The 57,671-nt window shown below is 56.5% G+C and carries 52 protein-coding genes; 38 read left to right on the top strand and 14 right to left on the bottom strand.

From position 1 onward, the window contains the following. Positions 1-206: 206 nt before the first annotated feature. From CKW31_RS06880 to map, 4 genes are all read right to left on the bottom strand, one after another. Positions 207-1,121 (bottom strand): hypothetical protein, encoded by a 915-nt coding sequence (locus tag CKW31_RS06880; RefSeq protein ID WP_095093599.1) that lies wholly within the window; start codon positions 1,119-1,121, stop codon positions 207-209. 299 nt (positions 1,122-1,420) lie between these two features. Continuing rightward, entirely contained in the window at positions 1,421-2,614 is a 1,194-nt protein-coding gene (gene dapC / locus CKW31_RS06875; RefSeq protein WP_095093635.1) for a succinyldiaminopimelate transaminase, read from the bottom strand. 76 nt (positions 2,615-2,690) lie between these two features. Next, on the bottom strand, positions 2,691-5,387 hold the full coding sequence (locus CKW31_RS06870; RefSeq protein ID WP_095093598.1) for a [protein-PII] uridylyltransferase: 2,697 nt from the start codon (positions 5,385-5,387) through the stop codon (positions 2,691-2,693). A gap of 41 nt (positions 5,388-5,428) precedes the next feature. Then, entirely contained in the window at positions 5,429-6,211 is a 783-nt protein-coding gene (gene map, locus CKW31_RS06865; RefSeq protein ID WP_087274044.1) for a type I methionyl aminopeptidase, read from the bottom strand. Positions 6,212-7,307: 1,096 nt separating this feature from the next. On the opposite strand from map, the gene rpsB reads away from it, so the two are divergent. The 23 genes from rpsB to ispD all read left to right on the top strand — a co-directional run bounded on the left by rpsB (position 7,308) and on the right by ispD (position 33,499). Continuing rightward, positions 7,308-8,048 carry a 30S ribosomal protein S2 gene (gene rpsB, locus CKW31_RS06850; RefSeq protein ID WP_095093596.1) on the top strand — a complete coding sequence of 247 codons (741 nt, stop codon included), beginning with the start codon at positions 7,308-7,310 and terminating at the stop codon, positions 8,046-8,048. A 191-nt stretch (positions 8,049-8,239) separates the two neighbouring features. Then, positions 8,240-9,109 (top strand): translation elongation factor Ts, encoded by an 870-nt coding sequence (tsf, locus tag CKW31_RS06845; RefSeq protein ID WP_027898811.1) that lies wholly within the window; start codon positions 8,240-8,242, stop codon positions 9,107-9,109. Between the two features lie 207 nt (positions 9,110-9,316). Next, positions 9,317-10,060 carry a UMP kinase gene (gene pyrH / locus CKW31_RS06840; protein WP_032630773.1) on the top strand — a complete coding sequence of 248 codons (744 nt, stop codon included), beginning with the start codon at positions 9,317-9,319 and terminating at the stop codon, positions 10,058-10,060. Then, positions 10,057-10,614 (top strand): ribosome recycling factor, encoded by a 558-nt coding sequence (gene frr / locus CKW31_RS06835; protein WP_027898809.1) that lies wholly within the window; start codon positions 10,057-10,059, stop codon positions 10,612-10,614. The genes pyrH and frr overlap by 4 nt, the downstream gene beginning before the upstream one ends. Positions 10,615-10,630: 16 nt before the next feature. Further along, a complete protein-coding gene (gene uppS, locus CKW31_RS06830; RefSeq protein ID WP_095093595.1) occupies positions 10,631-11,386 on the top strand; it encodes a polyprenyl diphosphate synthase in 756 nt (251 codons plus the stop codon). Next, positions 11,386-12,201 (top strand): phosphatidate cytidylyltransferase, encoded by an 816-nt coding sequence (locus tag CKW31_RS06825; RefSeq protein ID WP_095093594.1) that lies wholly within the window; start codon positions 11,386-11,388, stop codon positions 12,199-12,201. Before uppS ends, CKW31_RS06825 begins: the two co-directional genes overlap by 1 nt. After that, positions 12,198-13,388, top strand: coding sequence for a 1-deoxy-D-xylulose-5-phosphate reductoisomerase (gene ispC, locus CKW31_RS06820; RefSeq protein WP_095093593.1), 1,191 nt, complete (start codon positions 12,198-12,200; stop codon positions 13,386-13,388). Before CKW31_RS06825 ends, ispC begins: the two co-directional genes overlap by 4 nt. Before the next feature lie 60 nt (positions 13,389-13,448). After that, positions 13,449-14,801 (top strand): sigma E protease regulator RseP, encoded by a 1,353-nt coding sequence (rseP, locus tag CKW31_RS06815; protein ID WP_095093592.1) that lies wholly within the window; start codon positions 13,449-13,451, stop codon positions 14,799-14,801. A gap of 79 nt (positions 14,802-14,880) precedes the next feature. After that, positions 14,881-17,250 (top strand): outer membrane protein assembly factor BamA, encoded by a 2,370-nt coding sequence (bamA, locus tag CKW31_RS06810; protein ID WP_095093591.1) that lies wholly within the window; start codon positions 14,881-14,883, stop codon positions 17,248-17,250. Positions 17,251-17,295: 45 nt separating this feature from the next. Continuing rightward, on the top strand, positions 17,296-17,799 hold the full coding sequence (locus CKW31_RS06805) for an OmpH family outer membrane protein (protein WP_027898803.1): 504 nt from the start codon (positions 17,296-17,298) through the stop codon (positions 17,797-17,799). Positions 17,800-17,802: 3 nt separating this feature from the next. Beyond that, complete coding sequence (gene lpxD / locus CKW31_RS06800) at positions 17,803-18,858, top strand: UDP-3-O-(3-hydroxymyristoyl)glucosamine N-acyltransferase (RefSeq protein ID WP_095093590.1); 1,056 nt, start codon at positions 17,803-17,805, stop codon at positions 18,856-18,858. 111 nt (positions 18,859-18,969) lie between these two features. Then, positions 18,970-19,410, top strand: coding sequence for a 3-hydroxyacyl-ACP dehydratase FabZ (gene fabZ / locus CKW31_RS06795; protein ID WP_027898801.1), 441 nt, complete (start codon positions 18,970-18,972; stop codon positions 19,408-19,410). Beyond that, positions 19,407-20,183 carry an acyl-ACP--UDP-N-acetylglucosamine O-acyltransferase gene (gene lpxA / locus CKW31_RS06790; protein ID WP_095093589.1) on the top strand — a complete coding sequence of 259 codons (777 nt, stop codon included), beginning with the start codon at positions 19,407-19,409 and terminating at the stop codon, positions 20,181-20,183. Before fabZ ends, lpxA begins: the two co-directional genes overlap by 4 nt. A 2-nt stretch (positions 20,184-20,185) precedes the next feature. Next, the gene (gene lpxB / locus CKW31_RS06785; RefSeq protein WP_095093588.1) at positions 20,186-21,325 is read left to right on the top strand and encodes a lipid-A-disaccharide synthase; all 1,140 of its coding nucleotides are present in this window, start codon (positions 20,186-20,188) and stop codon (positions 21,323-21,325) included. Positions 21,326-21,336: 11 nt separating this feature from the next. Continuing rightward, the gene (rnhB, locus tag CKW31_RS06780; protein ID WP_095093587.1) at positions 21,337-21,987 is read left to right on the top strand and encodes a ribonuclease HII; all 651 of its coding nucleotides are present in this window, start codon (positions 21,337-21,339) and stop codon (positions 21,985-21,987) included. A 74-nt stretch (positions 21,988-22,061) separates the two neighbouring features. After that, entirely contained in the window at positions 22,062-25,583 is a 3,522-nt protein-coding gene (gene dnaE / locus CKW31_RS06775; protein ID WP_095093586.1) for a DNA polymerase III subunit alpha, read from the top strand. Positions 25,584-25,695: 112 nt separating this feature from the next. Further along, positions 25,696-26,643 (top strand): acetyl-CoA carboxylase carboxyltransferase subunit alpha, encoded by a 948-nt coding sequence (locus CKW31_RS06770; RefSeq protein ID WP_095093585.1) that lies wholly within the window; start codon positions 25,696-25,698, stop codon positions 26,641-26,643. A gap of 112 nt (positions 26,644-26,755) precedes the next feature. Next, a complete protein-coding gene (gene tilS, locus CKW31_RS06765; protein WP_095093584.1) occupies positions 26,756-28,096 on the top strand; it encodes a tRNA lysidine(34) synthetase TilS in 1,341 nt (446 codons plus the stop codon). 265 nt (positions 28,097-28,361) lie between these two features. Beyond that, the gene (locus CKW31_RS06760) at positions 28,362-29,993 is read left to right on the top strand and encodes a CTP synthase (RefSeq protein ID WP_095093583.1); all 1,632 of its coding nucleotides are present in this window, start codon (positions 28,362-28,364) and stop codon (positions 29,991-29,993) included. Positions 29,994-30,010: 17 nt separating this feature from the next. Continuing rightward, positions 30,011-30,856 (top strand): 3-deoxy-8-phosphooctulonate synthase, encoded by an 846-nt coding sequence (gene kdsA / locus CKW31_RS06755; protein WP_027898794.1) that lies wholly within the window; start codon positions 30,011-30,013, stop codon positions 30,854-30,856. 164 nt (positions 30,857-31,020) lie between these two features. Beyond that, positions 31,021-32,307: a phosphopyruvate hydratase gene (gene eno / locus CKW31_RS06750; protein ID WP_095093582.1), complete on the top strand. Its 1,287-nt coding sequence runs from the start codon at positions 31,021-31,023 to the stop codon at positions 32,305-32,307. Between the two features lie 189 nt (positions 32,308-32,496). Continuing rightward, positions 32,497-32,775 carry a cell division protein FtsB gene (gene ftsB, locus CKW31_RS06745; protein WP_087273934.1) on the top strand — a complete coding sequence of 93 codons (279 nt, stop codon included), beginning with the start codon at positions 32,497-32,499 and terminating at the stop codon, positions 32,773-32,775. Between the two features lie 10 nt (positions 32,776-32,785). Then, the gene (gene ispD, locus CKW31_RS06740) at positions 32,786-33,499 is read left to right on the top strand and encodes a 2-C-methyl-D-erythritol 4-phosphate cytidylyltransferase (RefSeq protein WP_095093581.1); all 714 of its coding nucleotides are present in this window, start codon (positions 32,786-32,788) and stop codon (positions 33,497-33,499) included. A 191-nt stretch (positions 33,500-33,690) separates the two neighbouring features. On the opposite strand, the gene CKW31_RS06735 is transcribed toward ispD, so the two are convergent. Then, a complete protein-coding gene (locus CKW31_RS06735; protein WP_176469812.1) occupies positions 33,691-34,578 on the bottom strand; it encodes a LysR substrate-binding domain-containing protein in 888 nt (295 codons plus the stop codon). 112 nt (positions 34,579-34,690) lie between these two features. Between CKW31_RS06735 and CKW31_RS06730 the strand changes: the two genes are divergently transcribed. The 8 genes from CKW31_RS06730 (at position 34,691) to rpoS (ending at position 41,911) form a co-directional block, all read left to right on the top strand. Further along, a complete protein-coding gene (locus tag CKW31_RS06730; RefSeq protein ID WP_095093579.1) occupies positions 34,691-35,803 on the top strand; it encodes an S-(hydroxymethyl)glutathione dehydrogenase/class III alcohol dehydrogenase in 1,113 nt (370 codons plus the stop codon). A 90-nt stretch (positions 35,804-35,893) separates the two neighbouring features. Further along, positions 35,894-36,739 (top strand): S-formylglutathione hydrolase, encoded by an 846-nt coding sequence (gene fghA, locus CKW31_RS06725; protein ID WP_095093578.1) that lies wholly within the window; start codon positions 35,894-35,896, stop codon positions 36,737-36,739. Positions 36,740-36,792: 53 nt separating this feature from the next. Continuing rightward, positions 36,793-37,266, top strand: coding sequence for a 2-C-methyl-D-erythritol 2,4-cyclodiphosphate synthase (gene ispF / locus CKW31_RS06720; RefSeq protein WP_095093577.1), 474 nt, complete (start codon positions 36,793-36,795; stop codon positions 37,264-37,266). Further along, on the top strand, positions 37,263-38,321 hold the full coding sequence (gene truD / locus CKW31_RS06715) for a tRNA pseudouridine(13) synthase TruD (RefSeq protein WP_095093576.1): 1,059 nt from the start codon (positions 37,263-37,265) through the stop codon (positions 38,319-38,321). The genes ispF and truD overlap by 4 nt, the downstream gene beginning before the upstream one ends. Further along, positions 38,309-39,058 (top strand): 5'/3'-nucleotidase SurE, encoded by a 750-nt coding sequence (gene surE, locus CKW31_RS06710; protein WP_095093575.1) that lies wholly within the window; start codon positions 38,309-38,311, stop codon positions 39,056-39,058. The genes truD and surE overlap by 13 nt, the downstream gene beginning before the upstream one ends. Before the next feature lie 41 nt (positions 39,059-39,099). Then, complete coding sequence (locus tag CKW31_RS06705) at positions 39,100-39,735, top strand: protein-L-isoaspartate(D-aspartate) O-methyltransferase (RefSeq protein WP_176469811.1); 636 nt, start codon at positions 39,100-39,102, stop codon at positions 39,733-39,735. Between the two features lie 191 nt (positions 39,736-39,926). Beyond that, positions 39,927-40,793, top strand: a complete 867-nt coding sequence (locus CKW31_RS06700; RefSeq protein WP_095093574.1) for a peptidoglycan DD-metalloendopeptidase family protein — start codon at positions 39,927-39,929, stop codon at positions 40,791-40,793. A gap of 101 nt (positions 40,794-40,894) precedes the next feature. Next, a complete protein-coding gene (rpoS, locus tag CKW31_RS06695) occupies positions 40,895-41,911 on the top strand; it encodes an RNA polymerase sigma factor RpoS (protein ID WP_095093573.1) in 1,017 nt (338 codons plus the stop codon). Between the two features lie 556 nt (positions 41,912-42,467). Here the strand turns inward: rpoS and fdxA are convergent. Together fdxA and mutS are read right to left on the bottom strand one after the other, a co-directional pair. After that, the gene (gene fdxA, locus CKW31_RS06690) at positions 42,468-42,791 is read right to left on the bottom strand and encodes a ferredoxin FdxA (RefSeq protein WP_095093572.1); all 324 of its coding nucleotides are present in this window, start codon (positions 42,789-42,791) and stop codon (positions 42,468-42,470) included. 247 nt (positions 42,792-43,038) lie between these two features. After that, complete coding sequence (gene mutS / locus CKW31_RS06685) at positions 43,039-45,606, bottom strand: DNA mismatch repair protein MutS (protein ID WP_176469810.1); 2,568 nt, start codon at positions 45,604-45,606, stop codon at positions 43,039-43,041. A gap of 548 nt (positions 45,607-46,154) precedes the next feature. Here mutS and CKW31_RS06680 point away from each other — a divergent pair. The 3 genes from CKW31_RS06680 (at position 46,155) to recX (ending at position 48,287) form a co-directional block, all read left to right on the top strand. Beyond that, entirely contained in the window at positions 46,155-46,655 is a 501-nt protein-coding gene (locus CKW31_RS06680) for a CinA family protein (RefSeq protein WP_095093570.1), read from the top strand. A 93-nt stretch (positions 46,656-46,748) separates the two neighbouring features. After that, complete coding sequence (recA, locus tag CKW31_RS06675; protein WP_095093569.1) at positions 46,749-47,813, top strand: recombinase RecA; 1,065 nt, start codon at positions 46,749-46,751, stop codon at positions 47,811-47,813. A gap of 6 nt (positions 47,814-47,819) precedes the next feature. After that, positions 47,820-48,287 (top strand): recombination regulator RecX, encoded by a 468-nt coding sequence (recX, locus tag CKW31_RS06670; protein ID WP_087273962.1) that lies wholly within the window; start codon positions 47,820-47,822, stop codon positions 48,285-48,287. A 3-nt stretch (positions 48,288-48,290) separates the two neighbouring features. Here the strand turns inward: recX and CKW31_RS06665 are convergent, their stop codons facing one another. Together CKW31_RS06665 and CKW31_RS06660 are read right to left on the bottom strand one after the other, a co-directional pair. Then, positions 48,291-49,406, bottom strand: a complete 1,116-nt coding sequence (locus tag CKW31_RS06665; RefSeq protein ID WP_095093568.1) for a TIGR00730 family Rossman fold protein — start codon at positions 49,404-49,406, stop codon at positions 48,291-48,293. A gap of 462 nt (positions 49,407-49,868) precedes the next feature. After that, a complete protein-coding gene (locus tag CKW31_RS06660; RefSeq protein WP_095093567.1) occupies positions 49,869-50,279 on the bottom strand; it encodes a quorum-sensing-regulated virulence factor family protein in 411 nt (136 codons plus the stop codon). A gap of 238 nt (positions 50,280-50,517) precedes the next feature. Between CKW31_RS06660 and CKW31_RS06655 the strand changes: the two genes are divergently transcribed. The 3 genes from CKW31_RS06655 to CKW31_RS06645 all read left to right on the top strand — a co-directional run bounded on the left by CKW31_RS06655 (position 50,518) and on the right by CKW31_RS06645 (position 52,569). Then, complete coding sequence (locus CKW31_RS06655) at positions 50,518-51,228, top strand: tRNA-uridine aminocarboxypropyltransferase (protein WP_095093634.1); 711 nt, start codon at positions 50,518-50,520, stop codon at positions 51,226-51,228. A 243-nt stretch (positions 51,229-51,471) separates the two neighbouring features. Continuing rightward, positions 51,472-52,122, top strand: coding sequence for a response regulator transcription factor ErdR (gene erdR / locus CKW31_RS06650; RefSeq protein WP_095093566.1), 651 nt, complete (start codon positions 51,472-51,474; stop codon positions 52,120-52,122). 81 nt (positions 52,123-52,203) lie between these two features. Continuing rightward, complete coding sequence (locus tag CKW31_RS06645) at positions 52,204-52,569, top strand: diacylglycerol kinase (protein ID WP_095093565.1); 366 nt, start codon at positions 52,204-52,206, stop codon at positions 52,567-52,569. On the opposite strand, the gene CKW31_RS06640 is transcribed toward CKW31_RS06645, so the two are convergent. Continuing rightward, positions 52,566-53,501 carry a LysR family transcriptional regulator gene (locus CKW31_RS06640; RefSeq protein ID WP_095093564.1) on the bottom strand — a complete coding sequence of 312 codons (936 nt, stop codon included), beginning with the start codon at positions 53,499-53,501 and terminating at the stop codon, positions 52,566-52,568. The genes CKW31_RS06645 and CKW31_RS06640 overlap by 4 nt on opposite strands. A gap of 121 nt (positions 53,502-53,622) precedes the next feature. Here CKW31_RS06640 and fpr point away from each other — a divergent pair, with 121 nt between their 5' ends. Next, positions 53,623-54,402, top strand: a complete 780-nt coding sequence (gene fpr, locus CKW31_RS06635; RefSeq protein ID WP_002554680.1) for a ferredoxin-NADP reductase — start codon at positions 53,623-53,625, stop codon at positions 54,400-54,402. Positions 54,403-54,514: 112 nt separating this feature from the next. On the opposite strand, the gene tsaA is transcribed toward fpr, so the two are convergent. The 4 genes from tsaA to CKW31_RS06615 all read right to left on the bottom strand — a co-directional run bounded on the left by tsaA (position 54,515) and on the right by CKW31_RS06615 (position 57,268). Continuing rightward, complete coding sequence (gene tsaA / locus CKW31_RS06630; protein ID WP_095093563.1) at positions 54,515-55,219, bottom strand: tRNA (N6-threonylcarbamoyladenosine(37)-N6)-methyltransferase TrmO; 705 nt, start codon at positions 55,217-55,219, stop codon at positions 54,515-54,517. A gap of 120 nt (positions 55,220-55,339) precedes the next feature. Then, positions 55,340-55,801 (bottom strand): DUF1456 family protein, encoded by a 462-nt coding sequence (locus CKW31_RS06625; protein ID WP_095093562.1) that lies wholly within the window; start codon positions 55,799-55,801, stop codon positions 55,340-55,342. A 66-nt stretch (positions 55,802-55,867) separates the two neighbouring features. Beyond that, on the bottom strand, positions 55,868-56,578 hold the full coding sequence (locus CKW31_RS06620; RefSeq protein WP_095093561.1) for an rRNA pseudouridine synthase: 711 nt from the start codon (positions 56,576-56,578) through the stop codon (positions 55,868-55,870). 237 nt (positions 56,579-56,815) lie between these two features. Beyond that, a complete protein-coding gene (locus CKW31_RS06615) occupies positions 56,816-57,268 on the bottom strand; it encodes a GNAT family N-acetyltransferase (RefSeq protein WP_095093560.1) in 453 nt (150 codons plus the stop codon). Positions 57,269-57,671: the final 403 nt, after the last annotated feature.

Raw genomic sequence — 57,671 nt, 5'->3', positions numbered from 1 at the left:
ACCAGTGTGGTCTTGCATGCGCCCTGTGAGGGCAGTGTGGCGTGATCCGGATGTTAGCGACGTGGGACCGGCTTTAGGCGGGAAGGCGATGTTTCGTCAGGGAAACATTCAGTGCCTGTCTTGGCCTCTTCCTGGCTAAAGCCGGTCCCACGACGGAAATGCCCCCGATGGGTCTCATGAGGCCAAACCGTGCGTGGCAAATCAGATTAACCTTGGCTATCCGTCTTCTCAGAGCTGACTGCCGGGCTCGGTGCGTTTGTGGCGCTCGGTACATTTAACACGGCGGCAGCCGGCTGAGACGTCCCGCCCGTCGAGCTGGATTTGTTGCCGGTGAATTTGTCTTCCTCGTCTTCCTCGACTTTTTGCGAGTTCATTTCGGCAATGATGTCGAACAGGGTTTTATGGACCTTAGGCTTCTCTGGATTCTCCAGACTGGCAATGCTCTCCTCTAGCCCTTGGTGCATGCGCATCCAGGTTGCCGAGCTTTTTTCTTCGCTGCTGACCTGGTTCAGAAACTTCAGACCCACCTTGAAACGCGTGAGATCGTCACCTTTGTACGGATCGACAAAGTCGCCTTCCAGCGATGACAAGCCGCTGTACAGGCCCATCGCCAGGCCAAACTGACGGTTCATCGCATCCGATGCCTCTTCCTGCTCCGCCTTGGTAAAGAGGCCGCCTTCATTCTTGCTCACCGCGTACAGAGACCTTCGGTCAAGATCGCCCAGCAACGAGTTGGTGTCAGCAGCTTCCTTGTCATAACGGTTATAGGGGGTGCCGCTGGCTTTCATCTGTGCGTACTTGTCGTCCATGCGAGCACGTGCGTCAGTAGCGACATCACTGAAAGACAAGCCTTTGGAGCTTGATTCAAGACCCGGGTTGGCAACCGCCATCAGCAACGCATTGGCACTCATGCCGGGGCGCGTTGGATACAGTTTTGAGGCGTAGGAGGTTTTCTGACTGAGTTCGAGCGCTGCGCTTGAAAAGGTCGCCTTGTCGATGCTGGGTGTTTCCTGCTCAAGTGCAGTCGTTGAAGCGGTAGCGGTCTTTGCCGGGCTGGTTGCCGTATTGACACCGTTATAGGCGGCGGTGCCGATGTTGGAGAGCGTCGATAACAGGCTCATATGTTCATCCATGAAGTGAGTTTCAGTTTGTATCGGCTTTGAAACAAATTTCTTTACAGGATGGCTTGTCCGACGCGCGCTATCGTGAAGCAAAGGAATGTCCGAAGAGCTGGCCAGGCGGCAGTCCGCTTTAGCTGAAAAGAATTCTGATTAAGATTATGCAGCGAGTGTACTGACGCCCTCCCGGCTAAAGCCGGTCCTACGGGAAGTTGGGTCCGTAGGAGTGGCTTTAGCCGCGAGGGCGTCATGAGGCGTGTTGATCAACACCCCACGGCACAGTGCACGCCGTGGGGAGTACATCACTTCTTGATAAAGTCGCGAATCCGCTCTGCCGCTTCAATGCATTCAGCCAGCGGCGCAACCAGTGCCAGGCGCACGCGTCCAGCACCTGGGTTAAAACCGTCCACTTCGCGGGACAGATAAGAGCCCGGCACCACGGTCACATGTTGATCAACGAACAGGTCTCGACAGAATTCTGCGTCGTCGCCGCCAACGCTCGGCCACAGGTAGAAGCCACCGTCGGGACGCTGTACGTCCATCACCGGCGCAAGAATCTCAAGCACGGCATCAAACTTCTCGCGGTACAGGTCGCGGTTGGCGCGCACGTGTTCTTCATCATTCCAGGCAGCAATACTGGCCAGCTGGGTTTGCACCGGCATCGCGCAGCCGTGGTAGGTGCGATAGAGCAGGAACGCTTTGAGTATGTCTGCATCGCCTGCCACGAAACCGGAACGCAGGCCCGGCAGGTTCGAGCGCTTGGACAGGCTGTGGAAAACCACGCAACGTTTAAAATCCTGACGACCCAGTTCAACGCACGCGCTGAGCAGGCCGGCAGGTGGTGTTTGCTCGTCGAAGTACAGCTCGCTGTAGCACTCGTCGGCGGCGATCACGAAGTCGTGTTCGTCAGCCAGGGCAATCAGCTTTTTCAGGGTTTCCACCGGAATCAGCGCGCCGGTCGGGTTGCCCGGAGAGCACAGGAACAGAATCTGACAGCGCTTCCAGGTATCGGCCGACACTGCGTCGAAGTCGGGGTTGAAGCCCTTCTCGGCCAGGCAAGGCAAATAATGCGGCGTTGCGCCCGCCAGAAATGCCGCACCTTCGTAGATCTGATAGAACGGGTTTGGGCTGATTACCAGTCCCTCATCGGCTCGGTTGACCACGGTCTGGGTGAAGGCAAACAGGGCTTCACGGGTGCCATTGACCGGCAGTACGTTACGCGCCGGGTCCAGCCAGCCACTCGGCACGCCAAAGCGCCGCTCACACCAGCCGGTAATGGCTTCGCGCAAGGCCGGGATGCCCAACGTTGTCGGATAGACCGCCATCTGGTCCAGGTTGTCAGTCATGGCTTTGGCAACGAAGTCCGGCGAGCGATGCTTGGGTTCGCCAATGGACAGCGCAACCGGGCGCTTTTCGGGGTTTGGCGTCACGCTGCCGAGCAGGGCGCGAAGCTTTTCGAAAGGGTAGGGCTGAAGCAGTTGCATCGCGTTATTCATGGGGCTGGCTTCCAGAAGCAGGGCGCTCGAACGGGTGAGCGCCATAAGTCGATTCATTGAACAGCGTCAGGTTTGCTCAGATGCTGATGCGCAATTCGCCGGGCTCGTGGTTGACGTTCAGTTGCTCGACAATGGCGTCCTGCAACTGGCTGCACAACTGTGGATCGGACAGCGGCTGGTTGTTGGCGTCCGTGATGAAGAACACGTCTTCCACGCGCTCGCCCAGCGTCGCGATCTTGGCGTTTTGCAGCGACAGATCGAACTCCAGAAATATCTTGCCGATCCGTGCCAGCAGGCCGGGTCGATCCGGTGCAGATAGCTCCAGAATGGTCACCGGACGCTGGGCATCGTTGTGGATTGTTACCTGAGGCGCGAAGGCGAAATGCTTTAGCTGGCGCGGTACGCGACGTTTGATGATCGTCGGGTAGTCGTCAGGGTTGCGCAATGCTTCGGTCAGGCCTTCGCGAATCTGCTTGATGCGCTCAGGGTTATTGCCGATCGAGCCACCGTCGTTGTCGAGCACGATATAGGTGTCGAGAGTGAACCGGCTGCTCGAGGTGATGACCCGGGCGTCATGAATGTTCAGGTTCAGCTGGTCCATCGCCGCCACGGTCACCGCGAAGAAGTCATGCTGATCCGGGGCATAAATGAATATTTGGGTACCGCCTTCAAACTCACGCTGGGTGGTTTCCTTGATCAGGACCAGTGAGCCGCCATCTGAAGGCTGCTGCAATATCGCATCGCTATGCCAGGCCACATCGCCTGCAGTGTGACGCAGGAAGTAATCGTCGCCCAGTTGCGACCAGAGCTGCTCGACATCGTCCGGATCGGTGCCGTTGCGAACCAGTATGTCCAGCGCTGCAGTTTGTGTGCGACGGATCTGTTCCTCGCGATCCACCGGGTTTTCCAGGCCGCGTTTTAGAGCGCGCTTGGTTTCGGTGTATAGCTGGCGCAACAGGCTCGCCCGCCATGAGTTCCATAGCGTCGGGTTGGTGGCATTAATATCGGCAACGGTCAGCACATAGAGATAATCCAGATGGATTTCATCCCCGACGAACTGGGCAAAATCGTGGATCACCTGTGGATCGGACAAGTCCTTGCGCTGAGCCGTCGTGGACATCACCAGATGATGGCTGACCAGCCAGACGATAAGGCGCGTGTCCCATGCTGGCAGTTGATGGCGGACACCAAACGCTTCAGCGTCAACGGCGCCAAGTTCCGAGTGATCGCCACCGCGCCCCTTGCCGATGTCGTGATAAAGACCAGCGAGGTAAATCAATTCCGGCTTCGGCAGCCTGCCCATGACCTTGCTGGCCAGCGGGAATTTCTCGGAGACCTGGGTGTACTGAAGCTTGCGCAGGTGTTTGATCAGATTCAGCGTGTGCGCATCGACCGTATAGATGTGGAACAGGTCATGCTGCATCTGCCCGACGATATGGCCGAACTCAGGCAGATAAAGCCCAAGAATGCCGTAACGGTTCATGCGCCGCAGATTGCGATGAATGCCCAGTTCGCACTTGAACAGCTCTATGAACAGGCTGGTGTTGCGAATATCGTTACGGAAATCATCATTGATCAAATGCCGATGTTCGCGCAGCAGTCGAATGGTGTCGGCACGCACACCCTTGATTTCCGGGTGCTGGGCCATCAGCACAAAAATCTCGATCATGGCGAACGGCGTACGTTTGAAGACGTTCGGGTTTGTCGCCTCGATATAGCCGTCGTGCACCTGGAAACGTGAGTTGAGCGGTTGAGTGATCGCGCCTTCGTCGTCGGTCAGGATGACCTCTTCGAAATGCTGGATGATCAGATCGCTGAGTTGCGCGATGCTCATCACCACGCGGTAGTACTTCTGCATGAAGCGTTCGATGGCCAGCTTGGCGTCGTTGTCCTGATAGCCCAACAGGTGAGCGATGCTGCTCTGGTGGTCGAACAGCAGGCGATCTTCGGAGCGGCCAGCCAGCATGTGTAGCGCGTAACGCACTTTCCAGAGAAAGTCCTGGGAGGAGGCCAACAGGTTGTTTTCGCTTTCCAGCAAAAACCCCTCGCCCGCCAGCGCATGCAGATTCAGCGTGCCGTATTGGCGTCGGGCGACCCAGAGGATGGTCTGGATATCCCGCAAGCCACCGGGCGAGCCTTTAACGTTGGGCTCTAGATTGTATTCTGTGTCGTTGTACTTGTGATGTCGGGTTTTCTGCTCGGCACGTTTGGCCAGGAAAAACTCTTTGCTGGGCCACATCTGTTTCGGGCTGGTGACTTCCAGCATGCGCTGCCGCAGGCGTTCAGGCCCGGCGATAATGCGGCTTTCCATCAGGTTGGTGATCACCGTCAGATCGGCGCGGCCTTCCACGGCGCACTCATCCACCGAACGTACGCTTTGACCCACTTCAAGACCGATGTCCCAGAGCAGTGTAAGAAAGCGCTCGATGGGCTCGCGGAAAACTTCGTGGTCAGCACTGTCCAGCAGGATCAGCAGATCGATGTCTGAATAAGGATGCAATTCACCGCGGCCGTAACCGCCGACGGCCAGCAGGGCGATATCGGCTTCTTCGCTCCAGTCGAAATGGTCCCATGCCTGTTGCAGGATGTTGTCCACAAACCAGGCGCGGTCTTCGATCAGGCGGCGAATGTCACGGCCAGCCTTGAAACGCTCGTCAAGCACCTCCCGCGCATTGCGGATGGCTTTCTTGAACGCGGCAATCGGACTCGCCTTCAACGCCAGTTCGGCCTGGAACTGACCACGGTCGAACAAATCGGGATCCACCTGCGGCATGGAACTGCTTTCCTTTTATCTAGATCAAGCGAGCATTGTGATCAGGCTGATGTGCGGGCGATGGTGTCGTCGCTGCGCAGGGTAAAAATCTCATAGCCGTCAGCGGTGACCAGAATGGTGTGCTCCCACTGTGCCGACAGCTTGCGGTCCTTGGTGATCGCGGTCCAGCCATCGCCCAGTAGGCGGGTTTCGGCACGGCCCTGATTGATCATCGGCTCGATGGTGAAGGTCATGCCTTCTACCAGGGCCATGCCTTCGCCAGCCTTGCCGTAATGTACAACTTGCGGCTCTTCATGGAACACCTTCCCAATGCCGTGGCCACAATATTCGCGCACCACGGAGAAGCCGTTCTTTTCGGCGTGTTTCTGAATGACTTCGCCGATATCACCCAATGTTGCGCCAGGGCGAACGATTTCTATGCCTTTATACAGGCATTCCTGAGTGATTTTCGACAGACGCTCGGCCCACTCAGGGACTTTGCCTACGTGAAACATCTTGCTGGTATCGCCGTGGTAGCCGTCTTTGATCACGGTGACGTCGATGTTCAGCACGTCGCCATTTTTCAACGGCTTCTCATTCGGGATGCCATGGCACACAACGTGGTTGATCGACGTGCAGATCGACTTGGGGAAACCTTTGTAATTCAGCGGAGCCGGTATCGCTTTCTGCTCGTTGACGATGTAGTCGTGGCAGATGCGGTCCAGCTCTTCGGTGGTGACGCCAGGCTTGACGTAAGCACCGATCATTTCCAGGACATCGGCAGCCAGGCGACCGGCAATGCGCATTTTTTCGATGTCTTCAGGGGTTTTGATGGTGACTGTCATACGAACTCTCTCGGCGCACAGGGGGCGCGGCTAATACGGAAAACGGCGATTCTAACAGACCGTCGCAGGTGGGGGATTGTTGCTTCCTTATATAGGGTGTCGTGCGGGAGTTTTGTGTACATATCCGTTTTCGTGGTGATGGCTGATATTGGTTGCGCTTTTACAGCGCGTCACTTTCGAAGAGCGCGAAAGTAACCAAAGCGCTTATGCCCCACCACTTGGTGCCTCGCTGTCGCTCGGCATGCCCGTAATCCGACATTGCTGCTTGGGGCCGCCGCCACCGGCCATCCATGGCCTGAGGCGGCTAAACCGGCATCCCTGCCGGTTTGCCCCACGCAGCAATGTCGAATTACGGCCGGCGTGGTTTAACGGGGCGCCTCAGATCAAAGTCAAAAGCAGATCAAAAGCAAAGCGTTACAGCGCTAACACCCCGGACCGGTAGGAGCGAACTTGTTCGCGAGACGCCAGCAAGGTCAACGCATTCGTTGTCTGACACACCGCTTCGCAGCCTTCGGCAGCTCCTACAGGAGATCGGGAAGCTCACACAATCAGGTCGGCTTTCAGGCCGCCGCGCTCTTGATTTTGATCTTGGGCGCCCCGTTAAACCACGCTGGCCGAACGCAGATTCTGAACCGTGGGCAACCCGGCAAGGATGCCGGGTTAGCCGCATTGGGCCATGGATGGCCCGTTGCGGCGGCCCACGGTTCAGGATCTGCGGGCGGGTACACCGAGCGACAGCGAGGTGCCGAGTGGTGGGGCAAGAGCGTTTTGCTTACTTTTGCGCTCTATCAAAAGTGAGGCGCTGTAAAAGCGCAACCAATAGAAGTCGTTAACGCGGAAACGGATATACACACAAAAATCACCTCCCTATTACCGCTGCCTCCGAGAAGGCAATAAAAGCATCGTGCAACCTGCACGTAATTGGGTTTCCGTTATCCGGACTTCTATGGTATAAAATGCGCCGCTTTCCGGGGTAAGCCCCGCAAGCACTAACCCACACACGTGTCGACACGATGACCTGGGTGCCTTCGGCTCGAAGCCGCTGGTTGGTCATTGGGATACGTGGAGGCCTAACCCGACTTATCAAGGAACTATCATGTCCCAAGTCAACATGCGCGATATGCTGAAGGCCGGTGTGCACTTCGGCCACCAGACCCGTTACTGGAACCCGAAAATGGGTAAATACATTTTCGGCGCGCGTAACAAGATTCACATTATCAACCTTGAAAAAACCCTGCCTATGTTCAACGAAGCGCTGTCTTTCGTTGAGAAGCTGGCTTCGGGCAAAAACAAGATTCTGTTCGTCGGCACCAAGCGTTCCGCTGGCAAGATCGTTGCTGAAGAAGCAGCACGTTGCGGTTCGCCGTACGTCGATCACCGCTGGTTGGGCGGCATGCTGACCAACTTCAAAACCATCCGTCAGTCCATCAAGCGACTGCGTGATCTTGAAGTTCAGGCTGAAGACGGTACTTTCGCCAAGCTGACCAAGAAAGAGGCGCTGATGCGTACTCGCGATCTGGAAAAGCTGGATCGTAGCCTGGGTGGTATCAAGGATATGGGCGGTCTGCCAGACGCACTGTTCGTTATCGACGTTGATCACGAGCGCATCGCGATCACCGAAGCCAACAAGCTGGGTATCCCGGTTATCGGCGTAGTCGATACCAACAGCAGCCCGGAAGGCGTTGACTACATCATCCCAGGCAACGATGACGCAATCCGCGCTATCCAGTTGTACATGGGTTCGATGGCTGACGCTGTAATCCGCGGTCGTAACAACGTTGCTGGCGGCACCGACGTTTTCGTCGAAGAAGCTCCAGCCGCTGCAGTTGAAGGCTGAGTAACCAACGCCTAGCGTTGACTCAGTACGCAAAAAGGGGGCTTGGCCCCCTTTTTGCCACCTCGAGAACCATGTGTTGGCGTTGTCATGACGTTCTTGTCATGAACGGCATGTCACCATGAGTTTTCAAGAATTTGAACGCCCGTTCAGGCGGGTGGAATGGTTAAAGACCTATCCAAGAGGATTTTGAAATGGCAGAGATTACTGCAGCGTTGGTTAAAGAACTGCGCGAGCGTACCGGCGAAGGCATGATGGATTGCAAAAAGGCCTTGACCAAGGCTGGCGGCGACATCGAAAAAGCCATTGATGACATGCGTGCTTCGGGCGCAATCAAGGCTGCCAAGAAGGCAGGCAACGTTGCTGCTGAAGGTGCTATCGCCGTTAAGGTTGCCGAAGATGGCAAGCGCGCTACCATCATCGAAGTCAACTCCCAGACTGACTTCCTGGCCCTGCAAGACGATTTCAAGAACTTCGTCACCAGCAGCCTGGAAAAAGCATTCGCAGACAAGCTGACCGACGCAGCTCCGCTGATCGAAGCTCAGGAAGTCGAGCGTACTGCTCTGGTTGCCAAAGTTGGCGAGAACGTGAACATCCGTCGTCTGGCGAGCATCGAAGGTGACGTGGTCAACGCTTACCTGCACGGCAACAAGATTGGTGTAGTCGTTGTCCTGAAAGGCGGCGACGCTGAGCTGGCCAAAGACATCGCTATGCACGTTGCTGCAAGCAACCCTGAGTTCCTGCTGCCTTCGGAAGTTTCTGCCGAAGCGATCGAGCGCGAGAAGGGCGTCTTCCTGCAACTGAACGAAGACAAGATCAAAGGCAAGCCAGCCGAAATCGTTGAGAAAATGGTTGCCGGTCGTATCACCAAGTTCCTGGCTGAAGCCAGCCTTGTTGAGCAGGCTTTCGTCAAGAACCCGGAAGTCAAGGTTGGCGAGCTGGCCAAGAAAGCCGGTGCTGAAATCGTTTCCTTCACTTACTTCAAAGTGGGCGAAGGCATCGATAAGCCAGTCGACAACTTCGCTGAAGAAGTCGCTGCGCAAGTAGCTGCAAGCAAGAAGTAAGACGGTTCACCGACTGTCGTATCCAAGAGGCTGCCCGCTTACGCGCGCAGCCTCTTTGTCAAAAAGGAAAAGGTGTTTGTTTTCCTTGGAGAAGTGGCTTACAAGGCTGCATTCTTCTGACGCTCTCGCAGCGTCAAGCTAGAGTTAGCGCAGGCTTAAAGTGCCCGCACAGATTTTTTTCAGAAAACGCCGCAGGAGAGATTCGCAATGGCTCAGCAGGGCAGTGGTTATCAGGCTCGCTATAAACGCATTCTACTCAAGCTTAGCGGCGAGGCCCTGATGGGCTCCGAAGAGTTCGGAATCGATCCAAAAGTACTGGATCGCATGGCGCTTGAAGTCGGCCAACTGGTCGGCATAGGCGTCCAGGTCGGACTGGTTATTGGTGGTGGTAACCTGTTCCGTGGTGCCGCGCTGAGTGCTGCTGGCATGGACCGGGTTACCGGCGATCACATGGGCATGCTGGCCACTGTGATGAATGCCCTGGCAATGCGTGATGCACTGGAGCGCGCCAACATTTCTGCCATCGTGATGTCTGCCATCTCGATGGTGGGTGTGACCGATCATTACGATCGTCGCAAAGCCATGCGTCACCTGAACTCAAAAGAAGTTGTGATTTTCGCGGCAGGTACTGGCAATCCGTTCTTCACCACCGATTCGGCTGCTTGCTTGCGGGCAATCGAAATCGACGCTGATGTTGTCCTCAAGGCAACCAAGGTGGATGGTGTGTATACCGCAGACCCATTCAAAGACCCGCATGCAGAGAAGTTCGATCATCTGACTTACGATGAAGTCCTGGATCGCAAGCTGGGCGTAATGGATCTGACGGCAATCTGCCTGTGCCGCGATCACAAGATGCCACTCCGTGTTTTTAATATGAACAAGCCCGGCGCCCTGCTGAACATCGTACATGGCGGCGCTGAAGGAACCCTGATCGAGGAAGGCGCACAATGATCAACGAAATCAAAAAAGACGCTCAAGAGCGCATGCAGAAATCCCTTGAATCCTTGAGCCATGCATTTGGCCAGATTCGTACCGGTAAGGCTCACCCAAGCATTCTGGGCAGTGTGATGGTGCCTTACTACGGCGCAGACACCCCGCTGAGTGGCGTTGCCAACGTCACTGTCAAAGATTCCCGCACCCTGCAGGTCGTTGCCTTCGAGCGCAACATGCTGGCGGCTGTCGACAAGGCGATCCAGAGCGCTGGATTGAACCTTAATCCAACCAACCTTGGTGAGTTGCTGCTGATCTCCATGCCAGCGTTGACCGAAGAGACCCGCAAGGGCTTCACCAAGCAGGCTCGTAGCGCTGCTGAAGATGCTCGTGTCGCGGTGCGTAATATTCGCCGTGATGCACTGGGTGATTTGAAGAAGCTGGTCAAGGACAAGGAAATCAGCGAAGACGAAGAACGTCGTGCTGCTGCAGATATCCAGAAACTGACCGACAAGGCAGAGGCAGACATCGACTCGGCCACTAAGGCAAAAGAAGCAGACCTGATGGCCGTATAAGGTTCGGGGCGCTTTCATGGAAAAGACAAAATCGACCGCGCCGTCATCGGTGCCGCGTCATGTCGCGATCATCATGGATGGTAATAATCGCTGGGCGAAGAAGCGCCTGTTGCCCGGTGTTGCCGGGCACAAAGCGGGTGTGGATGCGGTTCGCGCGGTCATTGAAGTGTGTGCTGAGGCAAAGGTCGAGGTGCTCACGCTTTTTGCGTTTTCCAGTGAAAACTGGCAGCGGCCCGCCGAAGAAGTCGGGGCATTGATGGAGCTTTTTTTCACGGCCTTGCGCCGTGAAACCAAGCGCCTGAATGAGAACCAGATCAGCCTGCGCATTATTGGCGACCGATCCCGTTTTCACCCCGAGCTTCAGGCGGCCATGCGAGAAGCTGAAAGTCGTACCGCTGGGAACGATCGATTTGTCCTGCAGATTGCCGCCAACTATGGTGGTCAGTGGGACATCGCCCAGGCTGCACAGCGACTTGCGCGCGAAGTGCAGGCCGGGCATTTGCGTCCGGACGACATTACGCCTGAATTGCTGCAAACCTGTCTGGCGACCGGTGATTTGCCGTTGCCTGATTTGTGCATTCGTACGGGTGGCGAGCACCGCATCAGTAACTTCCTGCTTTGGCAGCTGGCGTATGCCGAGCTGTACTTCTCCGACCTGTTCTGGCCGGACTTCAAACACGATGCCATGCGCGCTGCGCTGGCCGATTTCGCTTCGCGTCAGCGTCGCTTCGGTAAAACGAGTGAGCAGATCGAAGCTGGAGCCCGGGTTTAATGCTGAAACAACGGATTATCACTGCACTCATTCTGCTGCCGATTGCGCTTTGCGGATTTTTCCTGCTTTCCGGGGCCAGCTTCGCCCTGTTCATTGGCGTGGTGGTAACCCTCGGTGCCTGGGAGTGGGCGCGTCTCGCCGGTTTTCCGGCTCAGTCGGCGCGCATCGCTTATGCCGCTGCTGTGGCGGCGCTATCGTTTCTTCTCTATCTGATGCCAGGGCTTGCTCCCTGGATTCTGATAGCAGCGGTTATATGGTGGGCGCTGGCAACCTGGCTGGTACTGACATACCCGGAATCCAGTCGGCACTGGTCCAGTGCGATCTGCAAACTGGCTATCGGTCTGGTGATCCTGCTGCCTGCATGGCAGGGGCTGGTGCTGATCAAGCAATGGCCGCTGGGTAACTGGTTGATTCTGTCGGTCATGGTGCTGGTTTGGGGGGCGGATATTGGTGCCTACTTCTCTGGCAAGGCTTTTGGCAAGCGCAAGCTGGCGCCGAAAGTCAGTCCGGGCAAGAGCTGGGAGGGTGTGTACGGTGGTTTGCTCACCTGTCTGCTGATCACGGTCGTTGTCGGTGTTGTTCGCGACTGGACCGGATCGCAGTTCGTGTTCGGCTTGCTGGGTGCGGCGATCGTTGTGTTCATTTCGGTGGTGGGCGATTTGACCGAAAGCATGTTCAAGCGCCAGTCCGGTATCAAGGACAGCAGCAATCTGTTGCCGGGCCATGGCGGAGTGCTTGATCGTATCGACAGTCTGACAGCTGCCATCCCTGTTTTTGCTGTGCTGCTGTGGGCTGCTGATTGGGGCGTGCTGTGAGTCGTCCTCAACAGGTTACCGTTTTAGGCGCTACAGGCTCGGTCGGTCTGAGTACGCTGGACGTCATAGCTCGTCATCCTGATCTCTATCAGGTATTTGCGCTGACGGGCTTTACCCGGCAGAGCGAGTTGCTGGCCCTGTGCATCAAGCACACACCACGCTTTGCTGTGCTGCCGACACAGGAGTCTGCGCGCAAATTGCAGGACGATCTGGCCGCAGCAGGTCTTGATACTCGTGTACTGGTGGGGGAGGGTGGTCTGTGCGAAGTCGCCGCTCATCAGCAGGTCGACACCGTGCTGGCCGCGATTGTCGGGGCTGCCGGCCTGCGGCCTACATTGGCGGCTGTCGAGGCAGGCAAGAAGATATTGCTGGCGAACAAGGAAGCGCTGGTCATGTCTGGCGCCCTGTTCATGCAGGCGGTTCGTCAAAGTGGTGCGGTTCTGCTGCCTATTGATAGCGAGCACAACGCGATTTTTCAGTGTCTGCCGCTTGATTATGCGCGCGGGCTGGAGCCGGTGGGTGTGCGGCGCATTTTGCTGACTGCGTCGGGTGGTCCGTTTCGCGAAACGCCATTGAGCGAATTGAACGACGTGTCCCCTGAGCAGGCTTGCGCTCATCCCAACTGGTCGATGGGGCGCAAGATTTCGGTGGACTCGGCCAGCATGATCAACAAGGGGCTTGAGCTTATCGAGGCTTGCTGGTTATTCGATGCCCGGCCGGATCAAATTGAGGTAGTGATTCATCCCCAGAGCGTCATTCATTCGATGGTCGACTATGTGGACGGATCAGTGCTTGCTCAGCTAGGCAATCCGGACATGCGCACGCCCATTGCCCATGCTTTGGCCTGGCCGCAGCGCATCGATTCAGGTGTTGCACCTCTGGACCTGTTCAGTATCGCGCGTCTGGACTTCCAGGCACCTGACGAACAGCGCTTCCCGTGCCTGCGTCTGGCGCGGCAAGCTGCCGAGGCTGGCAACAGCGCCCCGGCCACGCTGAATGCCGTGAACGAAGTTGCTGTAGCTGCATTTCTCGATCGGCGCATCCGTTATCCGGAAATCGCGGGTATGATCGACGATGTTTTGAATCTTGAACCCGTTGTGCCGCTTCCTGATCTGGAAGCTGTATTCAGCGCGGATTCAAAAGCGCGCGTTTTGGCTGAACAATGGCTCAGCCGCAACGGGCGTTAATCGCAGACGCTAGACGGTATTGGCTCGAGGTTTGACCCAGCCGGTACCCGGAGAAAGTTGATGAGCGCGCTCTATATGATTGTCGGCACCCTGGTTGCGCTAGGTGTGCTGGTTACCTTTCACGAATACGGCCACTTTTGGGTCGCACGGCGTTGTGGCGTCAAGGTTTTACGCTTTTCGGTCGGCTTCGGCACTCCACTGGTTCGTTGGCATGATCGGCAGGGCACCGAATTCGTAATCGCAGCCATCCCTTTGGGTGGCTACGTAAAAATGCTCGATGAGCGTGAAGGTGACGTTCCTCCCGAGCTGGCTGATCAGTCGTTCAATCGCAAGTCGGTTTATCAGCGCATCGCCATTGTCAGTGCAGGCCCGATTGCGAACTTTCTTCTGGCAATTTTCTTTTTCTGGATTCTGGCCATGCTGGGCACCCAGCAGGTACGCCCGGTTATCGGTGCAGTCGAGGCTGGCAGTATTGCGCAACAGGCAGGGCTGAGTTCCGGTCAGGAAATTGTTTCTGTGGATGGCGAAGCAACTGCAGGCTGGTCAGCGGTGAATCTGCAACTGGTGCGCCGGCTGGGTGAAAGCGGTACGGTCGCGCTCAAGGTGCGCGAGCCAGACGCGACGGTCGATACTGCTCACAGCCTGGCGCTGGATAACTGGCTGAAAGGGGCTGAAGAGCCGGACCCGATCAAGTCGCTGGGTATTCGTCCATGGCGTCCGGCATTGCCGCCGGTGCTGGCTGAGCTGGACCCGAAAGGTCCTGCTCAGGCTGCAGGGCTGAAAACCGGCGACAAGCTGGTTGCTCTGGATGGCCGGCCCGTAGAAGAGTGGCAGCAAGTGGTTGATTGGGTGCGTGAGCGCCCTGACGCGAAAATTTCCCTGCGTGTGGAGCGTGACGGCGCGCAACTTGATGTGCCGCTGACACTCGCAGCGCGTGGTGAGGGCAAGGCTGCGAGCGGTTATCTGGGGGCTGGCGTCAAAGGTATCGATTGGCCACCGGAGATGCTGCGCGAAGTCAGTTATGGTCCGTTGGCCGCTGTGGCCGAGGGCGCCAGCCGTACGTGGACCATGAGCGTACTGACCCTCGACTCACTCAGGAAAATGTTGTTCGGCGAGCTCTCGGTAAAAAACTTGAGTGGACCGATAACCATTGCTAAAGTGGCGGGCGCTTCGGCCCAGTCGGGCATAGGTGATTTCCTGAATTTCCTCGCTTATCTGAGCATAAGCCTGGGAGTCCTGAATTTACTGCCTATTCCAGTGCTGGACGGGGGGCATCTGTTGTTCTATCTGATTGAGTGGGCACGTGGTCGCCCCCTTTCAGACAGGGTTCAAGGTTGGGGGATTCAGATTGGTATCAGTCTGGTGGTGGGCGTTATGTTGCTCGCACTGGTCAACGATCTGGGTCGACTGTAAAGCTTAGCTTTGCTGAGTTGCGAATCTGCCGCATTTTGCGGCAGTTTGTTTATTGCCAGTTGGAATAAGAAAGGACTTCATGAAACGTCTGCTGCTAACTGCGGTTCTTGCCGTACTGATGATTGCCGAAGTTCACGCCGAGTCCTTCACTATCTCCGATATCCGTGTCAATGGCCTGCAGCGGGTATCCGCGGGCAGTGTATTTGGTGCGTTGCCGCTGAACGTTGGCGAGCAAGCGGATGATGGTCGTCTGGTGGATGCCACTCGCGCACTGTTCAAAACCGGATTCTTCCAGGATATCCAGTTGGGTCGTGACGGCAACGTGCTGGTCATCACCGTCGTCGAGCGTCCATCTGTCGCGAGTATTGAAATCGAAGGCAACAAAGCCATCTCCACTGAAGACCTGATGAAGGGTCTGAAACAGTCGGGTCTGGCTGAAGGCGAAATCTTCCAGCGGGCAACTCTTGAAGGTGTGCGTAACGAACTGCAGCGCCAGTATGTTGCTCAAGGCCGCTATTCGGCTGAAGTCGCAACTGAAGTCGTTGCTCAGCCACGCAACCGGGTTGGCCTGAAGATCAACATCAATGAAGGCACCGTAGCGTCTATCCAACACATCAACGTGGTGGGTAACAGCGTCTTCCCTGATGAAGACCTGATCGACCTGTTCGAGCTCAAGACCACCAACTGGCTTTCTTTCTTCAAGAACGACGACAAGTACGCCCGGGAAAAACTTTCCGGCGACCTCGAGCGTCTGCGTTCCTACTATCTCGATCGCGGCTATATCAACATGGATATCGCCTCGACTCAGGTCTCGATCACGCCTGACAAGAAAAACGTCTACATCACGGTCAACGTCAACGAAGGCCAGAAGTACAGCGTCAAGTCGGTCAAGCTGAGCGGTGACCTCAAGGTTCCGGAAGATCAGGTCAAATCCCTGCTGCTGGTCAAACCAGGCCAGGTGTTCTCGCGCAAGGTCATGACCACGACGTCCGAACTGATCACCCGTCGTCTGGGTAACGAAGGCTATACCTTCGCCAACGTCAACGGCGTGCCGACACCTAACGACGAAGATCACACCGTCGACATCACCTTCGTGGTTGATCCAGGCAAGCGTGCTTACGTAAACCGCATCAACTTCCGTGGTAACACCAAGTCTGCTGACGAAGTGCTGCGCCGTGAAATGCGTCAGATGGAAGGTGGCTGGGCTTCGACCTACCTGATCGACCAGTCCAAGACTCGTCTGGATCGTCTGGGCTTCTTTAAAGAAGTGAACGTCGAAACCCCGGCTGTTCCGGGTACCGACGATCAGGTTGACGTTAACTATGCCGTGGAAGAGCAGGCCTCCGGCTCGATCACCGCCAGTGTCGGTTTCGCTCAAAGCGCTGGCCTGATCCTCGGTGGTTCGATCAGCCAGAACAACTTCCTCGGTACCGGTAACAAGGTCAGCATCGGCTTGACTCGCAGCGAATACCAGAGCCGTTACAACTTCAGCTATGTCGATCCGTATTGGACTGCTGATGGTGTGAGCCTGGGTTACAACGCGTTCTACCGCACCACCGACTACGACGACCTTGACGTCGACGTTGCGAGCTATGCGGTAGACAGCCTGGGTGCTGGCATAAGCATGGGTTACCCGATCAACGAGACTTCGCGTCTGACTTACGGCCTGACCGTACAGCAGGACGAAATCAAGACCGGTACCTATACCGTTGACGAAATCTTTGACTTCGTGAACCAGGAAGGCGACAAGTACCTGAACTTCAAGGGCTCGGTCGGCTGGTCCGAGTCGACCTTGAACAAAGGTGTGCTGGCGACTCGTGGTCACTCACAAAGCCTGACATTTGAAACTACCTTGCCGGGCAGCGACCTGTCGTTCTACAAACTCGACTACCGCGCCCAATACTTCCACCCGATTACCGATAACTACACCCTGCGTCTGCACACCGAGTTGGGTTACGGCGATGGCTATGGTTCGACCTCGGGTCTGCCGTTCTATGAAAACTACTATGCCGGTGGCTTCAACTCGGTTCGTGGCTTCAAAGACAGTACGCTTGGCCCGCGCAGTACTCCAAGTACCGGCAAAAACGGCACTAGGCCTGACCCGGATCAGGACCCGCTCCCATTCGGCGGCAACGTTCTTGTTCAAGGTGGTGTAGAGGTTATGTTCCCTCTGCCCTTCATCAAAGACCAACGCTCCCTGCGCACTTCGCTGTTCTGGGACGTCGGTAACGTATTCGACACCAACTGCGACGACACCCGGACGCGCAATGGCAAGAAGGTTGAATGTAACGACATTGATCTGTCCGGCATGGCCAGTTCCGTTGGTGTAGGTGTGACATGGGTTACCGCCCTCGGTCCTCTCAGCTTCGCCTTGGCGATGCCGATCAAGAAACCGGATGACGATACTGAAACCCAGGTTTTCCAATTTTCCCTTGGTCAGACTTTCTAAGCGTCTGACTTTAGATAACGACAGCGAATTCTGTAGGAGTACACCGTGCGTAAGTTGACTCAATTGGTACTGCTGGCAACCGTTTTGGCAGCAGGTCCGGCTTTTGCCGACATGAAAATTGCCGTTCTGAACTACCAGATGGCGTTGCTGGAATCTGATGCGGCCAAGAAATATGCCGTTGATGCAGAGAAGAAGTTCGGTCCGCAACTGACCAAACTGAAAACCCTGGAAAGCAGCGCCAAAGGCATTCAGGATCGTCTGGTGAGCGGTGGCGACAAAATGGCCCAGCCTGAGCGCGAGCGTCTTGAGCTTGAATTCAAGCAAAAAGCCCGTGACTTCCAGTTCCAGTCCAAGGAACTGAACGAAGCCAAAGCCGTTGCCGACCGCGAAATGCTCAAGCAACTCAAGCCTAAGCTGGATCAGGCAGTTGAAGAAGTGATCAAGAAAGGTGCTTTTGACCTGGTCTTCGAGCGCGGTGCAGTGATTGACGTCAAGCCACAGTACGACGTTACTCGCCAGGTCATCGAGCGCATGAACCAGCTGAAGTAACCTATGACCGCTACTATCAAGCTCGGTCAATTGGCCGAGTTCCTCGGGGCCACGCTACGTGGCTCCGCGGATAAAGAAATTACCGGGCTGGCCACTTTGCAAGAGGCCGGTCCAGGTCAGGTCAGCTTCCTGGCAAATCCGCAATACCGTAAATTCCTCGTTGATACTCAAGCCTCTGCGTTGCTATTGAAGCCTGCAGATGCTGATTCGTATGCTGGCGATGCGTTGCTGGTACCGGATCCCTATCTGGCCTACGCGCGTATTTCCCATCTGTTCGATCCTAAGCCAAAGGCCGCTGCCGGAGTTCATCCGACGGCAGTCATCGCTGATGATGCGCAGATTGATCCTGCTGCGAGCATCGGCGCGTTTGCTGTGATTGAGAGTGGGGCGTGTATTGCAGCAGGCGTTACTGTTGGGGCGCACTGTTTCATTGGTGCCCGTTGCGAAATCGGTGAAGGCGGCTGGCTCGCTCCGCGGGTGACGCTCTATCACGATGTACGCATCGGTAAGCGTGTGGTCATTCAGTCAGGTGCCGTTCTGGGGGGCGAGGGCTTCGGTTTCGCCAACGAGAAGGGTATCTGGCAGAAGATCGCCCAGATTGGTGGCGTACTGATCGGTGACGATGTGGAAATTGGCGTGAATACCGCCATTGATCGTGGCGCGTTGGCCGATACCCGCATTGGTAACGGTGTGAAGCTGGATAACCAGATTCAGATCGCTCACAACGTGCAGATCGGTGATCACACTGCCATGGCGGCTTGTGTGGGTATCTCCGGCAGTACCAGAATCGGCAAGCACTGCATGCTGGCCGGTGGTGTCGGGCTGGTAGGCCATATCGACATTTGTGACGGTGTCTTCATTACCGGCATGACGATGGTGACCCACTCCATTACCGAGCCGGGTTCTTACTCGTCTGGTACGGCAATGCAGCCTGCGGGCGAATGGCGCAAAAGCGCTGCACGTATTCGCAAGCTCGACGACATGGCACGTCGACTGCAAAAGCTGGAAAAGATTGTTGAGGGAGTGACCTCAGGCGTTAATGCTTCATCAGATGGCTGATACTTTTTTCATATCAAGCGTGCACTGCCGATAAATTGCTTCCTTGATTTGCAGAGGAGTGCAGCGCAATTGCCGCGCACTCCCAATCTTGACTACAGGCTTCCCCTCGAAATGATGGACATCAACGAAATTCGTGAATACCTGCCGCACCGCTACCCGTTCCTGCTGGTAGACCGTGTAGTAGAGCTCGATGTCGAGAGCAAAAGTATTCGCGCCTATAAAAACGTCAGCATCAATGAGCCGTTCTTCAACGGCCACTTTCCGGCGCATCCAATCATGCCGGGCGTGTTGATCATTGAAGCGATGGCACAGGCTGCCGGTATCCTTGGTTTCAAAATGCTGGGTGCCAAGCCTGCCGACGGTACGCTGTATTATTTCGTGGGCTCGGACAAACTGCGTTTCCGTCAGCCAGTGCTGCCGGGCGACCAGTTGATTCTTGAAGCGAAGTTCCTCAGCTGCAAGCGTCAGATCTGGAAGTTCGAGTGCAGCGCTTCCGTTGACGGCAAGCCGGTTTGCTCCGCAGAAATCATCTGTGCGGAACGTAAACTATGAGTTTAATTGACCCTCGCGCAATCATCGATCCGACAGCCATCCTGGCTGACAATGTGGAGGTCGGCCCTTGGTCGATCATCGGAGCTGGTGTGGAAATTGGCGAGGGTACAGTGGTTGGGCCTCACGTGATTCTGCGTGGCCCGACCCGGATCGGTAAGCACAATCGCATTTACCAGTTTTCATCGGTAGGCGAGGACACGCCCGATCTCAAGTACAAAGGTGAGGAGACGCGTCTGGTCATTGGCGATCACAATGTGATTCGCGAAGGCGTGACGATTCATCGCGGCACCATTCAGGACCGTGCCGAAACCACGATTGGCGACCATAATCTGATCATGGCCTATGCACATATCGGCCATGATAGTGTCATCGGCAATAACTGCATTCTGGTCAACAACACTGCGTTGGCGGGTCATGTGCACGTGGCAGATTGGGCGATCCTGTCCGGTTTCACGCTTGTCCATCAGTACTGCCACATTGGCGCCCATAGCTTTTCCGGCATGGGTACCGCCATTGGCAAGGACGTTCCTGCGTTTGTAACCGTGTTCGGGAACCCTGCCGAGGCCCGGAGCATGAACTTCGAGGGCATGCGTCGTCGCGGCTTCAGTGAAGAAGCCATTCACGCCTTGCGCCGTGCCTACAAAGTGGTTTATCGCCAAGGGCTGACGGTTGATCAGGCCATCGCCGAGCTGGCTGAGCCTGCTGCCCAGTTCCCTGAGGTGGCTGTGTTTCTTGAGTCCATCCAGACCTCGACCCGCGGCATCACCCGCTAATCATGTCCAGCGTATTGCGTGTCGCGTTAGTCGCTGGCGAGGCGTCCGGGGATATTCTCGGATCCGGTCTCATGCGTGCCATCAAGGTGCGTCACCCTCAGGTTGAGTTCATCGGCGTCGGCGGCCCGCTGATGGAGGCCGAAGGTATGGTCTCCTATTTCCCGATGGAACGCCTTTCGGTCATGGGGCTGGTTGAGGTGTTGGGTCGTTTGCGTGAGTTGTTGGCCAAACGCAAAGCGCTGATCCAGACTCTGATTGATCAAAAGCCAGACGTTTTTATCGGCATCGATGCGCCGGATTTCACCCTCAATATCGAGCTTCAACTGCGTCGTGCCGGCATCAAAACGGTTCATTACGTGAGCCCATCGGTGTGGGCGTGGCGGCAGAAGCGCGTTCTCAAGATTCGTGAAGGCTGCGATCTGATGCTGACGTTGCTGCCCTTCGAGGCTCGCTTCTATGAAGAGAAAGGCGTGCCGGTCAAGTTTGTCGGGCATCCGCTGGCCGATACCATCCCGCTGCATGCCGATCGTGCTGCTGCTCGTGCCGAACTAGGCCTCGGTGATGGTCCGGTTGTTGCGCTGATGCCGGGGAGTCGTGGTGGTGAAGTCGGGCGTCTGGGCAGCTTGTTCTTCGAGGCCGCCGAGCGTCTGCGGGCTGTGTGCCCCGAGGTCAGATTTGTCTTGCCGTGTGCCAGCCCCCAGCGTCGTGTGCAGATCGAGCAATTATTGCAGGGGCGGGATTTGCCGGTATTGTTGCTCGATGGCCGCTCTCATGTAGCGCTGGCCGCCTGCGATGCGGTGTTGATTGCATCGGGCACGGCGACGCTTGAAGCACTGCTGTACAAGCGCCCCATGGTGGTTGCCTATCGCATGGCACCGCTTACTTTTTGGATACTCAAGCGTCTGGTGAAAAGCCCGTACGTCTCGCTGCCCAATCTTTTGGCTCAGCGCCTGTTGGTGCCGGAGCTGTTGCAGGATGACGCCACTGCTGATGCATTGGTGCAGCAATTGCTGCCGCTTCTGGATGACGGCCTGGTGCAGACTGAAGGTTTTGACGAAATACACCGGACCTTGCGTCGCGATGCATCCAATCAGGCCGCTGAAGCGGTGTTGAACCTGATTGGTCATTCGCCTTCACTGTGAGTTCGCGTTCAATGCAAATGGGTCTGGATTTCAATCTCGTAGAAGAACTGGTTGCTGGCGTTGATGAAGTGGGCCGTGGTCCCCTTTGTGGTGCTGTGGTGACCGCCGCGGTCATTCTCGATCCTCGTCGTCCGATTCTGGGGCTCAATGACTCGAAGAAGCTGACAGAGGCAAAGCGCGAGCTGCTGTTCGAGGAAATCTGCGAGAAAGCACTGTCCTGGCACATTGCCCGGGCAGAAGTCGAAGAGATTGATCAGCTGAACATCCTGCACGCCACCATGCTGGCCATGAAGCGTGCTGTGGAAGGCCTGATGGTCACGCCGAAACTGGCCTTGATCGACGGCAATCGTTGCCCGCAGTTGTCGGTCCCCAGTGCGCCGGTGGTTCAGGGCGACTCCAAGGTTCCGGCGATTGCTGCTGCTTCCATTCTGGCCAAGGTCAGCCGTGACCGTGAGATGGCCGCCATGGAACTCAAATATCCCGGTTACGGGATCGGTGGACACAAGGGCTACCCGACACCGGTGCATCTCGAAGCCCTTGCGCGTCTCGGGCCAACGCCGATTCACAGGCGCTCATTCGGACCGGTGCGTGCTGCCTATGCAGCGCGGGATGCAATGATCCAGTCGACAATGTCTTCGACGTCGATTTTCCCATTGAGCTGACAGTGGGCTGATGTTTTACAAAAGGCCCGGTACAATCCGGGCCTTCGTTTTTGTTCTAGCGCTATAGGATCTCCATGCCGGCTTCTTTCGTTCATCTACGCCTGCACACCGAATATTCGCTGGTCGATGGCCTGGTACGGGTCAAGCCGCTGGTCAAAACCCTTGCGGCCATGAATATGCCCGCTGTGGCGGTGACAGATCAGAACAACCTGTGCTCGCTGGTCAAGTTCTACAAGGCGGCAATGGGCGCGGGGATCAAGCCTATCTGTGGCGCAGACCTGTGGCTGTCGAACAAGGACGAAGATGCAGCGTTGAGCCGCATCAGCCTGCTGGTCATGAATGCCAAGGGCTACCGCAACCTCACCGAACTGATTTCCCGTGGCTTCATTGATGGTCAACGCAACGGCCAGATCATCATTGAGCGCGAGTGGGTGGCTGAAGCCAACGAAGGCCTGATCGCGCTGTCAGCGGCGAAAGAGGGTGAGATCGGCATGGCGTTGCTGGGTAACAACCCCGCCGATGCCGACCAGCTGTTGCGCGAATGGATGGCGGTGTTTCCTGATCGTTTCTATGTCGAAGTGCAGCGCACCAACCGCCCCAATGACGAAGAACATCTGCACGCCGCAGTAGCCCTGGCCGAGCGCCATGGTGCGCCGCTGGTGGCAACCAACGATGTGCGATTCATCAAGCAGGAAGATTTCGAAGCACACGAAACCCGTGTCTGCATCGGTGAAGGGCGTGCGCTGGATGACCCGCGTCGCTCGCACAATTACAGCGATCAGCAGTACCTGAAAAGCGCCGAGGAAATGGCCGAGCTGTTCAGCGACCTGCCCGAAGCGCTGGAAAACTCGGTGGAAATCGCCAAGCGCTGCAACATCGATGTGAAGCTGGGCACTCACTTCCTGCCTGATTACCCGATTCCTGATGGCATGACCATCGACGAGTATTTCCGTAAGGTTTCGTTCGAGGGGCTTGAAGAGCGCCTCGCGGTACTTTGGCCTAAAGAGACGACGCCGGACTATGAAGCCAAGCGTCAGGTGTATGTTGACCGGTTGAATTTCGAGCTGGATATCATCATCCAGATGGGCTTTCCCGGTTACTTCCTGATCGTTATGGACTTTATCCAGTGGGCCAAGAGCAACGGCGTACCGGTAGGCCCCGGTCGGGGATCGGGTGCCGGGTCGCTGGTGGCTTATGTACAGAAGATTACTGACCTTGATCCTCTCGAATATGACCTGCTGTTCGAACGCTTCCTGAACCCGGAACGGGTATCCATGCCCGACTTCGACGTCGACTTCTGTATGGATGGCCGGGACCGTGTGATCGACTACGTGGCCGAGAAATACGGCCGGAATGCGGTCAGCCAGATCATCACCTTCGGTTCCATGGCCGCCAAGGCGGTGGTGCGGGACGTGGCGCGGGTGCAGGGCAAGTCTTACGGACTGGCTGATCGCCTGTCGAAAATGATCCCGTTCGAAGTCGGCATGACCCTTGAGAAAGCCTACGAACAAGAGGAAATCCTGCGGGATTTCCTCAAGGTCGATGAAGAGGCTGCCGAAATCTGGGAGATGGCGCGCAAGCTTGAAGGTATTGTGCGTAACGTCGGCAAGCACGCCGGTGGTGTGGTTATCGCACCGACCAAACTGACTGACTTCTCGGCTATCTATTGCGATGAAGAGGGCAGCGGTCTGGTGACCCAGTTCGACAAGGATGACGTCGAGGCTGCGGGGCTGGTGAAGTTCGACTTCCTCGGTCTGCGGACCCTGACCATCATCGACTGGGCGCTGAAAACGATTAACCGTGATCGTGCCAAGGTCAACGAAGAGCCTCTGGATATCGCCTTCATCCCGCTGGATGACGCACCGACTTATCAGTTGCTGCAAAAAGCTGAAACCACCGCGGTGTTCCAGCTTGAGTCGCGCGGTATGAAGGAGCTGATCAAAAAGCTCAAGCCTGACTGTCTGGAAGACTTGATCGCACTGGTGGCCCTGTTCCGTCCGGGGCCGCTGCAATCGGGCATGGTAGACGACTTCATCAACCGTAAGCACGGTCGTGCGGAGTTGTCCTACCCTCACGTCGATTACCAGTACGACGGACTCAAGCCGGTGCTGGCGCCAACCTACGGCATCATCCTGTACCAGGAACAGGTGATGCAGATTGCCCAGGTCATGGCCGGTTATACCCTCGGTGGTGCGGACATGCTGCGTCGGGCCATGGGTAAGAAAAAACCCGAAGAAATGGCCAAGCAGCGGGGCGGCTTCATTGAGGGTTGCAAGACCAACAATATCGACCCGGATCTGGCGGGTAACATTTTCGACCTGGTGGAGAAGTTCGCCGGTTACGGCTTCAACAAATCTCACTCGGCGGCCTATGGCCTGGTGTCGTACCAGACGGCCTGGCTGAAAGCGCATTACCCGGCGCCGTTCATGGCAGCGGTGCTTTCGGCGGATATGCACAACACCGACAAGGTCGTGACCTTGATCGAGGAAGTGCGAATCATGAAGCTGCGCCTGGATGCGCCGGATGTGAACACGTCCGAATACAAGTTCACAGTGAGCGAAGACGGCCGGATCATCTATGGCCTTGGCGCGATCAAGGGTGTGGGTGAAGGCCCGGTTGAAGCAATAACCGAAGCCCGCGAAGACGGACCGTTCAAGGATCTGTTCGATTTCTGCGCCCGTGTTGACCTCAAACGCGTCAACAAACGGACCCTTGATGGTCTGATTCGCAGTGGCGCACTTGATCGTCTCGGCCCCTATTTCGAGACCGAACCTAAAGCGTACCAAGCCAACATTGACCGCAACCGCGCGGTGTTGCTGGCTTCGCTGGTAGAAGCGATTCAGGCCGCCGAGCAGACGGCACGCAGTCACGACAGCGGTCACTCGGACCTGTTTGGCGGATTGTTCGTCGAAGAAGATACCGATGTGTACGCCAATCACCGCAAGGCCAAGGAAGGTAGCCTCAAAGACCGTTTGCGCGGTGAGAAAGAAACCCTTGGTCTGTACCTGACCGGTCACCCGATCGACGAATATGAAGGCGAGATTCGTCGCTTCGCACGTCAACGAATCATCGATCTCAAGCCTGCGCGTGATACTCAGACCGTCGCGGGTCTGATCATTGCGTTGCGCGTCATGAAGAACAAGAAGGGCGACAAGATGGGGTTTATCACCCTTGACGACCGCTCTGGACGAATAGAAGCTTCGCTGTTTGCCGAAGCGTTCCATTCGGCGCAGGCCTTGCTGCAGACCGACGCGATGGTGGTGGTCGAAGGCGAGGTCAGCAACGACGATTTCTCTGGTGGTTTGCGCTTGCGTGCCAAGCGGGTGATGAGCATCGAAGATGCGCGCACCAATCTGGCAGAAAGCTTGCGCCTGACTGTGCGTGCCGAAGCGCTCAAAGGCGATCGGCTACGCTGGCTGGGCGATCTGTGCAAACGCCACCGCGGTGCTTGTCCGATTACCCTGGATTACACCGGGCTGGATGCCAAGGCGTTGCTGCAGTTTGGTGAAGCGTGGCGAATTGATCCCGCGGACAGCTTGATTCAAGCTCTGCGTGACCAGTTCGGGCGTGAGAACGTCTTCCTGCAGTATCGCTGAAAGCATCAGCCCAGAATTTTTAAACTCGACCTGAATGCGCCTGTTCCCGTAAGGTAAGGCGCTAACGGATCAACCGGCCGGCCTCTTGGCCGTCGACCCAAGACGGATGCCTATGAACCCGAATTTTCTTGATTTCGAACAGCCGATCGCTGACCTGCAAGCCAAGATTGAAGAATTGCGCTTGGTGGGTAATGACAACTCGCTGAACATCGGCGATGAAATCTCGCGACTGCAAGACAAGAGCAACACGCTGACCGAAAGCATTTTCGGCAACCTGACCAGTTGGCAGATTGCACGCATGGCGCGTCACCCGCGTCGTCCGTACACTCTGGACTACATTCAGCACATCTTCACCGAGTTCGATGAGCTGCATGGCGACCGTCACTTCTCCGACGACGCCGCCATTGTCGGTGGTGTTGCCCGTCTGGAAGGTCAGCCGGTCATGATTATCGGCCATCAGAAAGGCCGTGAAGTGCGTGAAAAGGTTCGTCGTAACTTCGGCATGCCACGCCCTGAAGGCTATCGCAAAGCCTGTCGTCTGATGGAGATGGCCGAGCGTTTCAAGATGCCGATCCTGACCTTCATCGACACGCCGGGCGCTTATCCGGGTATCGACGCTGAGGAACGTAACCAGAGCGAAGCGATTGCCTGGAACCTGCGCGTCATGGCACGTCTGAAAACGCCAATCATCGCCACTGTTATTGGTGAAGGCGGTTCTGGCGGCGCACTGGCAATCGGTGTCTGCGATCAGTTGAACATGTTGCAGTACTCCACCTACGCGGTTATCTCACCGGAAGGTTGCGCGTCGATTCTGTGGAAAACCGCGGAAAAGGCACCTGACGCTGCCGAAGCCATGGGCATCACGGCTGATCGCCTGAAAGGTCTGGGTATCGTTGATAAGGTCATCGCCGAGCCTCTGGGCGGCGCGCATCGCGACCCGGCCGCCGCTGCGCTGGAAATCCGCCAGGAATTGAGCAGCCAGTTGGCCATGCTCAAGAAGTTCGATAGCGACGCGCTGCTGGCTCGTCGTTATGAGCGCTTGATGAGTTACGGTTTGTAATCTCTTGTTGGAGCGAGGCTTGCCCGCGAAGGCGTAATTGCAGCTTATACATACGCTGACTGATACTACGCTTTCGCGGGCAAGCCTCGCTCCAACAGGTCAGACAACGCTGATGTATCTATTCAGGCCTTCCGGTCATGATCTCCCCGCCAAGCTTCTTCAAGCCTTGGCACCCTGGCGTAACGCGCCTGCATGGCACATCGGTTTCTCTGGTGGTCTTGATTCCACTGTCTTGCTTCACCTTCTGGCTGGACTCGCCAAACGCGAAAATTTACCGCCGTTAACCGCTATCCATGTCCATCACGGCCTCCAGGCTGTCGCTGACGCCTGGCCGCTGCATTGCCAACAGGTTTGCGAGGCGCTTGGCGTTTCTTTGCAAGTAATCAGCGTGCAGGTGAAGTCGGGCGCAAGCCTTGAGCAGGCAGCGCGTGAGGCGCGTTATAACGCGTTCAGTGAGTGCCTTGCTGAAAATGAAGTGCTGCTGACGGGGCAACATCAGGACGATCAGGCTGAAACCCTGCTGTTCAGATTGTTGCGAGGCACCGGAGTGCGGGGGCTGGCGGGGATGCCGGTTAGCCGCAGCTTGGGGCAGGGGCAGCTAGTCAGGCCCTTGTTGAGTATTTCCCGGGAAGAGCTGGAGGCCTACGCCCGCGAGCACCATCTGCTGTGGGTCGAAGATCCCAGCAACGAAGACTCTCATTATTCGCGCAACTACCTGCGCAATCAGGTGCTGCCCGCATTGAGATCCCGCTGGCCGCAGGCAACCGCAAATATGGCGCGCACGGCCGCCCACCTGAATGAAGCGCAGCAGTTGCTTGAGGAACTGGCCCGGGTCGATCTCGCGTCGGCCGAATCCAGCCATGCATTCGATTGGCTAGAGCTTCCCTCGCTGGCCTTGCCCGCCCTGGCTGGCCTTTCGCCCTCGCGCCAACGCAATGCTCTGCGCCATTGGCTGGCCCCGCTGACGCGTCTGCCGGACAGCGATCATTGGGTTGGCTGGGAGACTCTGCGAGACGCAGGGCAGGGCGGGCACCCGGTATGGCGTTTGGCCGATGGCGAGTTGCATCGTGATCAGGGGCGCATCTGGTGGCTTTCCGACAATTGGCTAAAACCCCTGATGCCGTCCGCTCAGCCATGGACGGATGCGCGGCATGCGCTGAAGCTGCCCGATAACGGTCAGCTTTTCATTGACGGTGAACTGCCTTCCGGAGTGCTGGAGGTTCGCTATCGCCAGGGAGGAGAAGTTCTCAGTCTGCCCGACCGCGGACATCGCGATCTCAAGCGTCTGCTCAATGAGCGCGAAATACCGATATTTGTCCGCGGCCGATTGCCGCTGCTGTTCCGTAGCGGCGAAATTCTGGCGGTGGCAAACCTGCCTGCGCTCAATGTTTGCGGCCATGAAAGCTTCATCCTGCGCTGGGTGCCGCCGACGAATGACCAAAGTTTGAGCTGAAAGCCCAATTCCGGTAGACTACGCTCCCTTCTTGATACAGCTTCTGTGGATCCTTTTGGATCGACATGAGTTGCCGGTTACCAACCAGTCTTTGCTGGATGATTCTTGACATGTGGCGCGCAATTGACAGGCTTTTTCAGTCAGTCCGTTTCAACGCAGCAGTTCGGGAGTTCACCGTGAGTTTTGTCGGTAATCGGGGGCTTCGGCCTTCCTTCGCTTTCCCCGGCGGCTCTGACCGCTTTAACGCAGACTTCTAGGGTTTTTCATGACGCGCTACATCTTCGTCACGGGCGGTGTTGTTTCTTCATTGGGGAAAGGCATTGCCTCGGCTTCATTGGCGGCCATCCTGGAGGCGCGGGGACTTAAGGTCACCATGCTCAAGCTTGACCCCTACATCAACGTCGATCCGGGTACCATGAGCCCGTTCCAGCACGGTGAGGTGTTCGTTACGCATGACGGCGCTGAAACCGACCTGGACCTTGGCCACTACGAGCGGTTCATCCGCACGACCATGACCCAGAACAACAACTTCACCACTGGCCGTGTGTACGAACACGTCCTGCGCAAAGAGCGCCGTGGTGATTATCTGGGTGCGACCATTCAGGTTATTCCGCACATCACCGACGAAATCAAACGCCGGATCATCAAGGGCGCAGGCGATGCCGACGTCGCTCTGGTCGAGATTGGCGGCACCGTGGGTGATATCGAATCGCAACCGTTCCTGGAAGCGATCCGTCAGTTGCGCTTCGAAGTGGGCGCCAAGCGCGCCATGCTGATGCACCTGACGCTGGTTCCTTACATCGCGACCGCTGGCGAAACCAAAACCAAGCCGACCCAGCATTCGGTGAAGGAGTTGCGTTCCATCGGTCTGCAGCCTGACGTTCTGGTATGCCGCTCAGATCACCCGATCGACATTTCGTCGCGTCGCAAGATCGCTCAGTTCACCAACGTGGAAGAGCGTGCCGTTATCGCGCTGGAAGACGCCGATACCATCTACAAGATTCCGGGCATCCTGCACTCCCAGGGCCTCGACGATTTCGTCGTCGAGCGCTTCGGTCTGCAATGCAACAGCGCAGACCTGTCCGAGTGGGACGCTGTGGTAGACGCCAAGCTCAACCCTGAGCATGAAGTCACCATCGCCATGGTCGGTAAATACATGGAGCTGCTGGACGCTTACAAGTCGCTGATCGAAGCGATGAGTCACGCTGGCATCACCAACCGTACCAAGGTCAATCTGCGCTATATCGACTCTGAAGACATCGAGAACCAGGGCACCGCGCTGCTGGAAGGTGTCGATGCGATTCTGGTTCCAGGCGGCTTCGGTTTGCGTGGCGTTGAAGGCAAGATCACTGCCGTTCAGTTTGCTCGTGAAAACAAGGTTCCGTATCTGGGTATCTGCCTGGGCATGCAAGTGGCCGTGATCGAGTACGCTCGTAACGTGCTGGGCTGGAAAGACGCCAACTCCACCGAATTCGATCGCAACGGCGCGCACGCCGTTGTGGGTCTGATCACCGAGTGGGCTGACGCCACTGGCGCTGTTGAAACCCGTACCGAAAGCTCCGACCTGGGCGGCACCATGCGCCTGGGGGCTCAGGAGTGTCAGCTTGAGCCGGGCTCGCTGGTGCATGACTGCTACGCCAGCGACGTGATCGTTGAGCGTCATCGTCATCGCTACGAAGTGAACAACAATCTGCTGCCGCAGTTGCTGGAAGCCGGCCTGAAAGTGTCGGGTCGTTCCGGTGATGGCGCGCTGGTCGAAGTGGTCGAAGCACCAGATCATCCATGGTTTGTGGCTTGCCAGTTCCACCCTGAGTTCACCTCGACACCTCGCGACGGTCACCCGCTGTTCAGTGGCTTCGTCAAGGCTGCACTTACTCAACACAAGAAAAATTCTTGATTCGGGAAACTCAGAACATGGCTCAGAAAACTATCCGCGTAGGCTCAATCGACATCGCCAACGACAAGCCAATGGTGCTTTTTGGTGGCATGAACGTTCTTGAGTCCCGGGACATGGCCATGCAGATTTGCGAGGAGTACGTACGGGTTACCGAAAAGCTCGGTATCCCTTATGTATTCAAGGCCAGTTTCGACAAAGCTAACCGTTCGTCGATGCACTCTTATCGTGGTCCGGGCCTGGAAGAGGGCATGCGGATCTTTGAAGAAGTCAAAAAGACCTTCAATGTGCCGTTGATCACTGACGTGCATGAGCCAGAGCAGGCGAAAGTCGTTGCTGAAGTCTGCGACATCATTCAGTTGCCGGCTTTCCTGTCGCGTCAGACCGATCTGGTGGTTGCCATGGCCCGCACTGGCGCTGTGATCAACATCAAGAAAGCCCAGTTCCTTGCCCCTCAGGAAATGAAACACATCCTGAGCAAGTGCGAAGAAGCCGGTAACGACCAATTGATCCTCTGCGAGCGCGGCACCAGTTTTGGCTACAACAACCTGGTTGTGGACATGCTCGGCTTTGGCATCATGAAGCAGTTCAACTACCCGGTATTTTTCGACGTGACCCATGCCCTGCAGATGCCGGGCGGTCGTTCGGACTCTGCTGGCGGTCGTCGTGCGCAGGTATTGGAACTGGCGAAGGCTGGCATGAGTCAAAACCTCGCTGGATTGTTCCTTGAAGCTCATCCTGATCCGGACAATGCCAAATGCGACGGCCCTTGCGCCTTGCGTCTGGACAAGCTGGAGCCATTCCTGGCGCAGCTCAAGGCGCTGGATGAGTTGGTCAAAAGCTTCCCGGCAGTAGAAACCGCTTAAATCGGACTTCTCCGGCAGGTTAGCCTCCGGTAAAGTGCCGCACGCTTACATCCCCCGACCTCAGGTCGGGGTTTGTCGCTCTAAGGTCTGCCCTGTAATGAGCCCTTGAGCGACAGGCATTTCCCAGCTGCGTCGTTTTCGTCAATCTTGGAGTGTTTACAACAATGGCAAAAATCGTCGACATCAAAGGTCGTGAAGTTCTCGACTCCCGTGGCAATCCCACCGTGGAAGCAGATGTGCTCCTCGACAACGGCATCATCGGCAGCGCCTGCGCTCCGTCCGGTGCTTCAACCGGCTCGCGCGAGGCGCTGGAGCTGCGTGATGGCGACAAGAGCCGTTACCTGGGCAAGGGCGTTCTCAAGGCTGTAGCCAACATCAACGGTCCGATTCGCGACCTGTTGCTGGGCAAGGATCCGGTCGACCAGCAAGCGCTGGACCGCGCCATGATTGCTCTGGACGGTACTGACAATAAAGCCAGCCTGGGCGCCAACGCGATCCTTGCTGTTTCTCTGGCCGCAGCTAAAGCCGCTGCCCAGGATCAGGACCTGCCGCTGTACGCGCACATTGCCAACCTGAACGGTACGCCGGGTGTTTACTCGATGCCGGTTCCGATGATGAACATCATCAACGGTGGCGAGCATGCCGATAACAACATCGACATCCAGGAATTCATGATTCAGCCTGTCGGCGCCAAGACCTTCTCCGAAGGCCTGCGCTGGGGCACCGAAATTTTCCATCACCTCAAAGCTGTGCTGAAGGCTCGTGGCCTGAACACTGCCGTCGGTGACGAAGGTGGTTTCGCCCCCGACCTCAACTCCAATGCCGATGCACTGGACGCCATCGCCGAAGCTGTTGCCAATGCGGGCTACAAGCTGGGTACCGACGTGACTCTGGCACTGGACTGCGCGGCCAGCGAGTTCTACAAGAACGGCAAGTATGTGTTGAGTGAAGAAGGCGAGTACGATTCCGCCGGTTTCGCTGACTACCTGGCTGATCTGGTCAGCAAGCACCCGATCATCTCCATTGAAGACGGTCTTGATGAGTCCGATTGGGATGGCTGGAAGATCCTCACCGACAAGATCGGTGACAAGGTGCAACTGGTAGGTGACGACCTGTTCGTGACCAACACCAAGATCCTGAAGGAAGGTATCGACAAGAAGATCGGTAACTCGATTCTGATCAAGTTCAACCAGATCGGTACCCTGACCGAAACGCTGGAAGCCATTCAGATGGCCAAGGCTGCTGGTTACACCGCTGTTATCTCGCACCGTTCCGGCGAAACCGAAGACTCTACGATTGCCGATCTGGCAGTGGGCACCTCTGCAGGTCAGATCAAAACCGGTTCGTTGAGCCGTTCCGATCGTATCTCCAAGTACAACCAGCTGCTGCGTATTGAAGAGCAACTGGGTTCGAAGGCGGTATATCGTGGTCGCGGCGAGTTTCTCGGCTGACACCGAGATGGTAAAAAGACAGCCGGTGCTGTGACAATCACCTGCTTTCCCGGATGATTGATCAGCATTGATGCGGCTTGCACCGCTATAGAGCCTGGCCCCGCCAGGCTCTATGCCCTCAGTCCCTGTTGTATTGTTGGCTTCACGTTGTCGGCTCTGCTGTCTTTTTTACTGGGTACCTGATATTCAATGCGCAGTCCTAACTGGTTGTTTCTCGTCCTGATCCTGTTGCTTGCGGGCCTGCAATATCGCCTGTGGGTGGGGAACGGGAGTCTGGCGCAAGTGGCCAGCCTTAATCAGCAGATCGCTGATCAACATGCCGAGAACGAAGCGCTGCTTGAGCGCAATCGGGTCATGGACGCTGAAGTGCTTGAATTGAAAAAAGGTATGGAAACCGTAGAAGAGCGTGCCCGTCATGAACTGGGCATGGTCAAGGACGGCGAAACGCTCTATCAGTTGGCGCAATGAAGCTGACCCTATGAACAAGAGCACTCTTCCTGCCTTCTGGGCAGTGATTCCTGCTGCGGGCATCGGTGCCCGTATGGCCGCAGATCGTCCCAAGCAGTACCTGCAACTGGGCGGCCTGACGATTCTTGAACACAGCCTGCTATGTTTCCTCGATCACCCCCGACTCAAGGGCCTGGTGATCAGTCTGGCTGTGGACGACCCTTACTGGCCCAATCTGCCGTGTGCGCTGGATTCGCGTATTACACGGGTCGATGGCGGCAAAGAGCGTGCGGATTCAGTGCTCAACGCGTTGCTGCATTTGCATGCTCAAGGCGCCGATGACGAGGATTGGGTACTGGTCCATGATGCTGCGCGGCCTAATTTGTCACGCTCGGACCTGGATAACCTGCTGGGCGAACTGGCTGATGATCCGGTGGGTGGGCTGTTGGCCGTGCCTGCCCGTGACACCCTCAAGCGCGCGGGACCTGATGGCCGGGTCACCGAAACGGTAGACCGCAGCCTGATCTGGCAGGCGTACACCCCGCAGATGTTTCGCCTGGGTGCTCTGCACCGTGCCTTGGCCGACGGCCTGGTTTCCGACGTTGCTATTACCGATGAAGCCTCTGCCATCGAATGGGCAGGGCAGTCGCCCAGATTGATCGAAGGACGCTCGGATAACATCAAGGTCACTCGTCCTGAGGATCTTGAATGGTTGCGTCAACGGCGTAGCGAATTTAATCGCTGATATTCGTGGATCTTGCTGGAGCGAGGCCTCTGCGCAATCCCAGGTCTTGGCGCAATGTCGTGGGACCGGCTTTAGCCGGGAAGAGGCCCTCACCGTCACTGAAATGTGTCGTCAGAAATATCGCCTTCCCGGCTAAAGCCGGTCCCACGTCAGCTTGCGGGCGAACTTAATATTTCCCACAGGTATGCCACCTACCGATACTCATCCCGCATCGCCAACCCCTCTTTCAGATAATCCACCAGCTTGCGCACTTTTGGCGAAAGGTGTCGTTGTTGGGGGTACAGCGCCCAGACTGCTGTATTCGGCGGTTGATGAGCTTCCAGCAGGGAAACCAGCGCGCCAGTGTTCAGATGGCTTAACACGTAATAATCCGGTAATTGACACAGTCCGACGCCGTGCAGCGCAGCATCCAGCACCGCCTGCCCGCTGTTGCAGCGCCAGTTACCCTGAACACGCTGGGAAAACTCCCGTCCGTTCTGTTGAAGTAACCAGGTGTCACTGCTGCCGATCAGGCAATTATGCCGACTGAGCTCCGACACACTGTGCGGCCGACCGTATCGCTCCAGATAGGATGGCGATGCGCACAGGTACATCCGGCGTGGAGCGAGGCGGGTGGCGACCAGGCGGGAATCCTGTAACCGGCCCAGCCTGATGGCCAGATCCAGCCCCTCATGAACCATGTCCAGCGTGTCGTTGTTCAACTGGATCTCCACCCGGATCTGCGGATACAAATCCATGAAGCGCGTCACCAGTGGTGTGATAAACCGCTCGCCGTAAGCCACGGCACAGGTCATACGCAACAGGCCTTTGGGTTCGCTGGTTAAATCACCTACCGCCCGCAAGGCTTCCTCGCGACCGTCCTGCAAGCGCTGGCAATGGTGTAAAAAAGTCTGGCCAGCGTCAGTCAATGCGACCCGTCGGGTGCTGCGATACAGCAGGCGGGTCTGCAAGCGTTCTTCGAGGCGGGCGATTTGCCGACTGATGTGCGAGGACGAAACGCCCATTCGTTCAGCTGCTGCCGTGAACTGGGCGCATTCAGCCACTGCGACGAACTCATCCAGGCCTTCCCAGCGGTTGATGTACATCGATTATCCCTGTTCAGCAATAATGTTTTGCTTTTGACTGGATTATTAACCAAACGGCAGTGCTTTACACTCTGTCCATTGTTTTAACCTCGTTGGAGAAAGATTGATGATCAAGTCACGTGCTGCTGTTGCTTTTGCCCCCAATGAACCGCTGCAAATCGTTGAAGTCGACGTTGAAGCACCAAGGGCCGGTGAGGTATTGATTCGCACAGTCGCCTCCGGCGTTTGCCACACTGATGCTTACACTTTGTCCGGTGCCGATTCTGAAGGCGTATTCCCGTGCATCCTGGGGCATGAGGGTGGCGGTATTGTTGAAGCCATCGGCGAGGACGTTACTTCCCTGGCAGTGGGCGATCATGTGATCCCGCTGTATACCGCCGAATGCCGCGAGTGCAAGTTCTGCAAGTCCGGCAAAACCAACCTTTGCCAGAAAGTCCGCGCCACTCAAGGCAAAGGCCTGATGCCTGATGGTACGACCCGTTTCAGCTACAACGGCGAGCCGGTTTACCACTACATGGGCTGCTCGACGTTCTCCGAGTACACCGTGGTGCCGGAAATTTCCCTGGCGAAAATCCCTAAAGAAGCCCCACTGGAAAAAGTCTGCCTGTTGGGTTGTGGCGTCACCACCGGCATCGGTGCTGTGCTCAATACTGCCAAAGTCGAGGAGGGTGCCACTGTCGCTATCTTCGGTCTGGGTGGTATCGGTCTGGCTGCGATCATTGGTGCGAAAATGGCCAAGGCTTCCCGGATCATTGCAATCGATATCAATCCGGCGAAATTCGACGTGGCCCGTGAACTCGGTGCGACTGATTTCATCAATCCCAAAGATCACGAAAAGCCGATTCAGGATGTGATCGTTGAGTTGACTGACGGCGGTGTCGACTACAGCTTCGAATGTATCGGCAACGTGAACCTGATGCGTGCCGCGCTGGAATGCTGCCACAAAGGCTGGGGCGAGTCGGTGATCATTGGGGTGGCCGCATCCGGTCAGGAAATCGCAACCCGTCCGTTCCAGTTGGTGACCGGTCGCGTCTGGCGCGGTTCGGCATTTGGCGGTGTTCGTGGTCGTACCGAGTTGCCAAGCTATGTCGAGAAGTCTCAGACAGGCGAAATCCCTCTGGATACCTTCATCACCCACACCATGGGTCTTGAAGACATCAATAAGGCGTTCGACCTGATGCACGACGGCAAAAGCATCCGCACAGTCATTCACTTTTAAGCAGTTGCAAGCTTCAAGCGACAAGCTACAAGAGGGTTCCGCGCCTCTTGCAGCTTGAAGCTTGTAGCTTGTGCCTGGGAGTTTACGACCATGGCTCTAGAGAATATTTCCTGTCAAAAAAGCTTTGGCGGCTGGCACAAGCGTTACAAGCATCATTCCGACGTGCTCGGATGCGACATGGTGTTTGCTGTCTATCTGCCGCCGCAGGCGGAGCAGGGCGGCAAGTTGCCGGTGCTGTACTGGCTTTCCGGTCTGACCTGTACCGATGAAAACTTCATGCAGAAGGCAGCAGCGCAACGGGTCGCGGCTGAGCTGGGTTTGATCATCGTTGCGCCTGACACAAGCCCGCGAGGCCCCGGTGTTGCAGGTGATCCTGATGGCGCGTGGGATTTCGGCCTTGGTGCCGGATTCTATCTCAATGCCACCCAGGAGCCTTGGGCCAGGCATTACCGCATGCACGATTACGTGGTGGACGAGCTGCCCGCTCTGGTCGAAGAGCATTTCCCGGCTTCGCAAGCGCGGGGGATCAGTGGCCACTCCATGGGCGGTCATGGTGCGTTGATCTGCGCGTTGCGTAATCCAGGGCGCTACAAATCGGTCTCGGCGTTTTCGCCGATCACCAATCCGATGGATTGCCCTTGGGGGCAGAAAGCCTTTTCACGCTATCTGGGCGAAGAGCGTTCACGCTGGCGTGAATGGGATGCCACAGTGCTGATCGCCGATGCACGCGAGAAGCTGCCGATTCTGGTGGATCAGGGGGATCGCGATGATTTTCTCGCCAATCAGCTTAAGCCTGAGGCACTGGTTCAGGCTGCGAAGGCGGCGGGTCACCCTCTGACTTTGCGCATGCAGCCCGGTTACGACCACAGCTATTTCTTCATCGCCAGCTTTATTGAAGATCACCTGCGGCATCATGGCGACGCGTTGAACAGCTAAGCGTCGACAAAGTAGGTAGAATCACGCCCTGACTTTTTTCAGGGCGTTTTTTTATGCGTATTGGCCATGGCTATGATGTGCACCGTTTCGCTGAAGGCGACTTCGTCACCCTGGGTGGCGTGCGCATTACTCACCGGTTCGGCCTGCTCGCTCATTCCGATGGTGATGTTTTACTGCACGCCTTGAGCGATGCACTGCTCGGCGCCGCCGCACTGGGTGATATCGGCAAGCATTTCCCGGACACCGATCCGCAGTTCAAAGGCGCTGACAGCCGCGCGTTGCTGCGCCACGTCTTGACGCTGGTAAAGGGCAAAGGCTGGAAGGTCGGCAACGTAGACGCAACGATTGTTGCTCAGGCACCGAAAATGGCCCCTCATATCGAATCCATGCGCGCATTGATCGCCGAGGATCTTCAAGTCGGGCTGGATCAAGTGAACGTCAAGGCGACCACCACTGAAAAGCTCGGCTTCACCGGTCGCGAAGAAGGCATCGCCGTTCACGCCGTTGCGCTGTTGCTGTCCGCATGACCGAATCAGAACTGCTGGGCCCGCAAGCTTATGGCCCGCCGCTGGGTAGCGCGGTGCTCAAGGCGACTGCCGAGGATTTTCAGGTCGATGAAGTGCTGGACATCCCGCTTTCCGGCGATGGCGAGCATTTATGGTTATGGGTCGAGAAACGCGGCCTCAACACCGAAGAAGCCGCCCGCCGTCTGGCGCGTGCCGCTGGCGTGCAGCTCAGGACTGTCAGCTACGCGGGTCTGAAGGATCGCCAGGCGCTGACTCGTCAGTGGTTCAGCATCCAGCTGCCGGGCAAGGCTGACCCAGACCTGAGTTCGGCCGAAAACGAGACCCTGAAGATTCTTCAAAGCACCCGTCACAAGCGCAAACTTCAACGCGGTGCTCACGCTGCAAACGGCTTCACACTGCGCCTGACCCGGTTGAATGTCGACAAGGAGGCGCTGAACGCGCGACTTGAGTTGATCGCCAAGGGCGGAATCCCTAATTACTTCGGTGTTCAGAGATTTGGCTACCAAGGTGGAAATCTGGGCGAGGCGCGCGATTATGCTGCTCGTCAGGCTTTGCCGGAACAGCGTGCAGTGCGTTCCCGACTGTTATCGACGGCCCGTAGCTACCTGTTCAATCAGGTCCTGGCGGCGCGGGTTGCTGATGGTTCATGGCAGGTTGCACAGGTGGGTGACTTACTGGCGTTCACCGACAGCCGCAGTTTTTTTCCGGCGGGCGTAGATGAATGCAATGACCCCCGGCTGGCGATTCTCGATCTGCATCCGACCGGTCCGCAATGGGGAGAAGGCCCATCGCCAGCCTCCGGGGCCACGGCTGCACTGGAAAACGATGTGGCCAATCGCGAGTCGGCACTGCGCGACTGGCTCACAAGAGCGGGAATGGAGCACGAACGACGCATCCTGCGACTGCCCATTGGCCGGTTGACGTGGCATTATCCCGAGCCTGACATTCTGCAACTGGAATTCGTCCTTCCGCCCGGATGCTTCGCCACCGTATTGGTGCGCGAACTTGTTGATCTGGCGCCGGTTGGGCAGACGGACAGCTCATGCGTATTCTGATTTCTAACGATGATGGGGTCGCTGCACCCGGTCTCGCTGCGTTGTATGCGGCGCTGGCCGATTACAGCGAATGCGTGGTGATCGCCCCCGATCAAGACAAAAGCGGTGCCAGCAGCTCATTGACGCTCGACCGGCCTTTGCATCCCCATGCCCTGGCGAATGGTTTCATCAGCGTCAACGGCACGCCGACCGATTGTGTGCACCTGGGCCTGAACGGGTTACTGGAAGTGCAGCCGGACATGGTGGTGTCGGGTATCAATCTGGGCGCTAATCTGGGGGACGACGTGCTGTATTCTGGCACCGTGGCGGCAGCGCTTGAAGGCCGATTCCTCGAAAGGCCTTCATTTGCCTTCTCGTTCCTGTCACGTCAGCCGGATAACCTCGCGACTGCTGCGCATTACGCGCGACTGCTGGTAGAGGCTCATGAGCTGCTTGATTTGCCGCCGCGCACAGTCTTGAACGTGAATATTCCCAATCTGCCCCTCGATCATATTCGGGGCATTCAATTGACCCGTCTTGGTCATCGGGCGCGAGCTGCAGCGCCGATCAAGGTCGTCGACCCACGGGGTCGGGCCGGCTACTGGATTGCAGCTGCCGGTGACGCAGAGGATGGCGGTGCAGGCACGGATTTTCATGCAGTGATGCAGGGCTATGTTTCTGTTACCCCCTTGCAGCTTGATCGTACTTACCAGGACGGGTTCGCTAGCCTGAACAAATGGCTGGAGGGCCTTCTTTGATGTCGCGCGAGCAAGATGATCTGTTACGTCGTGGAATCGGGATGACCTCCCAGCGGACTCGCGAGCGTCTGATTCAACGTCTCTACGATGAAGGGCTGTCCAACGCTCAGGTGCTGGAAGTCATACGCAAGACCCCGCGGCATCTGTTTGTCGATGAAGCCCTGGCTCATCGAGCCTATGAAGATACGGCGCTGCCGATTGGTCATAACCAGACAATTTCCCAGCCTTACATGGTCGCGCGCATGAGCGAGCTGCTCTTGGCGGCAGGCCCTCTGGACAAGGTGTTGGAGATTGGTACGGGGTCCGGTTATCAGACTGCCGTCCTGGCGCAGCTGGTGGAACGGGTATTTTCGGTTGAGCGCATCAAGGTTCTGCAAGATCGCGCCAAGGAGCGTCTGGTCGAGCTGAATCTGCGCAACGTGGTGTTTCGCTGGGGCGATGGTTGGGAAGGCTGGCCTGCGCTGGCACCGTATAACGGGATTATCGTGACTGCCGTGGCGACTGACGTGCCGCAGGCCTTGCTCGACCAGCTTGCACCCGGAGGGCGACTGGTTATCCCGGTCGGGTCGGGCGAAGTGCAGCAGTTGATGCTCATTGTGCGTGAAGAAAACGGGTTCTCCCGGCACGTACTGGGAGCGGTACGTTTTGTACCTTTGCTCAATGGTCCGCTGGCTTGATGACAACTCACTGAATTCTGCGCAACACCGCCTGTCTACCTCATGGCGTCCAGGACCGGCAGCGCAGTTGGGCCCGAGAAACGATCAACCCTGAAGTATCCATTGGCTTCACAGCATTAAGCAGTAGGTGCCAGCCGTTATTACGGCACAATAGGCATCTTTAATTCAGTCACCAGTAAAGGGAGTGGCGGGTGAGTCGCACAGTCATTCGGCAGCGTAGTTATTCAACAAGTTTTCAGCGGCTGGTGATTGGCATTGCGCTCAGTGTCCTCTTGGTCGGTTGTTCCAGTGCGCCGTCCGGTGGCGTGCGTGTCGTCGATCGTAATAACAATGCTGCCCCCCAGCGTCCAACCGTGACCACTGGACAATACGTCGTCCGTCGGGGCGATACGCTTTTTTCCATTGCCTTCCGTTACGGCTGGGACTACAAAGCGCTGGCGGCGCGTAATCAGATTCCTGAACCCTACACGATTCGTCCGGGTCAGACGATTCGCTTCGACGGGCGTTCAAATTCAACATCGTCGGCCGTCGCGGGTTCATCTGGAGCTGTGCGTTCGCCTGTCGCGTCCACGACGACTTCGACGACAACAAGCCCGTCTGGCTCGGTCAAAACCACCGTTATTTCCAAGCCGGTGACGGTGGTTCCGCCTCCCGCCGGCAGCTCTACCGTGCCTGCCGGGCCTTCTCCGAAGGGTTGGACATGGCCGTCGAATGGCATTTTGATAGGGAAATTTTCTTCAAACGGTAGTTTGAATAAAGGCATTGATATCGCTGGAGATTTGGGACAGCCTGTTTTAGCTGCGTCTGATGGGTCAGTGGTTTACGCCGGGAGTGGATTGCGGGGCTACGGCGAATTGGTCATCATCAAACACAGCGATACCTACGTAAGTGCTTACGGCCACAACCGTAGGCTGTTGGTTCGGGAGGGGCAACAGGTCAAAGCTGGGCAGACGATTGCCGAGATGGGGTCAACGGGAACTGACCGGGTGAAGCTGCATTTTGAGATTCGCCGCCAAGGTAAACCTGTAGATCCGCTGCAATTCCTGCCACGTCGTTGATTGTTGCCAGCCTGTTCCTGGCGTAGAGGGACAGGCTCAAGCGTTGCCATGGAACTGGCGTCGCTGGAGCTTGAGGTCGAACTCACCAAAGGACTATAACAATGGCTCTTAGCAAAGAAGCGCCGGAGTTTGACATCGACGATGAGGTTCTCCTTATGGAAACCGCCATCGTTCTGGAGTCGGAGCTTGAAACGGACGAGAAGCAGACTCATGCTGCCTCTGCTCCCCGATCCAGAACCAAAAACTCCACATCGCTCAAACAGCACAAATACATCGACTACACCCGGGCGCTTGATGCGACCCAGTTGTACCTCAATGAAATCGGGTTCTCCCCGTTGCTTACCCCGGAAGAAGAAGTCCATTTTGCGAGGCTCTCGCAAAAAGGTGATCCGGCCGGTCGTAAGCGCATGATTGAAAGCAACCTGCGGCTGGTGGTGAAAATCGCCAGGCGGTATGTCAATCGTGGATTGTCATTGCTGGACCTGATCGAAGAGGGCAACCTCGGGCTCATCAGGGCGGTCGAAAAATTCGATCCGGAACGTGGATTCCGTTTCTCAACCTACGCAACATGGTGGATTCGTCAGACCATTGAGCGTGCGATCATGAATCAGACCCGTACCATTCGGTTACCGATCCATGTCGTCAAAGAACTCAACGTCTATTTGCGGGCTGCTCGCGAACTGACTCAAAAACTCGATCACGAACCCTCTCCCGAAGAAATCGCCAACCTGCTTGAAAAGCCGGTGGGTGAGGTCAAGCGCATGCTCGGTCTGAACGAGCGGGTTTCCTCTGTCGATGTTTCTCTCGGTCCGGATTCCGACAAGACATTGCTCGACACCCTGACCGATGATCGCCCCACCGATCCTTGTGAGTTGCTGCAAGACGATGACCTTTCACAGAGCATTGACCAATGGCTCTCAGAGCTGACCGACAAGCAGAGAGAGGTCGTGATACGGCGTTTCGGCTTGCGCGGGCACGAAAGCAGCACGCTGGAAGATGTAGGGCTGGAAATCGGCCTTACTCGCGAGCGTGTCAGGCAGATCCAGGTCGAGGGCCTCAAGCGTTTGCGTGAGATTCTCGAAAAAAATGGTCTGTCGAGCGAGTCATTGTTCCAATGATGTGAATGTTCATGAAGATAAACAGTGTGTTTATCTTTCACCCAATAAAAAACACCCCGTACAGGGGTGTTTTTTATTGAGTCAGAAACTAACAGGCTGCTCCTGGTGATTTGCTGAATCCTGGCTAGTCGGTGAGTGACCGGACTTTTTCGCTGTAAGCCATTACTTACGCGTCCTGTAAGTCTTTGCGAAATACCGTGAACAACATCGGCTTATTCGAGCGTAGTAGTTTCCTAAGTATATGATAAATATGAGTTTTTCTTTTGAGGGGTTTGGGTCTGGAAAATCTTGAAAGATTTCACCTACTTGCTCTTGCGGCAAAACTCACTAGTATCAGCACTGTGTCTACGGATGGACACAGGCCGTCAAGGAAGACAGTCAAGGACATCGCAGGACGCGATTCATCAGGATGATGAAAGGGATTAAAAGGATTAGGGAAAAAATGTGGGCGGGTCATACCGCCCCTTTTTTCGTCTGGAGAAAAGTACCGTTCACGCCAGACGCCGCGTACAAAAAAAGCCCCGTAAAGGGGCCTTCTTCCAACAGCCGGGAATTCTTAGCGTTCCAGGTCTGCAATCTTGCCGGTTTTGCCATCCCACTCTTTAGCGTCAGGCAGCGCGTCTTTTCTCTCGGTGATGTTCGGCCAGACGTCCGCGAGCTCGGCGTTGAGTTCGATGAAGTTTTCCATCCCGGCAGGGATCTCATCTTCCGAAAAAATGGCCTGGGCGGGGCATTCAGGCTCGCAAAGCGCACAGTCGATGCACTCATCCGGGTGAATCACCAGGAAGTTCGGGCCTTCGTAGAAGCAGTCCACCGGACAGACTTCTACACAGTCGGTGTATTTGCACTTGATGCAGTTGTCGGTGACGACGAAGGTCATTTCTAATTCTCTCCTCAGGCGGCGACAGCAGAGCCCTTCGGTTTAGGGTTGCCGGGTTCGGGATTCTCCCGCGCCGTGTGAAACACATGCATTAGGTAAACGGCGCTGAATGCAGATCGACTGCACTACACGGCGTTCGACCCTGGGTTCGCTACGTCTCACGCGGCCAGGATCAACTGCTCAGCCAGGCTAAAAGCTGTCAGCGTCTCAAACCGCGCGGGATTCTAACAGCTTGTTACGGTTCTCGTTAGATGCGAGTTTGCAGTGCATATAACAACTCTAGCGCCTGACGTGGCGTAACATCGTCGAGTTTTGCTCTGGAAAGCTCTTCAAGCACCGGATGCGGCAGGCTGGCGAACATGTCGCTTTGCATGGGCGCAGCCGGTTTACCTGCTTTGGGACGAGGTTGCTCGTGGGGCAGGCTGGTGGTCTCCAGTCGATGTAGATGCTCTTTCGCCCGGACGATGACGTTGGCTGGAACCCCCGCCAACTGGGCCACAGCCAGGCCATAGCTCTGACTGGCCGGCCCCGGCAGCACCCGATGCAGGAACACGATGCGCTCGTTGTGCTCAGTTGCGTTGAGATGCACGTTGGCGACCAGCGGTTCGCTTTCGGGCAGCACCGTCAACTCGAAATAGTGCGTGGCGAACAGCGTATAGGCGCGCAGTTGGGCGAGACATTCTGCCGCAGCCCATGCCAACGACAGACCGTCGAAAGTACTGGTGCCGCGTCCGACCTCATCCATCAAGACCAGACTGCGATCCGTAGCATTGTGCAGAATGTTGGCCGTTTCGCTCATTTCAACCATGAAAGTCGAACGTCCGCCGGCCAGGTCATCGCTGGAGCCGATACGGGTGAAGATCCGGTCAACCAGCGATAACTCACAACTTGCCGCCGGTACGAAGCTGCCGATATGGGCCAGCAACACGATCAGTGCGGTCTGGCGCATGTAGGTGGACTTACCGCCCATGTTCGGGCCGGTGATGACCAGCATGCGAGTCTTGTCGTCCAGGTCAAGGTCGTTGGCCACGAACGGCGAGGTCAGCACCTGCTCTACAACCGGGTGACGGCCTTGATCGATACGCATGCAGGGTTCGTCGACGAACTGCGGGCAGTTCAGGTCAAGATTCAGGGCGCGTTCGGCCAGGTTGCTCAGCACATCCAGCTCGGCAAGAGCCGAAGCGGTGTCCTGGAGTGGTGCGAGATGACCAATCAGGTCTTCCAGCAACGCTTCGTACAACATCTTTTCCCGCGCCAGTGCACGGCTTTTGGCCGACAGGGCCTTGTCTTCGAACTCTTTCAGTTCAGGCGTGATAAAGCGCTCGGCACCTTTCAGCGTCTGCCGACGGATATAGTCCGCAGGTGCCTGCTCGGCCTGCTTGCTCGGCAGCTCAATGAAGTAGCCGTGAATCCGGTTGTAGCCAACTTTCAGGTGGGCCAGTCCGGTGCGCGCTTTTTCACGGGCCTCAAGGTCAATGAGGAACTGCCCGGCGTTTTCACTCAGGGACTGCAATTCGTCAAGCTCAGCGTCATAGCCGGTCTTCAATACGCCACCATCGCGGATTACCGCAGGCGGGTTATCAATGACGGCACGTTGCAGCAGGTCGGCCAACTCGGGATAGACACCCGCGATTCTGGCCAGTTGCTGCAGATGCGGCGCTTCAAGTTCGGTCATTGCCACTTGCAGCTCGGGCAGTGCGCTCAGTGCGTCGCGCAGGCGTGCCAGATCGCGTGGCCGGGCGTTGCGCAGGCCGATACGCGCAAGGATTCGCTCGATGTCGCCGATTTCCTTGAGCTGCGGTTGCAGATGCTCGAAGCGATAGCGCTCCAGCAGGCAGGTGATCGACGATTGACGGGCCTTGAGGATCGACAGGTCGCGCAACGGACGATTCAGCCAGCGGGTCAGCAGGCGTGTGCCCATGGCGGTCTGACAGCGATCAACCACCGATTGCAGGGTGTTGTCGCGACCACCCGCCAGGTTGGTGTCCAGTTCCAGGTTGCGTCGGGTGGCACCATCGAGGATGACGGTATCGTCCAGGCGCTCGTGACGCAGGCTGCGCAAATGCGGCAGGGCAGTGCGCTGGGTTTCCTTGGCGTAGCCCAGCAAACAGCCCGCTGCGCCAATGGCGAGGGTCAGGTTCTCGCAGCCGAAGCCTTTCAGGTCCTGGGTGGAGAACTGTTGGCAGAGGCTTTTGAGCGCCGAGTCGCGTTCGAAGTCCCACGGCGCTCGACGTCGCGCGCCACGGCGTTTTTCCGCCGGCAAGCCTTGTGGCCAGTCATCCGGAATCAGCAACTCTACCGGGTTGATGCGCTCAAGCTCCGCCAGCAGGTTTTCCCAGCCCTTGATTTCCAGCACGCTGAAATTGCCACTGGTGATGTCCATCACCGCCAGGCCGAACAAGCGTTCATCACCCAGGACGGCTGCGATCAGATTGTCGCGACGCTCGTCCAGCAGGGCTTCATCGCTGACGGTGCCGGGAGTGATGATCCTTACCACCTGGCGGTCTACGGGACCTTTACTGGTCGCCGGGTCGCCGACCTGTTCGCAGATCACCACGGATTCACCGAGCTTCACCAGCTTGGCCAGATACCCCTCGGCGGCGTGATATGGAATCCCGCACATGGGAATGCTCTGACCTGCAGACTGACCCCGGGCTGTCAGGGTGATGTCCAGCAATTTGGCGGCCTTCTTCGCGTCTTCGTAGAAGATTTCGTAGAAATCGCCCATGCGGTAGAACATCAACTGATCGGGATGCTGATTCTTCAGCCGCCAGTACTGTTGCATCATCGGGGTGTGGGAAGAGAGATCGGAAATTGCTTTATTCATCAGATAGTTAGGCAAGTTCGTTAGAAAGATGGGGCAAATTCGGAGGCGTGCCTGATATCCCCTTGGGGCTAACAGGTCGGTAAGTCCGTACGTTTTGCGATGGGCGCAAGATTACCACGCGAGGCTTCGCGACGCAGGTCCGCTGCAAAACGGCTTATTCGTCACGGCGCGTTTCCGCGTGCCCACAGATCGGAAATCGCTGTATAGACTTTGCCGCGTCGCCTCTCAATCCCGAGCAGAGGCTTATGAAAAAGGAATTTTATATGGCTAACAAACGTGGAAGGGATTCCGGAAGCGGGCGTTTCATTCCGATCGAAGAGGCTCGTCGTCGCCCCAAGGAGACGACTGTCGAAACCATCAGGAAACCGCACTGCCCGAAACCGAAAGACAAATGATTGTTCCAGGGAAGCGGTCGCTATCGGCCGCTTCTGCTTGCACCTTGAAAACGCTCGTGTACGGTGATGGGTCAGCTGGCTCTCTGTATCCGGCGTTCTGTTACATAGCTTTCTTTTTTACTTATCTAAAGGAAAAGCACCTTGGATGAAATCACCCGGCTTGCGGCAACCCTGGGCAAGCATCTGCAATCAATCAAGGCTCAGGTGACTACCGCCGAATCCTGCACGGGGGGTGGCATTGCCGAGGCGATCACCCGGATACCCGGTAGCTCAGCCTGGTTTGAAGCCGGATATGTCACTTACTCCAATCATCAGAAAAATCTCCAGCTGCAAGTTCCAGAGGAGCTTTTTGTCCGCGTCGGGGCAGTCAGTGAGGAGGTGGTGAGTGCCATGGTGTCGGGTGCGCAGCGTCACAGCGGGGCACGGTTTGCCGTGGCAGTCAGTGGTGTTGCCGGACCAGATGGTGGGTCGATCGACAAACCGGTTGGCACGGTATGGCTGTGCTGGGGTGTGGGTGAACAGCTGATTTCCCGGCGCGAACAGTTCGCCGGAAACCGCGACGAGGTGCGCCGACAAACGGTGAAGGCCGCGCTAGAAGGGCTGATCCAGCTTGTCAGTGCAGAAATACCAACTCAGGGGTAGGCGCGGGCTCAACCCTGTGGAATAATACTGGCTACTTATACAGGTGTTGTGGCCGTCAGGCCCCTAATTGAATTTGATTACGTGAGGACTTCAATGGACGACAACAAGAAGAAAGCCTTGGCTGCGGCCTTGAGTCAGATCGAGCGTCAATTCGGTAAAGGTGCCGTAATGCGCATGGGTGACCATGACCGCCAGGCGATTCCTTCTATCTCCACTGGTTCGCTCGGACTGGACATCGCGCTGGGTATTGGCGGTTTGCCAAAAGGCCGGATCGTTGAAATCTACGGTCCGGAATCTTCCGGTAAAACGACGCTGACGCTTTCGGTTATCGCACAGGCCCAGAAAATGGGCGCTACCTGTGCATTCGTCGACGCCGAGCACGCGCTTGATCCAGAATACGCAGGCAAGCTGGGCGTCAATGTTGACGACCTGCTGGTTTCGCAGCCGGACACCGGCGAGCAGGCACTGGAAATCACCGACATGCTGGTGCGCTCCAACGCCATCGACGTGATCGTGGTCGACTCCGTTGCCGCTCTGGTGCCAAAGGCCGAGATCGAAGGCGAAATGGGTGACATGCACGTGGGTCTGCAGGCTCGTCTCATGTCTCAGGCGCTGCGTAAGATCACCGGCAACATCAAGAACGCCAACTGCCTCGTTATCTTCATCAACCAGATTCGTATGAAGATCGGCGTAATGTTCGGTAGCCCGGAAACCACTACCGGTGGTAACGCGCTGAAGTTCTACGCCTCGGTACGTCTGGACATTCGTCGTACAGGTGCAGTGAAAGAGGGCGACGAAGTCGTCGGCAGTGAGACCCGTGTCAAAGTCGTCAAGAACAAGGTGGCTCCGCCGTTCCGTCAGGCCGAGTTCCAGATTCTTTACGGCAAGGGTATCTACCTCAATGGCGAGATCATTGATCTGGCCGTGCTGCATGGTTTCGTAGAGAAATCCGGTGCCTGGTATAGCTATCAGGGCAGCAAGATCGGTCAGGGTAAAGCCAACTCGGCCAAGTTCCTGGCAGATAACCCGGAAGTCGGTGCCACCCTCGAGAAGATGATTCGCGAAAAGCTGCTGACCCCAGGTGTTGATACCAAGTCCGAAGCCTCTCGTGCACCAGCGCCAGCTGATGACATGGCCGAAGCTGACGTCGATATCTGATAGATCATGTCAGCGGTACTTGATACACCCGTCGCCGTAAGGCGCACCGCAATGGACCTGCTCGCACGACGCGAGCACGGTCGTGTCGAGCTGACGCGCAAGCTGCGTCAGCGCGGCGCAACGCCTGAACTCATCGAACCAGCCCTCGACCGTCTTGTGGAAGAAGGACTGCTGTCCGAAGCTCGCTATCTCGAAAGTTTTGTCTCCTACCGTGCACGCTCGGGTTACGGTCCTGCGCGTATTCGTGAGGAACTGAATCAGAGAGGACTGCAGCGGGCGGAAGTCGAGCAGGCGATTCGGGAGTGTGGTTTCAACTGGCAGGAAAAGATGCATGAGACCTGGCAGCGCAAGTTTGCCGGGCAGTTGCCAGTAGATGCCCGGGAGCGTGCCAAACAGGGGCGCTTTCTGAGCTATCGCGGTTATCCAATGGATATGATCGGCCGCTTGTTGAGCGGCCGTGGCGAGGATGACTGAGCCTCAGGTTTCTTCTGAAGACTCGGATTCCCGGATCTTCAACTCTGCTCTTGGCTGAATCCAGTTTTCCGACAGGTTGATGTAGTCCACCAATTCCCGCAAACGCCCTTGATTGCGTCCACTGAACGTGAAAACCAGACGCGTCAGATGGCTGAAGTCCGCCTCGTGCTCTTCACCCTGATATTCGTGTTGCTGAAAATCTTCAGCCAGACGCAGGTCGGCGAAGGCTTCCTGCATATGCCCAAGGGCCTGCTCGGTGAGTGGGTGATGCATTCGGATAATGAATTTGTTCTTCAGCCAACGGCTTGAATGGAAGTTGCTGTAGAACTGATGAATCTCCTCAACCGCCTCTTCGGCGCTGTAGACCAGACGCATTAGCTTCATGTCGTTGGGCAAAATATAGCGATTGTCTTCCAGCTGATTCTTGATGAAGTCCAGTGCGCTTTGCCAAAAGCTTCCGCCGGGCACATCCAGTAATACGATAGGCACCAGTGGGCTTTTACCCGTCTGAATCAGCGTCAGTACTTCAAGCGCTTCATCAAGCGTGCCGAATCCACCTGGACAAAGCACCAGCGCATCGGCCTCTTTGACGAAGAACAGCTTGCGGGTAAAGAAGAAATGGAAGGGCAGCAAGTTGCCGGTCCCTTCCACCGTCGCATTGGCGTGCTGCTCGAAGGGCAGGGTGATATTGAAGCCCAGGCTGTGATCGAGGCCGGCGCCTTCGTGGGCCGCCGCCATGATGCCGCCACCTGCACCGGTGATGACCATCAGATCTGCTTTGGCCAGCAGTGCGCCAAGCTCTTTGGCCAGCGCATACAGTGGATGCTCAACCGGCGTGCGCGCGGAGCCAAATACCGTCACCTTGCGACGTCCGCGGAATTGCTCAAGTACCCGAAAAGCATTGTCCAGTTCACGCAAGGCTTGCAGGGTGATTTTGGCGTTCCAGCGATTGCGGTCGTCCTGAGCCATGCGCAGCACAGTGAGCATCATGTCGCGGTAAAGAGGAAGGTTCGGGCTGTTGGGTGCAACCAGATTGATCTGTTCTTCGATCTTGCTGGTGAAGTCGTTACCGTTGCTTTGAAAGTGGTTGCTTAACAGGTCGTTGGGTACATAAGGCATTAATGGCTTCTCCGTGCGCGAAATCATCGCTTCAGCTCGTACCGTCGTCTGAAGCGTGACGCTTATTCCAATTCGATAATGTGCCTAGCCTGCCTGGAACTGGCAACGTTTGTTTATGGCATAAAATTTCCGCTGGTCGAACCGGGATGGGGCGGATGGAATAGAGAACACGCGTAGCACTGGCGGGCAGTGGCGGAGAATCTGTAGGCGCTGCCGAAGGCTGCGAATATCTGCGTGTCAGAAATAACGCTTTCGCAGCCTGCTGCAGCTCTCATCAAACAATATTGAAGTATCGATTTGGAATGATTTTTACTGTAGGAGTGAGCTTGCTCGCGATAGCATCAGATCAGACGATGATTTATCGAATGAAAAATCAAATCGCGAGCAAGCTCACTCCTGCAGGGTCCCCGCGAGCTCCGCTACAGCGCGGCGTACTCCTACAGGACAAGATTTGGTAAGTTCTTACTTCTTGACCGAACAGTCGCTGGCCTTGAAAACCTGGCTGGTCACCGGACGGTTGGTCTTGTACTCGGTGAACTGATACTTCAGTACCGCGCCTTTGGTCATCAACTGGCGATAGCCGTTGTTATGACAAACACTGTTACCCAGTTGATTACGAACCGCATCAGGATTGGCGCGCATTTGCTGGGCCTGGCCTTCACGAACACTCAAATGATTGATCAGCTGGTTGCCATCAACCGTGTAGCCCTGATCGAGAATGTCCTCATTGATAGCCCGTGGCGTGCCGACGCTGCTTTCTTTCGCAACTTTTTCGAGCATCTTGCTCAGTTCGAAATCCTGCTTCGACGCCGCCTGGGCGAAGAATGGGGCAGCGAGCAGCAGCGTGAGGGTGGGGACAGTTAGGCGCAGCATTAAATTCTCCTGATTCAGTGACTGGCCCGTTGGACCGGTGACTTGGACGTATGTTCAGCAGGCAGCAAAGCTGGATGCGCGTGAATGGGGGAGAAGTATAAGGATGACGGGCAGTGAAAGCGATTCATCCATCGACAGTACAGGCGGGATGGGGCGCTGCTCTGATAAACTGCGCGGACTATTCACCCTGCCGGGTTACTTCAGTGTTCACGCTCTCCATTCATCGACGCATGCCTTCATGAGTCACGCCGTTTCTCGCCTGCGCGACCGCCGGCTGGCGCAGAGTACCAAGCCGTTTATTGCCCGTGGGTCGCGCGCGCCCCGTTGCAATCGGTGTCGGGTCATCCCCGATTACTGCCTGTGCGGGTGGAAGCCCAATGTGGCTGCAAACTCCGCCATGTGTTTGCTGATGTATGACACCGAGCCGCTGAAGCCAACGAATACTGGCTGGTTGATTGCCGATGTGATCAACGACACCCATGCGTTCGGCTGGTCGCGTATCGACGTTGATGAGCAATTACTGGCGTTGCTGGATGATTCCCAATGGCAGCCTTACATCGTCTTCCCGGGCGAGTTTGTTACTCCAGAACGGGTGGTCAATCAAGTCGTGCCGGAGGAGGGCAAGCGGCCGTTGTTCATTTTGCTGGACGCGACGTGGACCGAAGCGCGCAAGATGTTTCGCAAAAGTCCTTACCTGGAGCGTTTTCCGGTGCTTAGCCTGGAACCGGAACAGATGTCCCGTTACCGTCTGCGCCGCTCTAAACGTGACGATCATTTCTGCACCGCGGAAGTGGCTGCGCTGTGTCTCGAGCTGGCTGGCGATACGCAGGCCAGCGGTGTGCTGGATGCCTATCTGGATGTATTTACCGCTCACTATCTGGGTGCGAAGTATCAAAAAGCCATCGATTCAGACGATGTCCCCCATACTCACCTGAAGGCTTTTCTCTGACGAGATAAGGTTGCGCCGCGAGTTACCCGCAGATGAGCGCACAATAACAGCAGTTGGCGGCCGGGTTAATGCTTGACCACCCCGGTTTCGCTGGGCATGCTGGCGCCGCGTAGAGAGCCGGACACTTGTTTTTTGCCCGCTCAGGTTCGCGCTTTGTGTTGTTACAAGCGTCTGCTGGCATCTGCCCATGCGTTGCTGGGTGCTGAATGGATCGGCGCTCACTTGATAAGTACAGGAACACCCATGACTTACGAAATCCTGATTGCCGATGACCATCCGCTGTTTCGCAGCGCGTTGCATCAGGCGTTGAGCCTTGGCCTTGGTCCGGATGTGAGGCTGGTGGAGGCCGATAGCATTGCTCAGTTGGAAACCTGTCTGGGTGAGAAGGCTGACTGGGATCTGGTGTTGCTGGATTTGAACATGCCGGGTGCCTATGGCTTTTCCGGTCTGGTGCTGCTGCGCGGACAATACCCGCAGATCCCGGTGGTAATGGTGTCGGCTCAGGAAGAAGCTGCGATTGTTGTCAGGTCTCGTGAATTTGGTGCCAGTGGTTTCATTCCAAAGTCGAGCCCGCTTGAGACCATTCAAAAGGCGGTACGCACGGTTCTTGAAGGGGATGTCTGGTGGCCGCCACAGGTTAACGAAACCGTCAGCGTTTCTGATGAAGCCAAGGCCGCGAGCGCTGGCCTGGCCAGTTTGACGCCTCAGCAGTTCCGCGTACTGACCATGGTCTGTGAAGGGTTGCTTAACAAACAGATTGCCTATGAGCTGACCGTGTCTGAAGCAACGATCAAGGCCCATGTCACGGCGATTTTCCGCAAGCTGGGAGTCCGCACCCGGACCCAGGCTGCGTTGCTTCTGCAACAACTGGAATCCATTTCCCCGAACGGGTAATTAAGCGTACTGCAGGCGTTCACATTTTTTTGATCTGTCCTGAATTAGCTTCCATCATCTTTTTTGCACAGCAGCCTATCTATGTCTCCTTTCAAAGGCCAAACGGGCCTGAAACGTATTCTGAATGCCGCCGGTTATTCGTTCGATGGGCTGTCTGCCGCTTTCAAGGGTGAAGCTGCATTTCGACAATTGGTGCTCCTCAATGTAATCCTTGTGCCCCTGGCTTTTATAGTCGACGTCAGCAAGGGCGAGCGGGCACTGTTGATCGCTGTCTGCCTGCTGGCGTTGATCGTTGAACTGCTGAACTCTGCGGTCGAAGCTGCCATCGACCGCATCTCGCTGGATCTGCATCCCCTTTCGAAGAATGCCAAGGATATGGGCAGCGCTGCCCAGATGGTCTCGCTGACGATGATCGCTGCAGTCTGGGTATTGATTCTGTTCGGTTAAGTAACCGGGTACATGCTTGGCAGCACGATTTCGTCGCTGCGTTTCACGCCTTCGGTCAATGAGCGGCACAGGTCGAGAAACTCGCGCATGGCAGAAGTCTGGTACTTCTGCTTGTGCCAGATGAAGTAAAACTCTCGCGACAAGTCCAGCTCCGGTGTTTCCACTGCCACCAGGCTGCCACGCCGAATCGCATCCCTGAGCGCCAGTCGCGAAATACAACCAATCCCCAGACCCGACTCCACGGCACGTTTGATGGCTTCGGTGTGTTCCAGCTCCAGACGCACATTCAGCGCATTACGATGGTGACGCATTGCCTGATCAAACGTCAGGCGGGTTCCTGAGCCTTGTTCGCGCAGAATCCATGCTTCTTCAGTCAACTCTTCCAGGCTGGCATGTCCGCGTTTGGCCAAAGGATGCTGAGGGGCGCAGAACACCACCAGTTCATCCTCGACCCAGCGCTGCACCTCAATATCTGGATGAGTGCAGTCACCCTCGATCAGACCCAGGTCAATTTCGTAGTGAGCAACTTGCTGCACGATATGCGCAGTGTTCTGCACATGCAGTTTGACCTGGCTTTCCGGGTGGCGCTGCATGAAGCTGCCGATCAGCAGGGTCGCCAGATAGTTGCCAATGGTCAGGGTTGCGCCTACTGCCAATGAGCCGAAGCCGGACTTGCCATTGAGCAGATCCTCGATCTCTTTGGCCTGGTCCAGCAGGGCGACCGCCTTGGGGAGCAACTGTCGTCCGGTGGCATTCAGGCTCAGGCGTTTGCCTGCCCGATCGAACAGTTGGCAACTGGACTGGCGCTCCAGTTCGGTGATGGAGGTACTGGCCGCCGATTGCGATAGCGACAGGAGGATCGCTGCCCGGGAAACGCTTTCCTGCTGGGCGACGGCTACAAAAACCTGGAGTTGACGTAAAGTAAATCGCATATCTATATAACCGATTACCTATATCTTAATAATTCATTTAACAGATATTGTGCTTCCCACTAGAATACTGCGCAATAGCGTTCATACCCGGCGCAAGCGAATCTCAGGAGTTTTCACGTAAATGAGCAACATGAACCACGAGCGTGTTCTAAGCGTCCATCACTGGAACGACACACTCTTCAGTTTCAAGTGCACCCGCGATCCAGGTCTGCGTTTCGAGAACGGTCAGTTCGTCATGATCGGTCTGCAGCAGCCAAACGGTCGCCCGCTCATGCGCGCCTACTCGATCGCCAGCCCGAATTGGGAAGAGCATCTCGAATTTTTCAGCATCAAAGTGCCTGACGGTCCCCTGACTTCGCAACTGCAACACTTGAAGGAAGGCGATGAGATTATCATCAGCAAAAAGCCTACGGGCACGCTGGTTCTCGACGACCTCAAGCCGGGCAAGCATCTTTACCTGCTCAGCACCGGTACTGGTCTGGCGCCGTTCATGAGCGTCATTCAGGACCCTGAAACCTATGAGCGTTTCGAGAAAGTCATTCTGTGTCACGGCGTGCGTTATGTGAATGAAGTCGCTTACCGCGAATTCATCACCGAGCACCTGCCACAGAACGAGTTCTTCGGCGAAGCGCTGCGCGACAAGCTGATCTACTACCCAACCGTTACTCGCGAGCCTTTCGAGAACGAAGGTCGTCTGACCGACCTGATGCGCAGCGGCAAGCTGTTCAGCGACATCGGTCTGCCACCGATCAACCCTCAGGACGACCGTGCCATGTTGTGTGGTAGTCCAAGCATGCTCGATGAAACCAGCGAAGTGCTCAACAGCTTCGGTCTGACGGTTTCTCCGCGTATGCGCGAGCCAGGCGATTATCTGATCGAGCGTGCATTCGTCGAGAAGTAGGCGCTGAAATTACGGAGTGGAGTGTGTTCGCACAATCCGCTGAAGTGACAAGAAAACCGCCTGGGGGTCACGGACCAGGCGGTTTTTTTGTGGGCGCAGATAAGTGGTCTGATCAGGCGTTGGCCAGCACCACTTCAAGCACCTTGATGACGCCGGGCTCGGGGTAGTGCCAGCGCACGTCCAGGTCCCAGAACTGCGCGCCGTAGCGGCGTTCCGGGGTCGGTGTCTGATAGGCCGGGCGAGGGTCCTGCGCCAGGCATTGCTCGACCAACTCGATAAGCGGCTCATCCAGACGCAAACCGTGCTCGTAGGCCTGCTTCAAGGCTGACTCCTCCCAGTTCACAGGAATAAGTGCAGGGGCGGCGCTCGCAATTGCGTTGGTGGCGTTCGTTACATTGTCGGCGTAAAGCACGTAGGGCTTGATGTCGAGTACTGGAGTGCCGTCCAGCAGGTCGATCCCTGACAAATACAGACGCCCCGCTTCGACTTTGTCCAGTTTGACCACCGACTGACCGATGCCATTTGGACGGTGGGTAGCGCGGGTCGCGAACACCCCCATCGACTGATTGCCGCCTAGCCGTGGTGGGCGCACTTTCAGACGTGGTTTGTCTTCCAGGGCCAGATGAAAGAGGAACAGCAACCAGACATGGCTGACCTGTTCCAGGCCCTGCACCGCATCGCCCTGATCGAACGGCGCGACCAGTTCCAGCACGCCACGAGCCGCCGGAGCCAATTGCGGCTGACGCGGGATGGCGAACTTCTCCTTGAAGCAGGAGCGGACGAAGCCGATGGGTGAGACGGTGTAGGAGTCAGTCATGGATGTGCGGAATCAGGCATCCGGTAGGAGCGAGTTGTTCGCGAGGCGCGGTATCGCAAAACACTGCCTCGCGAACAAGTTCGCTCCTACCGGGTGTGTAGTGATTCAGAGTCACTGGGGTCAAGGACGAACCCGCAGGGTCAGGCCCTTGAGGAAGTTGCGCAGCAATTGGTCGCCACACGTACGGTAGTTGCTGTGGCCGAATTTGCGGAACAGTGCGCTCAGTTCGGGTTTGGATACCGGGAATTCCACGGACTTGAGGATTGCATGCATGTCCTCTTCTTTAAGCTCGAAGGCAACGCGCAGTTTCTTCAGCACGGTGTTGTTGGTGACGGGCAATTCGACCGGCTGAGGCGGACGGCTGTCGTCCTTGCCGCGTTTGAAAATCACCAGGCCATCAAGGAAGTGCGCCATGATTTCATCGCTGCAGTTCAGATAGCCTTCTTCGTCGTCCTTCTTGGTGAAGGCAATGACATCGGCCTTGGAAATCTCCAGGCCGCCGAGTTTTGTGATGTCGACAATTTTGCCGTCGCTGATATCAAGCATGTAGCGCACGCTGCGCAATACGTCGTTGTTCATCATGGTGGGTAAATCCTGGTAAGGCTGGGGTCACGCTGCACGACCGTGTCATGCAGCATTGAACTGAATTCAGAACTTCTCTTTTGAAGTCATGTAGCGCCATTGGCCTTCGGGCAGCTTGCCCATGGACACGCCGCCGATGCGGATTCGCCGGACTGAAACGATCTTCAGGCCCACGGCTTCACACATTTGGGCGATAACGCCGGGCTGAGGGTTTTTCATCGCGAAACGCAGGCGGTTCTCGCTCTGCCAGCTGGCTTTGACCTTGGGCAGTTCGGCACCTTTGTAGGTCATACCGTGATTGAGACGGTTAAGGCCGTGGGCGACCATCTCGCCGGAGATTTCCACCACGTACTCTTGCTCGATCTTGCTGCGATCATCGGTGAGCTTACGGAGGATCTTCCAGTCCTGACTGAACACCATCAGGCCGCTGGCATTGGCCTGCAGGGTCGAGATGGGTTCCAGGCGCAGAAAGTGCCCCTTCAGTGGACGTTTGCCGAAGCTGTGCTCTTCCGAGAGGGTAGCGGGGGTAATCAGCGCCAGCGCGTCGGCTTCGCTGAGGGCGGCCGGTTTGTGGAAGATGATGGTCACCGGCTCGGGGGCATCAGCCTTGGCTTCGCGATCAAGGACGACGGTTTCGGTATCAACCTTGTACTGTGGTTCATCGATGACTTTACCGTCCACGGTGACCCAGCCGCCTTCGATATACAGCTCAGCCTCCCGACGGGAGCAGCCGGTCAGTTCGATCAGGCGTTTGGAGAGGCGGATGGGTTCTGACATGACAAAAAAGCCGTTACTTGAGAGAAAGGCCGACATTGTACCCGTGCCCGCCCGGTTAATCGCGGCAACATTGCAAATGGCTTGTAATCGGGTCGTTGTGCTCGCGGCTAAAGCCGCTCCTATCAACTAAAATGTTGAAATGCACTCTTGTAGGAGCTGCCGAAGGCTGCGATTGGATTCCCCCTGACAAACCGCAATCGCAGCCTTCGGCAGCTCCTACAAGTTAGGGCGTAATTATCAAATCCGCTGTTCCAGCCTCATCCGCAACATCGGGTACGGCTGCCCAAGACCGTCGACTTCCGAACGGCTGATCACTTCGAAACCCTGCTTCAGATAAAAGCCCAGTGCTTTTGGGTTCTGTTCATTGACGTCCAGTTCCCGGATCCTGAAGTGTTTGATGCTGTACGCCAGTAGCTGCTTGCCTAGCCCTTGGCCGCGATGATCGGCATCAATGAACAGCATCTCCAGCTTGCCGATGCCAACGCCGGCAAAGCCCGTGATGTTCAGGTGCGAATCCCGGGTGCAGAACAGCGTCACGGTGTCCAGATAACGGGTCAGCAGCAGTTCTCTGAGCTGCACGATATAAGCTTCTGGCAAAAAGTCATGGCTCGCGCGGACAGCGCTTTCCCAGACCCGAATCAATTGCGGATAGTCATTTTTATCCGCGCTGGAAATCGCCGGATGTTGCATGGGGTTTGGCTCCATTGAAGATCGCATTGTGTTCCTGACACGTCGCTATCGTGCAGCAAATCAGGTGATTTGCAGGGGCTGCCTCCTCACCAAGGCGCCGCGTTGTTTCGTGGCAAACACGGACCCTGTAGGAGTGAGCTTGCTCGCGATAAAGACCTGCTGAGAACTAGCGTCTGGCCTGATGCTATCGCGAGCAAGCTCACTCCTACAGGTCCTATGCTTGCCGCGAGACAGCGCTGTGTAAGGGGCACGGGGCGATCTTCTACAAAAAATGCATTTCACTTAAAGGATTACATTCTGTTCGATAGAAGGCAGTGCACATGGATTAGCTTAGCCCTTCGAAGGCAAAAAAAGCCCCGCCGTTTGAAGGGCAGGGCTGTTTTATTGCATCAGGTCAAACGGA

The sequence above is a fragment of the Pseudomonas sp. Irchel 3A5 genome (assembly GCF_900187575.1).
Lineage (GTDB): Bacteria > Pseudomonadota > Gammaproteobacteria > Pseudomonadales > Pseudomonadaceae > Aquipseudomonas > Aquipseudomonas folii.
This window is presented reverse-complemented; position numbering and strand designations above follow the sequence as displayed.

Coding starts and splice junctions, on each gene's coding strand:
- CKW31_RS06880 (WP_095093599.1), bottom strand. CDS start 1,121: ATGAGCCTGTTATCGACGCTCTCCAACATCGGCACCGCCGCCTATAAC.
- dapC (WP_095093635.1), bottom strand. CDS start 2,614: ATGAATAACGCGATGCAACTGCTTCAGCCCTACCCTTTCGAAAAGCTT.
- CKW31_RS06870 (WP_095093598.1), bottom strand. CDS start 5,387: ATGCCGCAGGTGGATCCCGATTTGTTCGACCGTGGTCAGTTCCAGGCC.
- map (WP_087274044.1), bottom strand. CDS start 6,211: ATGACAGTCACCATCAAAACCCCTGAAGACATCGAAAAAATGCGCATT.
- rpsB (WP_095093596.1), top strand. CDS start 7,308: ATGTCCCAAGTCAACATGCGCGATATGCTGAAGGCCGGTGTGCACTTC.
- tsf (WP_027898811.1), top strand. CDS start 8,240: ATGGCAGAGATTACTGCAGCGTTGGTTAAAGAACTGCGCGAGCGTACC.
- pyrH (WP_032630773.1), top strand. CDS start 9,317: ATGGCTCAGCAGGGCAGTGGTTATCAGGCTCGCTATAAACGCATTCTA.
- frr (WP_027898809.1), top strand. CDS start 10,057: ATGATCAACGAAATCAAAAAAGACGCTCAAGAGCGCATGCAGAAATCC.
- uppS (WP_095093595.1), top strand. CDS start 10,631: ATGGAAAAGACAAAATCGACCGCGCCGTCATCGGTGCCGCGTCATGTC.
- CKW31_RS06825 (WP_095093594.1), top strand. CDS start 11,386: ATGCTGAAACAACGGATTATCACTGCACTCATTCTGCTGCCGATTGCG.
- rseP (WP_095093592.1), top strand. CDS start 13,449: ATGAGCGCGCTCTATATGATTGTCGGCACCCTGGTTGCGCTAGGTGTG.
- bamA (WP_095093591.1), top strand. CDS start 14,881: ATGAAACGTCTGCTGCTAACTGCGGTTCTTGCCGTACTGATGATTGCC.
- lpxD (WP_095093590.1), top strand. CDS start 17,803: ATGACCGCTACTATCAAGCTCGGTCAATTGGCCGAGTTCCTCGGGGCC.
- fabZ (WP_027898801.1), top strand. CDS start 18,970: ATGATGGACATCAACGAAATTCGTGAATACCTGCCGCACCGCTACCCG.
- lpxA (WP_095093589.1), top strand. CDS start 19,407: ATGAGTTTAATTGACCCTCGCGCAATCATCGATCCGACAGCCATCCTG.
- lpxB (WP_095093588.1), top strand. CDS start 20,186: ATGTCCAGCGTATTGCGTGTCGCGTTAGTCGCTGGCGAGGCGTCCGGG.
- rnhB (WP_095093587.1), top strand. CDS start 21,337: ATGCAAATGGGTCTGGATTTCAATCTCGTAGAAGAACTGGTTGCTGGC.
- dnaE (WP_095093586.1), top strand. CDS start 22,062: ATGCCGGCTTCTTTCGTTCATCTACGCCTGCACACCGAATATTCGCTG.
- CKW31_RS06770 (WP_095093585.1), top strand. CDS start 25,696: ATGAACCCGAATTTTCTTGATTTCGAACAGCCGATCGCTGACCTGCAA.
- tilS (WP_095093584.1), top strand. CDS start 26,756: ATGTATCTATTCAGGCCTTCCGGTCATGATCTCCCCGCCAAGCTTCTT.
- CKW31_RS06760 (WP_095093583.1), top strand. CDS start 28,362: ATGACGCGCTACATCTTCGTCACGGGCGGTGTTGTTTCTTCATTGGGG.
- kdsA (WP_027898794.1), top strand. CDS start 30,011: ATGGCTCAGAAAACTATCCGCGTAGGCTCAATCGACATCGCCAACGAC.
- eno (WP_095093582.1), top strand. CDS start 31,021: ATGGCAAAAATCGTCGACATCAAAGGTCGTGAAGTTCTCGACTCCCGT.
- ftsB (WP_087273934.1), top strand. CDS start 32,497: ATGCGCAGTCCTAACTGGTTGTTTCTCGTCCTGATCCTGTTGCTTGCG.
- ispD (WP_095093581.1), top strand. CDS start 32,786: ATGAACAAGAGCACTCTTCCTGCCTTCTGGGCAGTGATTCCTGCTGCG.
- CKW31_RS06730 (WP_095093579.1), top strand. CDS start 34,691: ATGATCAAGTCACGTGCTGCTGTTGCTTTTGCCCCCAATGAACCGCTG.
- fghA (WP_095093578.1), top strand. CDS start 35,894: ATGGCTCTAGAGAATATTTCCTGTCAAAAAAGCTTTGGCGGCTGGCAC.
- ispF (WP_095093577.1), top strand. CDS start 36,793: ATGCGTATTGGCCATGGCTATGATGTGCACCGTTTCGCTGAAGGCGAC.
- truD (WP_095093576.1), top strand. CDS start 37,263: ATGACCGAATCAGAACTGCTGGGCCCGCAAGCTTATGGCCCGCCGCTG.
- surE (WP_095093575.1), top strand. CDS start 38,309: ATGCGTATTCTGATTTCTAACGATGATGGGGTCGCTGCACCCGGTCTC.
- CKW31_RS06705 (WP_176469811.1), top strand. CDS start 39,100: ATGACCTCCCAGCGGACTCGCGAGCGTCTGATTCAACGTCTCTACGAT.
- rpoS (WP_095093573.1), top strand. CDS start 40,895: ATGGCTCTTAGCAAAGAAGCGCCGGAGTTTGACATCGACGATGAGGTT.
- fdxA (WP_095093572.1), bottom strand. CDS start 42,791: ATGACCTTCGTCGTCACCGACAACTGCATCAAGTGCAAATACACCGAC.
- recA (WP_095093569.1), top strand. CDS start 46,749: ATGGACGACAACAAGAAGAAAGCCTTGGCTGCGGCCTTGAGTCAGATC.
- recX (WP_087273962.1), top strand. CDS start 47,820: ATGTCAGCGGTACTTGATACACCCGTCGCCGTAAGGCGCACCGCAATG.
- CKW31_RS06665 (WP_095093568.1), bottom strand. CDS start 49,406: ATGCCTTATGTACCCAACGACCTGTTAAGCAACCACTTTCAAAGCAAC.
- CKW31_RS06660 (WP_095093567.1), bottom strand. CDS start 50,279: ATGCTGCGCCTAACTGTCCCCACCCTCACGCTGCTGCTCGCTGCCCCA.
- CKW31_RS06655 (WP_095093634.1), top strand. CDS start 50,518: ATGAGTCACGCCGTTTCTCGCCTGCGCGACCGCCGGCTGGCGCAGAGT.
- erdR (WP_095093566.1), top strand. CDS start 51,472: ATGACTTACGAAATCCTGATTGCCGATGACCATCCGCTGTTTCGCAGC.
- CKW31_RS06645 (WP_095093565.1), top strand. CDS start 52,204: ATGTCTCCTTTCAAAGGCCAAACGGGCCTGAAACGTATTCTGAATGCC.
- CKW31_RS06640 (WP_095093564.1), bottom strand. CDS start 53,501: ATGCGATTTACTTTACGTCAACTCCAGGTTTTTGTAGCCGTCGCCCAG.
- fpr (WP_002554680.1), top strand. CDS start 53,623: ATGAGCAACATGAACCACGAGCGTGTTCTAAGCGTCCATCACTGGAAC.
- tsaA (WP_095093563.1), bottom strand. CDS start 55,219: ATGACTGACTCCTACACCGTCTCACCCATCGGCTTCGTCCGCTCCTGC.
- CKW31_RS06625 (WP_095093562.1), bottom strand. CDS start 55,801: ATGATGAACAACGACGTATTGCGCAGCGTGCGCTACATGCTTGATATC.
- CKW31_RS06620 (WP_095093561.1), bottom strand. CDS start 56,578: ATGTCAGAACCCATCCGCCTCTCCAAACGCCTGATCGAACTGACCGGC.
- CKW31_RS06615 (WP_095093560.1), bottom strand. CDS start 57,268: ATGCAACATCCGGCGATTTCCAGCGCGGATAAAAATGACTATCCGCAA.